This window comes from Citrobacter freundii complex sp. 2025EL-00176 (assembly GCF_053309355.1).
In genome coordinates this window covers 1-57,671 of the sequence record NZ_JBRYHT010000004.1, presented here as the reverse complement: position 1 = coordinate 57,671, position 57,671 = coordinate 1, and the positions used below count along the sequence as shown (strand labels likewise).

At 52.2% G+C, this 57,671-nt stretch carries 41 protein-coding genes, 1 other RNA gene and 1 pseudogene; 17 read left to right on the top strand and 26 right to left on the bottom strand.

All coding sequences use genetic code 11. The annotated features are described in order from the left end of the window. The first annotated feature begins 74 nt into the window (after positions 1 to 74). The gene (gene bglA / locus ACVXHP_RS10930; protein WP_447571446.1) at positions 75 to 1,508 is read left to right on the top strand and encodes a 6-phospho-beta-glucosidase BglA; all 1,434 of its coding nucleotides are present in this window, start codon (positions 75 to 77) and stop codon (positions 1,506 to 1,508) included. 93 nt (positions 1,509 to 1,601) lie between these two features. Here the strand turns inward: bglA and ACVXHP_RS10925 are convergent, their stop codons facing one another. From ACVXHP_RS10925 to ACVXHP_RS10890, 8 genes are all read right to left on the bottom strand, one after another. Next, a complete protein-coding gene (locus ACVXHP_RS10925) occupies positions 1,602 to 2,345 on the bottom strand; it encodes an SDR family oxidoreductase (RefSeq protein ID WP_447571445.1) in 744 nt (247 codons plus the stop codon). Positions 2,346 to 2,423: 78 nt separating this feature from the next. Continuing rightward, positions 2,424 to 5,297: an aminomethyl-transferring glycine dehydrogenase gene (gene gcvP / locus ACVXHP_RS10920; protein WP_200008977.1), complete on the bottom strand. Its 2,874-nt coding sequence runs from the start codon at positions 5,295 to 5,297 to the stop codon at positions 2,424 to 2,426. 177 nt (positions 5,298 to 5,474) lie between these two features. Continuing rightward, complete coding sequence (gene gcvH / locus ACVXHP_RS10915; protein WP_003026965.1) at positions 5,475 to 5,864, bottom strand: glycine cleavage system protein GcvH; 390 nt, start codon at positions 5,862 to 5,864, stop codon at positions 5,475 to 5,477. Positions 5,865 to 5,888: 24 nt separating this feature from the next. Continuing rightward, positions 5,889 to 6,983 carry a glycine cleavage system aminomethyltransferase GcvT gene (gene gcvT, locus ACVXHP_RS10910; RefSeq protein ID WP_447571444.1) on the bottom strand — a complete coding sequence of 365 codons (1,095 nt, stop codon included), beginning with the start codon at positions 6,981 to 6,983 and terminating at the stop codon, positions 5,889 to 5,891. Between the two features lie 452 nt (positions 6,984 to 7,435). Further along, complete coding sequence (gene ubiI, locus ACVXHP_RS10905; protein ID WP_447571443.1) at positions 7,436 to 8,638, bottom strand: FAD-dependent 2-octaprenylphenol hydroxylase; 1,203 nt, start codon at positions 8,636 to 8,638, stop codon at positions 7,436 to 7,438. Positions 8,639 to 8,719: 81 nt separating this feature from the next. Further along, positions 8,720 to 9,898 (bottom strand): 2-octaprenyl-6-methoxyphenyl hydroxylase, encoded by a 1,179-nt coding sequence (ubiH, locus tag ACVXHP_RS10900; RefSeq protein WP_447571442.1) that lies wholly within the window; start codon positions 9,896 to 9,898, stop codon positions 8,720 to 8,722. Beyond that, a complete protein-coding gene (pepP, locus tag ACVXHP_RS10895) occupies positions 9,895 to 11,220 on the bottom strand; it encodes a Xaa-Pro aminopeptidase (RefSeq protein WP_447571441.1) in 1,326 nt (441 codons plus the stop codon). Before pepP ends, ubiH begins: the two co-directional genes overlap by 4 nt. Positions 11,221 to 11,245: 25 nt before the next feature. After that, positions 11,246 to 11,824 carry a YecA/YgfB family protein gene (locus ACVXHP_RS10890; protein WP_447571440.1) on the bottom strand — a complete coding sequence of 193 codons (579 nt, stop codon included), beginning with the start codon at positions 11,822 to 11,824 and terminating at the stop codon, positions 11,246 to 11,248. Between the two features lie 167 nt (positions 11,825 to 11,991). Here ACVXHP_RS10890 and zapA point away from each other — a divergent pair, with 167 nt between their 5' ends. From zapA to ACVXHP_RS10875, 3 genes are all read left to right on the top strand, one after another. Next, positions 11,992 to 12,321: a cell division protein ZapA gene (gene zapA, locus ACVXHP_RS10885; protein ID WP_003026980.1), complete on the top strand. Its 330-nt coding sequence runs from the start codon at positions 11,992 to 11,994 to the stop codon at positions 12,319 to 12,321. A gap of 41 nt (positions 12,322 to 12,362) precedes the next feature. Further along, positions 12,363 to 12,546: non-coding RNA, 6S RNA (gene ssrS, locus ACVXHP_RS10880), on the top strand. A 19-nt stretch (positions 12,547 to 12,565) separates the two neighbouring features. After that, on the top strand, positions 12,566 to 13,162 hold the full coding sequence (locus tag ACVXHP_RS10875) for a 5-formyltetrahydrofolate cyclo-ligase (RefSeq protein ID WP_200008981.1): 597 nt from the start codon (positions 12,566 to 12,568) through the stop codon (positions 13,160 to 13,162). A 380-nt stretch (positions 13,163 to 13,542) separates the two neighbouring features. On the opposite strand, the gene serA is transcribed toward ACVXHP_RS10875, so the two are convergent. Then, positions 13,543 to 14,775, bottom strand: coding sequence for a phosphoglycerate dehydrogenase (gene serA / locus ACVXHP_RS10870; protein ID WP_200008982.1), 1,233 nt, complete (start codon positions 14,773 to 14,775; stop codon positions 13,543 to 13,545). Between the two features lie 270 nt (positions 14,776 to 15,045). Continuing rightward, the gene (rpiA, locus tag ACVXHP_RS10865) at positions 15,046 to 15,705 is read right to left on the bottom strand and encodes a ribose-5-phosphate isomerase RpiA (RefSeq protein WP_016154364.1); all 660 of its coding nucleotides are present in this window, start codon (positions 15,703 to 15,705) and stop codon (positions 15,046 to 15,048) included. 170 nt (positions 15,706 to 15,875) lie between these two features. On the opposite strand from rpiA, the gene argP reads away from it, so the two are divergent. The 5 genes from argP (at position 15,876) to ACVXHP_RS10840 (ending at position 22,422) form a co-directional block, all read left to right on the top strand. Then, complete coding sequence (gene argP, locus ACVXHP_RS10860; RefSeq protein WP_032940465.1) at positions 15,876 to 16,769, top strand: DNA-binding transcriptional regulator ArgP; 894 nt, start codon at positions 15,876 to 15,878, stop codon at positions 16,767 to 16,769. Between the two features lie 233 nt (positions 16,770 to 17,002). Next, complete coding sequence (scpA, locus tag ACVXHP_RS10855; protein WP_447571439.1) at positions 17,003 to 19,147, top strand: methylmalonyl-CoA mutase; 2,145 nt, start codon at positions 17,003 to 17,005, stop codon at positions 19,145 to 19,147. Then, entirely contained in the window at positions 19,140 to 20,135 is a 996-nt protein-coding gene (meaB, locus tag ACVXHP_RS10850; protein ID WP_447571438.1) for a methylmalonyl Co-A mutase-associated GTPase MeaB, read from the top strand. Before scpA ends, meaB begins: the two co-directional genes overlap by 8 nt. Before the next feature lie 10 nt (positions 20,136 to 20,145). Continuing rightward, entirely contained in the window at positions 20,146 to 20,931 is a 786-nt protein-coding gene (scpB, locus tag ACVXHP_RS10845; protein WP_038633533.1) for a methylmalonyl-CoA decarboxylase, read from the top strand. 24 nt (positions 20,932 to 20,955) lie between these two features. Further along, entirely contained in the window at positions 20,956 to 22,422 is a 1,467-nt protein-coding gene (locus tag ACVXHP_RS10840; RefSeq protein WP_042310903.1) for an acetyl-CoA hydrolase/transferase family protein, read from the top strand. Here the strand turns inward: ACVXHP_RS10840 and srsR are convergent. The 8 genes from srsR to ACVXHP_RS10800 form a co-directional block, all read right to left on the bottom strand. Continuing rightward, on the bottom strand, positions 22,419 to 23,315 hold the full coding sequence (gene srsR / locus ACVXHP_RS10835; protein WP_200008986.1) for a LysR family transcriptional regulator SrsR: 897 nt from the start codon (positions 23,313 to 23,315) through the stop codon (positions 22,419 to 22,421). The genes ACVXHP_RS10840 and srsR overlap by 4 nt on opposite strands. 123 nt (positions 23,316 to 23,438) lie before the next feature. Further along, entirely contained in the window at positions 23,439 to 24,185 is a 747-nt protein-coding gene (locus ACVXHP_RS10830; protein WP_447571437.1) for an oxidative stress defense protein, read from the bottom strand. Between the two features lie 93 nt (positions 24,186 to 24,278). After that, positions 24,279 to 24,914 (bottom strand): arginine exporter ArgO, encoded by a 636-nt coding sequence (gene argO / locus ACVXHP_RS10825; protein WP_079226012.1) that lies wholly within the window; start codon positions 24,912 to 24,914, stop codon positions 24,279 to 24,281. Positions 24,915 to 25,120: 206 nt separating this feature from the next. Further along, the gene (locus ACVXHP_RS10820) at positions 25,121 to 25,981 is read right to left on the bottom strand and encodes a small-conductance mechanosensitive channel MscS (protein ID WP_447571436.1); all 861 of its coding nucleotides are present in this window, start codon (positions 25,979 to 25,981) and stop codon (positions 25,121 to 25,123) included. 191 nt (positions 25,982 to 26,172) lie between these two features. Continuing rightward, entirely contained in the window at positions 26,173 to 27,252 is a 1,080-nt protein-coding gene (gene fbaA / locus ACVXHP_RS10815) for a class II fructose-bisphosphate aldolase (RefSeq protein ID WP_003027029.1), read from the bottom strand. Between the two features lie 88 nt (positions 27,253 to 27,340). Further along, positions 27,341 to 28,504, bottom strand: coding sequence for a phosphoglycerate kinase (gene pgk, locus ACVXHP_RS10810; protein ID WP_003027032.1), 1,164 nt, complete (start codon positions 28,502 to 28,504; stop codon positions 27,341 to 27,343). Positions 28,505 to 28,525: 21 nt separating this feature from the next. Continuing rightward, complete coding sequence (epd, locus tag ACVXHP_RS10805; RefSeq protein WP_447571435.1) at positions 28,526 to 29,572, bottom strand: erythrose-4-phosphate dehydrogenase; 1,047 nt, start codon at positions 29,570 to 29,572, stop codon at positions 28,526 to 28,528. Between the two features lie 319 nt (positions 29,573 to 29,891). Beyond that, positions 29,892 to 32,210, bottom strand: coding sequence for a glycoside hydrolase family 18 protein (locus tag ACVXHP_RS10800; RefSeq protein WP_447571434.1), 2,319 nt, complete (start codon positions 32,208 to 32,210; stop codon positions 29,892 to 29,894). A gap of 201 nt (positions 32,211 to 32,411) precedes the next feature. On the opposite strand from ACVXHP_RS10800, the pseudogene ACVXHP_RS10795 reads away from it, so the two are divergent. After that, positions 32,412 to 32,603, top strand: a pseudogene (locus ACVXHP_RS10795) (ABC transporter ATP-binding protein); the annotation flags it as partial. Here ACVXHP_RS10795 and ACVXHP_RS10790 read toward each other — a convergent pair. From ACVXHP_RS10790 to tkt, 7 genes are all read right to left on the bottom strand, one after another. Next, positions 32,560 to 33,270, bottom strand: a complete 711-nt coding sequence (locus tag ACVXHP_RS10790; protein WP_447571433.1) for a nucleoside/nucleotide kinase family protein — start codon at positions 33,268 to 33,270, stop codon at positions 32,560 to 32,562. The pseudogene ACVXHP_RS10795 and the gene ACVXHP_RS10790 overlap by 44 nt on opposite strands. After that, entirely contained in the window at positions 33,267 to 33,776 is a 510-nt protein-coding gene (locus ACVXHP_RS10785) for an MltR family transcriptional regulator (RefSeq protein ID WP_038633553.1), read from the bottom strand. Before ACVXHP_RS10785 ends, ACVXHP_RS10790 begins: the two co-directional genes overlap by 4 nt. 15 nt (positions 33,777 to 33,791) lie before the next feature. Next, positions 33,792 to 34,763: a class II fructose-bisphosphatase gene (gene glpX / locus ACVXHP_RS10780; protein ID WP_447571432.1), complete on the bottom strand. Its 972-nt coding sequence runs from the start codon at positions 34,761 to 34,763 to the stop codon at positions 33,792 to 33,794. Further along, positions 34,760 to 36,037 (bottom strand): zinc-binding dehydrogenase, encoded by a 1,278-nt coding sequence (locus ACVXHP_RS10775; RefSeq protein ID WP_447571431.1) that lies wholly within the window; start codon positions 36,035 to 36,037, stop codon positions 34,760 to 34,762. Before ACVXHP_RS10775 ends, glpX begins: the two co-directional genes overlap by 4 nt. Before the next feature lie 21 nt (positions 36,038 to 36,058). After that, positions 36,059 to 37,438: a PTS mannitol transporter subunit IICB gene (locus ACVXHP_RS10770; RefSeq protein WP_200008997.1), complete on the bottom strand. Its 1,380-nt coding sequence runs from the start codon at positions 37,436 to 37,438 to the stop codon at positions 36,059 to 36,061. Between the two features lie 27 nt (positions 37,439 to 37,465). Further along, positions 37,466 to 37,909, bottom strand: a complete 444-nt coding sequence (gene cmtB, locus ACVXHP_RS10765) for a PTS mannitol transporter subunit IIA (RefSeq protein ID WP_447571430.1) — start codon at positions 37,907 to 37,909, stop codon at positions 37,466 to 37,468. Positions 37,910 to 38,225: 316 nt separating this feature from the next. Beyond that, positions 38,226 to 40,217 carry a transketolase gene (tkt, locus tag ACVXHP_RS10760; protein WP_447571429.1) on the bottom strand — a complete coding sequence of 664 codons (1,992 nt, stop codon included), beginning with the start codon at positions 40,215 to 40,217 and terminating at the stop codon, positions 38,226 to 38,228. A 279-nt stretch (positions 40,218 to 40,496) separates the two neighbouring features. Here tkt and loiP point away from each other — a divergent pair, with 279 nt between their 5' ends. Beyond that, positions 40,497 to 41,255 (top strand): metalloprotease LoiP, encoded by a 759-nt coding sequence (gene loiP / locus ACVXHP_RS10755; RefSeq protein WP_200008999.1) that lies wholly within the window; start codon positions 40,497 to 40,499, stop codon positions 41,253 to 41,255. A gap of 186 nt (positions 41,256 to 41,441) precedes the next feature. Here loiP and speB read toward each other — a convergent pair whose 3' ends face one another. Continuing rightward, positions 41,442 to 42,362 (bottom strand): agmatinase, encoded by a 921-nt coding sequence (gene speB / locus ACVXHP_RS10750; protein ID WP_003027056.1) that lies wholly within the window; start codon positions 42,360 to 42,362, stop codon positions 41,442 to 41,444. 384 nt (positions 42,363 to 42,746) lie between these two features. Between speB and ACVXHP_RS10745 the strand changes: the two genes are divergently transcribed. The 6 genes from ACVXHP_RS10745 to ACVXHP_RS10720 all read left to right on the top strand — a co-directional run. Continuing rightward, positions 42,747 to 43,313: a fimbrial protein gene (locus tag ACVXHP_RS10745; RefSeq protein WP_316130186.1), complete on the top strand. Its 567-nt coding sequence runs from the start codon at positions 42,747 to 42,749 to the stop codon at positions 43,311 to 43,313. Positions 43,314 to 43,360: 47 nt separating this feature from the next. Beyond that, a complete protein-coding gene (locus ACVXHP_RS10740; RefSeq protein ID WP_447571428.1) occupies positions 43,361 to 44,098 on the top strand; it encodes a fimbrial biogenesis chaperone in 738 nt (245 codons plus the stop codon). A 32-nt stretch (positions 44,099 to 44,130) separates the two neighbouring features. Beyond that, on the top strand, positions 44,131 to 46,704 hold the full coding sequence (locus ACVXHP_RS10735; RefSeq protein ID WP_447571427.1) for a fimbria/pilus outer membrane usher protein: 2,574 nt from the start codon (positions 44,131 to 44,133) through the stop codon (positions 46,702 to 46,704). After that, a complete protein-coding gene (locus ACVXHP_RS10730; RefSeq protein ID WP_316130183.1) occupies positions 46,701 to 47,705 on the top strand; it encodes a fimbrial protein in 1,005 nt (334 codons plus the stop codon). The genes ACVXHP_RS10735 and ACVXHP_RS10730 overlap by 4 nt, the downstream gene beginning before the upstream one ends. Positions 47,706 to 47,722: 17 nt before the next feature. After that, a complete protein-coding gene (locus ACVXHP_RS10725) occupies positions 47,723 to 49,456 on the top strand; it encodes a ShlB/FhaC/HecB family hemolysin secretion/activation protein (RefSeq protein WP_447571426.1) in 1,734 nt (577 codons plus the stop codon). A 17-nt stretch (positions 49,457 to 49,473) separates the two neighbouring features. Further along, positions 49,474 to 57,671: two-partner secretion domain-containing protein (locus tag ACVXHP_RS10720; protein ID WP_447571425.1), on the top strand; the 8,198-nt coding region annotated here is incomplete at its 3' end.

Below are 57,671 nucleotides of genomic sequence, written 5' to 3'. Positions count from 1 at the left end.
TTGTTATATCGTGACATTTAGATTTGCTTTGTTAGACTCAAAATCAGATTGTATTAATTTGAGACTGAGCGCAGATGAAAAAACTTACCTTAGCAAAAGATTTTTTATGGGGCGGCGCGGTTGCGGCGCATCAGGTCGAAGGCGGTTGGAACAAAGGTGGCAAAGGCCCCAGCATTTGCGACGTACTGACTGGCGGGGCACACGGCGTTCCTCGAGAAATCACTCAGGAAGTCGTACCCGGTAAATACTACCCCAACCATGACGCCGTCGATTTTTACGGTCATTACAAAGAAGACATTAAGCTGTTTGCCGAAATGGGCTTCAAATGTTTCCGTACCTCCATCGCATGGACCCGTATCTTTCCCAATGGGGACGAAACCCAGCCGAACGAAGAAGGGCTAAAGTTCTACGACGACATGTTCGATGAATTACTGAAATACAACATCGAACCGGTGATCACCCTTTCCCACTTCGAAATGCCGCTACATTTGGTTCAACAGTATGGGAGTTGGACCAATCGCAAAGTTGTTGATTTCTTTGTTCGATTTGCCGAAGTCGTTTTTGAGCGTTACAAACACAAAGTCAAATACTGGATGACCTTCAACGAGATCAATAACCAACGAAACTGGCGCGCACCGCTGTTTGGCTATTGCTGCTCCGGCGTGGTGTATACCGAGCATGAAAACCCAGAAGAGACCATGTACCTGGTGCTGCATCACCAGTTCGTGGCCAGCGCGCTCGCAGTGAAAGCCGCACGCCGCATCAATCCTGAAATGAAAGTGGGCTGCATGCTGGCAATGGTGCCGCTCTATCCGTTCTCCTGTAAGCCCGAAGATGTCATGTTCGCCCAGGAGTCAATGCGTGAGCGCTATGTCTTCACTGACGTCCAGCTACGCGGCTACTACCCAAGCTATGTGCTGAATGAGTGGGAACGTCGCGAATTTAACATCAGGATGGAAGACGGCGACGAGCAAATCCTGCGTGAAGGGACCTGCGACTATCTCGGATTCAGCTACTACATGACCAACGCGGTGAAAGCGGAAGGTGGTAGCGGTGATGCCATTTCCGGTTTTGAGGGCAGCGTACCGAACCCGCACGTCAAAGCCTCCGACTGGGGATGGCAGATAGATCCGGTCGGTCTACGCTATGCCTTATGTGAGCTGTACGAGCGTTATCAGAAACCGCTGTTTATCGTTGAAAACGGTTTTGGCGCCTACGATAAAGTGGAAGAAGATGGCAGCATCAACGATGACTACCGCATCGATTATCTGCGCGCCCATATCGAAGAGATGATGAAGGCGGTAACCTATGATGGCGTAGACCTGATGGGATACACGCCGTGGGGCTGTATCGACTGCGTCTCGTTTACCACCGGGCAGTACAGCAAGCGCTACGGCTTCATCTACGTGAATAAGCACGATGACGGCACGGGCGATATGTCACGTTCACGTAAGAAGAGTTTTGAGTGGTATAAAGCGGTAATCGCCAGCAACGGCGAGAATCTGTGATTTTTAGCCGGATGGCAGCGTAAACGCCTTATCCAGCCTACAGGTATCTTCCCGTAGGCTGAATAAACGCAGCGCTGTCCGGCAATTAAATCCCTACTTCCCGCCCGCCAGTTCAAGAAAACTGCCCGTTACGTAAGATGCTTTCTCGCTCAGTAGCCAGCAAATCGCCTGCGCGACTTCTTCCGGCTGCCCGCCACGCTGCATAGGCAACATGGATTTCACGCGATCAACCCTTCCCGGCTCCCCTCCTGACGCATGCATCTCAGTGTAGATCAGGCCAGGACGTACGCAGTTTACGCGGATCCCCTGCGCCGCCACCTCCAGCGCCAGACCGGTGGTGAGCGTGTCCACCGCACCTTTTGAAGCGGCGTAATCGACATATTCGAATGGCGCACCGAGCCGTGATGCCGCCGAAGAGACATTCACAATCGCCCCACCCTGACCGCCGTGCTTAAACGACATGCGCTTTACCGCTTCCCGACAGCACAGAAAATAGCCGGTAACATTGGTCGCCAGTACGCGGTTAATTCGCTCAGCAGTTAAGCTTTCCACCGTGCTCTGTTCAAACAAAATCCCTGCATTATTCACCAGCGCAGTCAGCGGTTCCCCTTCACGGTCGATCGATTCAAACATCGCCAGCACCTGACTTTCATCACTGATATCCGCACGCAGAGCAAATGCTTTACCGCCTGAAGCAACGATATTGTTCACCACCTCGGTTGCCGCACGAATATTGTGATGAAAATTCACGGCGACCGTGTAACCCTCTCGGGCCAGTTGCAGCGCGGTTGCTCGCCCAATGCCGCGGCTGCCGCCAGTAACAAGTGCGATTCCCATGGATACCTCCAGATATGAAAAAGCCGGGAGGCGGCTTCGCCTTACCCGGCCTGGAAATGACTTAACTACGCGGCAAAGTTACTGATATTCGCTCATTGGCACGCAGGAGCAGAACAGGTTACGGTCACCGTAAACGTCATCAAGACGCTTCACGGTCGGCCAGTATTTGTTCGCCACGCCCGCCGGGAAAACAGCCACTTCGCGGCTATAACCGTGGTTCCACTCGCTCACCAGCTCATTCTGGGTGTGCGGCGAGTTTACCAACGGGTTATCTTCCAGCGACCATTCACCGGCTTGCACGCGATCGATCTCAGCGCGGATTGCCAGCATCGCGTTGATAAAGCGATCCAGTTCCACTTTGCTTTCAGACTCGGTCGGTTCCACCATCAGCGTACCCGCTACCGGGAACGACATGGTTGGCGCATGGAAACCATAGTCGATCAGACGTTTGGCAATATCCAGTTCGCTGATGCCGGTCTCTTCTTTCAGTGGGCGAATATCGAGAATACATTCATGCGCCACACGACCATCGCGACCGGTATACAGTACCGGATAGGCATCTTTCAGACGGCTGGCAATGTAGTTAGCGTTAAGAATCGCGACCTGGCTTGCCTGCTTCAGACCTTCCGCGCCCATCATACGGATGTACATCCAGCTGATTGGCAGAATGGATGCGCTACCAAACGGTGCGGCAGACACCGCGCCCTGGCGGGTCAGCATCCCTTCAATCTGAACTACGCTGTGGCCCGGCACAAACGGTGCCAGATGCGATTTAACGCCAATCGGTCCCATGCCTGGGCCGCCGCCGCCGTGTGGAATGCAGAAGGTTTTATGCAGGTTGAGGTGTGATACATCAGCACCGATAAAGCCCGGCGTGGTGATCCCAACCTGGGCGTTCATGTTCGCGCCGTCGAGGTATACCTGGCCGCCGAACTGATGCACAACTTCACATACTTCGCGGATCGTTTCTTCATATACGCCGTGGGTGGACGGATAGGTCACCATGATGCAAGAAAGGTTCGCAGCATGTTGTTCTGCTTTTGCCCGCAGATCGTCCAGGTCGATGTTGCCGTTCTTATCACAGGCGACTACCACCACCTGCATCCCCGCCATTTGTGCGGAAGCCGGGTTAGTACCGTGAGCAGAGGCCGGGATCAGGCAGATATCGCGATGGCCTTCGTTACGGCTTTCGTGGTAATGACGAATCGCCAGCAGGCCAGCATATTCGCCCTGTGCGCCGGAGTTCGGCTGCATGCAGACTGCGTCATAGCCGGTCAGTTTTACCAGCCACTCGGAAAGCTGACCGATCATCTGGTGATAACCTTCCGCCTGCTCTGGCGGGCAGAACGGATGCAGCTCAGCGAATTCCGGCCAGGTGATAGGGATCATCTCGGCGGCGGCGTTCAGCTTCATGGTGCAGGAACCCAGCGGGATCATCGCCTGATTCAGCGCCAGATCTTTACGCTCCAGAGAGTGCATGTAGCGCATCATCTCGGTTTCGCTGTGGTAGCGGTTAAACACCGGGTGGCTGAGGATCGCGTCGTCACGCAGCATGCTGCTCTGAATAGAACGGCTGTCGAGCGCCACGTCTTTATCCAGCGTGTCGATGTTCAGGCCGTGGCTGTCGCCCAGCAGAACATTGAACAACTGCACCACGTTTTCACGGGTGGTGGTTTCGTCGAGAGTAATACCTACCGCGTTATGAATATCGCTGCGCAGGTTGATCTCTGCCGCTTCCGCACGCGCCAGTACCGCAGCTTTATCAGCCACTTCAACACACAGCGTGTCGAAGTAGTGCGCATGACGCAGCTTTAAACCTTTCTGTTGCAGACCTGCCGCCAGAATATCGGTCAGGCGGTGGATACGATTAGCGATGCGCTTCAGGCCGACCGGACCATGATAAACGGCATACAGGCTGGCAATGTTAGCCAGCAATACCTGTGAGGTACAAATGTTGGAGTTCGCTTTCTCACGACGGATATGCTGCTCGCGAGTCTGCATCGCCATGCGCAGTGCGGTATTGCCCGCAGCATCTTTTGATACGCCGATAATACGGCCTGGCATGGAACGTTTGAATTCATCTTTGGCGGCAAAGAATGCCGCGTGCGGGCCACCGTAACCCATCGGTACACCGAAGCGTTGTGCAGAGCCGAAAACGATATCCGCGCCCTGTTTGCCTGGAGCCGTCAGCAGAACCAGCGCCATAAAGTCGGCAGCGACGCTGACCACAACTTTACGGGATTTCAGCTCAGCAATCAGTTGGCTGTAGTCGTGTACTTCACCAGTGGTACCAACCTGCTGCAACAGCACGCCGAACACATCCTGGTGATCCAGTGCTTTCGCCGCGTCATCCACAATGACGTCAAAACCAAAGGTTTCGGCGCGAGTACGCACGACGTCCAGCGTTTGCGGATGAACATCAGCCGCCACAAAGAAACGGTTGGCATTTTTCAGTTTGCTGACGCGTTTGGCCATCGCCATGGCTTCAGCCGCTGCGGTAGCTTCATCCAGCAGCGAAGCAGAGGCCATGTCCAGACCCGTCAGATCCAGCGTGACCTGTTGGAAGTTCAGCAGCGCTTCCAGACGGCCCTGAGAGACTTCCGGCTGATACGGCGTATACGCGGTGTACCAACCCGGATTTTCCAGCATGTTACGCAGGATAACCGGCGGCAACTGCACGGCGGTGTAGCCCATGCCAATGTAGGACGTGAAGCGCTTGTTACGCCCGGCGATGGCTTTTAATTCAGCCAGCGCAGCGTATTCTGTCGCCGCCTCGCCTACCTGCGGCGGGGTTGCGAGCTGAATGTCTTTCGGCACAATCTGGCCGATCAGCGCGTTTAACGACTCGGCGCCAACCGCATTCAGCATCTCTTGCTGCTGCGCGGCGTCCGGTCCGATGTGGCGTTCAATGAAAGCGCCGCTGTTTTCAAGCTGGCTTAACGTCTGTGTCATGGGCGATGGTTCCTGAAACGTGCAGTGAATCGTAGGTGTCTCTACTTACCTGAATACGCAAAATAATTCGCGTTGCAGGACGGCGGCGACGCGGCACATCCCCAGGAGCTTACATAAGTAAGTGACTGGGGTGAGCGAGGAAGCCAACACACCTGCAACGTGAAGAATGAAGCGTATTTATTCGTCTTCTAACAATGCTTCGTACGCAGTGGCATCCAGCAGCGATTCAATTTCGCTTTCATCGCTGGCTTTGATTTTAAAGATCCAGCCACCCGCATACGGCTCGCTGTTGACCAGTTCCGGGGAGTCGCTGAGCGCGTCGTTAACCGCGACGATCTCACCGCCAACGGGCGCATAGATATCGGATGCCGCTTTAACGGACTCCGCAACGGCGCAGTCATCGCCCGCGCTAACGGTGGCACCAACTTCTGGCAGGTCTACGAAAACCATGTCACCCAACAGCTCCTGAGCATGTTCAGTGATACCAACGGTGTAGGAGCCGTCAGCTTCTTTGCGCAGCCATTCGTGTTCTTTGCTGTATTTCAGTTCTGCAGGTACGTTGCTCATCAATCAATCTCCAAAAAGGATGAATCACGCGACGGCTTTGCCGTTACGCACAAAAACAGGTTTAGTGACTTTTACTGGCATTTCACGGTTACGGATCTGCACGATCGCGGTCTCACCGATGCCTGCCGGGACACGCGCCAGCGCGATGCTGTAACCCAGGGTTGGGGAGAATGTTCCGCTGGTGATAATGCCTTCATGTTGGTTACCGGAAGCGTCAGTGAAGCGCACTGGCAGTTCATTACGCAGCACGCCCTTCTCGGTCATCACCAGTCCGACCAACTGTTCATGTCCTTTGTCACGCTGCATTTCCAGCGCTTCACGACCAATAAAGTCACGGTCAGCAGGTTCCCACGCAATGGTCCAGCCCATGTTGGCTTCCAGCGGAGAAATCCCTTCGTCCATCTCCTGACCGTACAGATTCATACCTGCTTCCAGACGCAGCGTGTCACGCGCGCCCAGTCCGCAAGGTTTAACGCCTGCCTGTACCAACGCACGCCAGAAATCAGCCGCTTTTTCATTCGGCATGGCAATTTCATAGCCTGCTTCGCCGGTATAACCGGTGGTTGCGATAAACAAATCACCCGCCTGAACGCCGAAGAACGGCTTCATACCTTCTACCGCATGGCGCTGTTCGTCAGTAAACAACGTTGCTGCTTTTTCCTGCGCGTTTGGCCCCTGCACCGCAATCAGCGACAGGTCGTCACGAACGGTGATGTCGATGGCGTAAGGTTCAGAGTGTTGGGTAATCCAGGAGAGGTCTTTTTCGCGGGTGGCAGAGTTTACAACGAGGCGGAAGAAATCTTCAGTGAAGTAATAAACAATCAGGTCATCTATCACGCCGCCCGATGCGTTAAGCATACCGGAGTAGAGGGCTTTACCCGTCTTCGTTAGCTTCGCGACGTCATTTGCCAGCAGATAACGCAAGAACTCCCGGGTGCGGCTGCCGCGCAGGTCGACGATGGTCATATGCGACACATCAAACATACCGGCATCGGTGCGAACAGCATGGTGTTCATCGAGTTGAGAACCGTAATGCAGTGGCATCATCCAGCCATGGAAATCTACCATGCGCGCGCCACATAGCGTGTGTTGTTCGTACAAAGGAGTCTGTTGAGCCATCTTTTCCTCGTTGAATAAGCGGGGCTACCAACTCTTTCGCGGTGAAGTTTTCGCCACGAAACCCAGCACCGCAGCCGCTCCTGGGGCTACGACGCAAACGTTCTCTTTGTCCTGAACTTACCACCGAAACAGACGCTAAACCATAAGACAAAATTAGCCATCACATTAGCTTATGGCAAAAAATGGCCAGGTCGACGACAGAATAAAAACCCAAAAATACGCCCAAAAACCAGAACAATAAGCACGAATAAGGCGAAAAAATCAGCGTCAAACCACATTAAATGTGGAAAAAATGTCAAAAATGGCGTTATGAAAAAAAAGTGATATAAAAAAAACTAATGCGAAAAAAGGTGTGGAATTAGATTATTTCAAATGAGAGGAGCATCCCGGCACGAGGGCCGGGAGAGGAAAATGTGACGGGTCTCAAACTCTTAGGATTGTCCTTACGGACGCTAGCGTAGCCACTCGGGAAGATCGTTCAGGCCCATCGCCTGACGGATGAGCTGCGGTTTTACGCCCGGAAGGGTATCGGCCAGTTTTAGACCAATATCACGCAGCAGTTTTTTCGCCGGATTCTCGCCAGCAAACAGTTCACGGAAGCCCTGCATACCGGCCAGCATCATTGCTGCGCTGTGCTTACGGCTGCGCTCATAGCGACGCAAATAGAGATACTGGCCAATATCTTTGCCCTGACGGTGTAGGCGCTTAAGCTCATCGATAAGCTCTGCCGCATCCATAAAGCCGAGGTTAACCCCCTGACCCGCCAGCGGGTGGATGGTATGCGCCGCATCACCCACCAGCGCCAGACGATGGGCGGCGAACTGGCGGGCATAGCGTCCCGTCAGCGGAAACGTCTGCCGTTCGCTTTCAACGCTGCACAGCCCCAAACGGTTATCAAAGGCGATATTCAGCGCCTGATTAAACTCGTCAACGCTTGCCTGCTGCATGCGTTCGGCTTCCTGCGGAGAAAGCGACCAGACGATAGAGCACAGATGCGGGTCACTGAGCGGCAGAAACGCCAGGATACCCTCGCCGTGAAACGCCTGACGCGCAACCGCGCCGTGGGCTTCCTGCGTACGAATCGTCGCCACCAACGCATGATGACGATAATCCCAGAAGGTGAGCGGAATATCCGCTTTATTGCGCAGCCAGGAGTTAGCGCCATCGGCACCGACCACCAGACGAGCCGTCAGCATGGTTCCCTCTTTCAGGGTCAGAAATGCCTCGTTCTCACCCCAGGCCACCTGCTGAATTTCAGCGGGCGCCAGCAGCGTAATATCCGGCGAACGTTGCGCCTTTTGCCACAACGCGTAATGGATCTCAGCGTTTTCAACGATGTGGCCCAAATGGCTATAGCCCATACTCTGGTCGTCAAATTCAATGCGCCCAAAGCTGTCCTTGTCCCAGACTTCCATACCGTGGTAGCAGCACGCGCGACGGGCAACGATATCTGACCAGACGCCCAGACGAGTAAGCAGTTTTTCACTGGCGGCATTGATGGCCGACACGCGAAGCTGAGGAGCTGCATCCGCCGCCAACGGCTGCGGAACATGTTGTTCTAACACCGCAACGCGTAACCCGCTGCCCTGCAAGCCGCAGGCAACCGCCAGTCCCACCATGCCGCCACCGACAATTGCTACATCAACACTTTGCACTGTTTACTCCTGGAAACCGGAACAATCAAAACCGTAGGCCGGATAAGGCGTTAACGCCGCCATCCAACCTACAGGCCATATTTAACGCGCAACCCAACCCAGGGTCCGCTCCGCCAGCGCATCGCGCGCAGGGGTGAATAATTCCATCGCCATCAGACCGACATTGCGCCCAACAACCAGCGGAGCCCAGCGATTGGCAAACAAATACACTAAATTGTTGGTCACACCAATCGTCGTTTCGCGATCGCGCTCGCGACGTTGCTGATAGCGCGCCAGCACCGCGTAATCACCAATATCTTCCGCGCAGTTTTGCGCTTGCGTCAACGTCTCAGCCAGGCTCATTACGTCGCGCAGTCCAAGGTTGAAACCTTGTCCGGCAATGGGATGCAGCGTCTGGGCGGCGTTCCCCACCAGCGCGGTACGATGGGTAATCGCCTTCAGCGCAGTGGTTAATGACAGCGGATAAGCGCTGCGTTTACCGGCCTGGGTAATACGCCCCAGCCGCCAGCCAAACGCGGTTTGCAGTTCACGGCAAAACCGTTCGTCGGACCAGGTCATGATCTCATCGCGCTGCTCCAGCGGATGGCACCACACCAGCGAGCAGCGACCATCAGACATCGGCAGCATTGCCAGCGGGCCATACTGCGTGAAACGTTCAAACGCGCGTCCGTCATGCGGTACAGAGGTCGTGACGTTGGCAATTACCGCCAGTTGCTCATAAGGCTGCTGCAGCCAGTCCACGCCGCAGGCGGTAGCCAGCGCGGAACGCGTACCGTCAGCGGCAACCACCACGCGACCGGTAATGACCTCGTCATTTTCCAGCGTGACCTCAACATGTTCCTGCGTGCGTGACACGCTGGCTACGCGATCGGGACAATGCAGCGTGACGCCCGGCGCTTTGCGCAGCAGCGCAAAAAGACGCAGTCCAACATCGTGGAGTTCCACCACCTGACCCAGCGCCGGGAGACGATATTCCTGCGCATCCAGCGTTACAAATCCGGCATGGCCGCGATCGCTGACGTGGACCGTTTTGATTGCCGTTGCGCAATCGGCAATCGCCTGCCACACGCCAATTCGCGCCAGCTGTTGGCAGGTTCCTGCCGCCAGCGCAATCGCCCGGGCGTCAAACCCCGGATGACGGTCAGTTTCAGGTTCGCTCGCTTCTATCAGATGAACTGGCAGCGTCCCATGACTGAGCTGGGAAATGGCCAGCGCCAGCGTCGCGCCGACCATGCCACCACCGACGATAATTACGCTCATTGCAGTCGCGCCGCAGCCATTAAGGCTTCAATATCATCCGCTTTCTTCACCACGCTGGCGGTCAGGTTTTCATTACCGTCTTCGGTAATGAGAATGTCATCTTCGATACGAATGCCAATGCCACGATAAGCAGCCGGTACATCGGCATCCGGCGCGATATATAACCCCGGCTCGACGGTAAGCACCATTCCTGGCTCAAGGATACGCGAACGATCCTGACCATAAACGCCAACGTCGTGCACATCCAGCCCCAGCCAGTGGCTAAGACCATGCATAAAGAATGGGCGGTGCGCATTCTCGGTAATTAACTGGTCGACGTCGCCGTGCAGTATGCCAAGCTTCACCAGACCGGTAATCATAATGCGCACGACTTCACCGGTGACGTCCTGAATAGATGTTCCGGGGCGATACAGACGCAGACTGGTCTCTAAGGATTCCAGTACGATATCGTAGATGTCACGCTGCGCGGGGGTAAATTTGCCATTAACCGGGAAGGTACGCGTAATGTCGCCCGCATAGCCTTTGTATTCACAACCGGCGTCAATCAGCACCAGATCGCCATCGCGCATTTCACTTTCATTTTCGGTGTAATGCAGGATACAACCGTTTTCACCGCTACCGACAATGGTGTTATAGGACGGATAACGCGCGCCATGGCGGGTAAATTCGTGGTGAATCTCCCCTTCCAGTTGGTATTCAAACATCCCCGGGCGACATTTTTCCATCGCGCGGGTATGCGCGAGGGCGGTGATCTCCCCGGCACGGCGCATGAGCGCAATCTCTTCCGGCGATTTGAACAGGCGCATTTCATGCACCATTGGACGCCAGTCGATGATCGCGCCAGGCGCGTGCAGATTTTGTCTGGAGCCTTTGCGCAGTTTATCCAACGCCGTGCAGACAATTTCGTCGGCCCAGCCATATTCGCCCTGAGCGTGATACACCGCGTCCAGACCATTGAGCAGCAAGTGCAGCTGTTGGTTGATTTCACTGAAGGCCAGCGCCCGGTCAACGCCGAGCTTTGCCGGTGCGGCATCCTGGCCCAGACGGCGGCCAAACCAAATCTCCGCCGTCAAATCGCGAACCCGGTTGAACAAAACGCTGTGGTTATGAGTGTCATCACTTTTAATCAGCACCAGCACGGCTTCAGGCTCGTTAAAGCCGGTGAAATACCAGAAATCACTGTTCTGGCGGTACGGGTATTCACTGTCCGCGCTGCGCGTCGCTTCCGGCGCGGCAAAAATCAGCGCGGCGCTGCCGGGCTGCATTTGCGCCAGCAAAGCCTGACGACGACGCTGGAATTCTTGCTGAGATATCTCACCCATAACACTCTCCTTGGCGTTGTTGTATTTAGTGCAGAGTCGGTTTGCGGACTTCCGGCGCTGTCGGCTGCTGACGCGTAAACGTGTCATGGCACAGCAAGGCGGCTACGCGCACGTATTCGATGATCTCTTCGAGCGACATTTCCAGCTCTTCCTGATCTTCGTCTTCGTCATAGCCCAACTGAGCGATATTGCGCAGGTCGTCAATCGCTTCACCGGTTTCGCCGGTCACTTTGTCAAGCTTAGGCTGCGTAACGCCAAGGCCCAGCAGGAAGTGGTTTACCCAGCCAGCCAGCGCATCGGCGCGATCGAACACGCTGACGTCATCACCTTCAGGCAGAAAAAGCTGAAAAAGGAAGCCGTCGTCCTCAAGAGCATCGCTGGTAGCAGAGTGCATTTTCAGCAGCGCCTGAGCCAGCTCGTGACCAAAGGCCAGGCCTTCGTTCGTCAGGTCATGCAACAGCGGCTGCCATGAGCTGTCGTTGTTGCCGCCACAAATCATCCCGCTGATTAAGCCGTGCATTTCGGCCGGGGTTAATCCAGCCCCTTGTTGGTTCAAAAACTGGTTAACTTCGCTGTAGCCAGGCATTTCGTTCTGTATAGACATAAGCATTCGTCATCAAAGGGAGGAATATTCATGATATGCTACCACTTTGGACCCTGGTGGACCAGAAAAGGGCTTGTATCTTGATACCAGGGTAGCTATAGTGTCGCCCCTTCGCGGACCCAAGGTCTGGAGACGAAGGCAGCGCAGTCAATCAGCAGGAAGGTGGCATGTCTGCACAACCCGTCGATATCCAAATATTTGGCCGTTCACTGCGAGTGAATTGCCCGCCTGAACAAAGGGATGCGTTGAATCAGGCTGCGGACGATCTCAATCAGCGATTGCAAGATCTGAAAGTTCGCACTAGAGTCACAAATACTGAGCAGTTGGTTTTCATCGCCGCGTTGAACATCAGCTATGAATTAACTCAGGAAAAAGCGAAGACGCGTGAGTACGCGGCGAGCATGGAACAACGTATTCGGATGCTGCAACAGACCATCGAACAAGCGTTGCTTGATCAGGGTCGCATAACCGAAAAAACGGGCCAAAACTTTGAATAACACTTTTCGGTTTACTGTGGTAGAGTGACCGTGAAGACAAAATTTCTCTGAGATGTTTGCAAGCGGGCCAGTCCCCTGAGCCGATATTTCATACCACAAGAATGTGGCGCTCCACGGTTGGTGAGCATGCTCGGCCCGTCCGAGAAGCCTTAAAACTGTGACGACACATTCACCTTGAACCAAGGGTTCAAGGGTTACAGCCTGCGGCGGCATCTCGGAGATTCCCTTCTACCTGGCAACAGCCATGACACTACTTTCTGAACTCCCTTTATCCCGACAAGAAATACGCAAACTGATTCGTCAGCGTCGTCGTGCGCTTACCAGCGATCAGCAACAACAATTTGGTCAGCAAGCCGCGACCAGAATGCTCAGTTTTCCCCCAGTGGTTCTCGCCCATACCGTGGCGGTGTTTCTCTCGTTTGATGGCGAACTCGACACCCAACCGCTGATCGAACAGCTGTGGAGAGCGGGCAAGCGCGTCTACCTTCCGGTTCTTCATCCCTTCAGCCCTGGCAACCTACTGTTCCTGCACTATCATCCGCAGAGTACGCTGGTGACCAACCGCTTAAAGATCCAGGAGCCACGACTTGATGTCCGCGACGTATTGCCGTTGGCAAAGCTGGATGTACTGGTTACACCGTTAGTCGCGTTTGATGAAGATGGGCAGCGCCTGGGCATGGGCGGCGGATTTTATGATCGTACGTTGCAAAACTGGCAGCAGCATAAGATCCAGCCAGTGGGCTACGCGCATGACTGCCAGTTAGTGGAAAAGCTGCCTGTCGAAGAGTGGGATATCCCACTGCCTGCGGTGGTGACGCCATCCAAAATTTGGCAGTGGTAGCCGTTTTTTGTCGATTGACAGCGTCGCTTTTTTGACCTAAATTCCTCGGTGAAGGGTGAGGGAGGCGAACCTCCCTCCTGCGTACTCTCTGTTAATATGCTGGCGTAGCGATGATTAACAGGATCAGCAGCATGATGACGTATCTCATCATCGTCCCTTTCCTTTTTAGAGCCCCTGCTTCGGTAGGGGCTTTCCCGTTTCAGCGCGATGCTGAGCCTCTATCGTAAATTCCTTTTATTGCTGTACAACACGCAACGCTGCCTTTAATCACCAATTGCGGCAAGGCTCGAAAACAGCATGTATGCGTTACACGAAGAGATGTTGAGGCAGGGAAATCAGAGAAAGGATGGGCAGGTCATCGCCTGCCCATTTAGAGCAAATTAGTACAGCAGACGGGCGCGAATGGTTCCCGGAAGGGCTTTCATCGCCAGCAGCGCTTTTTCCGCCACATCTTCATCCGCTTCAATATCGATAACCACATAACCCACCTGCGCGGAAGTCTGCAGATACTGCGCGGCAATGTTGACACCCTGCTCGGCAAAAATCTGGTTCAGCGCAGTCAGGACGCCTGGACGGTTTTCGTGAATGTGCATCAGACGACGACCACCGTGAAGCGGCAGCGAAACCTCCGGGAAGTTAACCGCAGACAGCGTGGAGCCGTTGTCGGAATACTTGATCAGTTTCCCCGCCACTTCCAGACCGATATTTTCCTGTGCTTCCAGCGTTGAACCACCAATGTGCGGCGTCAGGATCACGTTGTCGAAATCACACAGCGGCGAAGTGAACGGATCGCTGTTCGTTGCCGGTTCGGTTGGGAAAACGTCAATTGCTGCCCCTGCCAGGTGCTTGGTCGCTAACGCGTCGCACAGGGCTGGAATATCAACCACCGTACCGCGTGCGGCGTTAATCAGCAGCGCGCCCGGTTTCATCAGCGAAATCTCACGCGCGCCCATCAGGTTTTTGGTGGAGGCATTTTCCGGCACGTGCAGACTCACCACGTCGCTCATATTGAGCAGATCGGAAAGATGCTGAACCTGCGTGGCGTTCCCCAGCGGAAGTTTATTTTCAATATCATAGAAATAGACATGCATCCCCAGCGATTCCGCCAGGATACCTAACTGAGTACCAATGTGACCGTAGCCGATGATCCCCAGTTTTTTGCCGCGCGCTTCAAAAGAGCCGGTAGCCAGTTTATTCCACACGCCACGGTGCGCTTTGGCGTTCGCTTCTGGTACGCCGCGTAGCAGTAGCAGCAGTTCGCCAATCACCAGTTCAGCAACGGAACGCGTATTCGAGAACGGCGCGTTGAACACGGGGATGCCGCGCTTTGCCGCAGCGCTCAGATCAACCTGGTTGGTGCCGATGCAGAAGCAGCCAATCGCGACTAGTTTCTCTGCGGCATCAATCACATCTTCAGTCAGATGGGTACGGGATCGCAGGCCAATGAAATGGGCATCACGGATGGACTCTTTCAGTTGTTCGGTGTCCAGAGCGCCTTTGTGAAACTCGATGTTGGTATAACCTGCTGCACGAAGGCTTTCGAGTGCTTTTTGGTGCACGCCTTCTACCAGCAGAAATTTAATCTTATCTTTCTCCAGTGATACCTTTGCCATTTCCCCGACCCTGTCTTTTTTGTTCAATCTGATGTGTTGTGTGTGGGATTTTCATCCGCCTCTTCAACATATCAAAAAATAATATTGCGGCAATATGAACGTTTGCGTCGTCATGCTGAGGAAATGTCATTCAGCGGGAAATGTCAGAGGAAAATACTGGCGATAACTTTTTCTTTGGAGAGATCGGCAGGGCAATATTGTAAACGTGACACAAGTCACCAAATTTGCCCTGCCAAAATTTTTTTAACGGGAGAAGACGCTCCCATCAGATCATTTTACGATAGTTTTCACGCCGTCAGGGGTACCGATCAGCGCGACATCCGCACCACGGTTAGCAAACAAACCGACGGTTACCACGCCAGGAATCGCATTGATGGCGTTTTCCAGCGCGATGGCGTCGAGGATTTCCAGACCATGCACATCAAGGATCACGTTGCCATTGTCAGTTACCACGCCCTGACGGTATTCAGGACGACCGCCCAGCTTCACCAACTGGCGAGCCACTGCGCTACGCGCCATTGGGATAACTTCCACCGGCAGCGGGAAGTTACCGAGAATATCGACTTCTTTAGACGCGTCAGCAATGCAGATAAACTTTTTCGCCACGGAAGCAATGATTTTTTCACGGGTCAACGCTGCGCCACCGCCTTTAATCATCTGCATATGGCCGTTGATTTCATCTGCGCCATCAACGTAGACGCCGAGGCTGTCCACTTCGTTAAGATCGAACACGTGGATGCCAAGGCTTTTGAGTTTTTCGGTCGAGGCGTCAGAACTGGACACCGCACCTTCAATCTGACCTTTCATTGTGCCCAGCGCATCAATAAAGTGTGCGGCTGTTGAACCTGTACCTACGCCCACGATGGTACCGGGCTGTACATACTGAAGTGCCGCCCATCCTACTGCTTTTTTCAGTTCATCCTGCGTCATGATCGTTTCGCCTGTGGTGTGAATATGGTGGGAAAATTCACGCGCATTATAGAACATTGTGCAGAAAAATGTCCCCACACCCGCTACCAGGAGGCTGATTTCGTCTTTACCCAACCAAAATTTGTGTCATAGTGCAGAACAAGCAAAAATTTCAGGAGTGCGTCAAAGCAATGAAACGTCCGGACTACAGAACACTACAAGCACTGGATGCGGTTATTCGTGAACGAGGATTTGAGCGCGCGGCGCAAAAGCTGTGCATCACGCAATCCGCCGTTTCACAGCGCATAAAACAGCTTGAGAATATGTTCGGACAGCCGCTGCTGGTACGTACCGTACCGCCTCGCCCAACTGAACAAGGGCAGAAACTACTGGCGCTTTTACGCCAGGTTGAACTGCTGGAAGATGAGTGGCTGGGTGATGAGCAAACTGGCTCCACGCCGCTGCTGCTTTCGCTGGCGGTGAACGCCGACAGTCTGGCGACCTGGTTGCTTCCGGCGTTGGCGCCGGTACTGGCTAATTCGCCGATTCGTCTGAACCTGCAGGTTGAGGATGAAACGCGCACCCAGGAACGTCTGCGCCGTGGTGAAGTGGTCGGTGCGGTGAGTATTCAACATCAGGCGCTGCCAAGCTGTCTGGTGGATAAACTTGGCGCACTGGATTACCTGTTTGTGGGTTCAAAAGCGTTCGCCGAGCGCTATTTCCCCAACGGCGTCACCCGCTCTGCCCTGCTGAAAGCCCCGGCGGTAGCGTTTGACCATCTTGATGATATGCATCAGGCCTTCTTGCAACAAAACTTCGATCTGCCGCCAGGCAGCGTGCCGTGCCATATCGTTAACTCATCAGAAGCCTTCGTCCAGTTGGCGCGTCAGGGCACGACCTGCTGCATGATCCCGCACTTACAGATAGAAAAAGAGCTGGAAAGCGGTGAGCTTATCGACTTAACGCCGGGCCTGTTCCAGCGTCGGATGTTGTACTGGCACCGTTTTGCGCCGGAAAGCCGCATGATGCGCAACGTTACTGACGCGCTGCTGGCTTACGGTCACAACGTACTGCGTCAGGATTAAACTGTTTATAGCCTCTGAGTGCCGGATGGCGGCGTAACGCCTTATCCGGCCTACATCCTTTTACCGCTTTTTCATGTTATTCCCGCCACGTCTTTGAAATACATCACAAAATAAAACACGCCACGCGGCAAAAAACGACGCCCAGTTGGCTATTTTTTGCTGGCGACAAGCCAAATGAAAAAGCTCACCGTATCTCGTAAAGATTCAACTTATTGCGTAATACGGAGCAAAAAATGGCTAACGTGCAAGAGTGGCAAATACTTGCCAATAAAGAACTCAGTCGACGGGAAAAAACCGTTGAGTCACTGGAAAGACAAACGGCGGAAGGGATTGCCATCAAGCCGCTGTACACCGAGGCTGACCTCGATAATCTGGAAGTCACGGGCACCCTCCCCGGCCTGCCGCCTTACGTGCGCGGTCCGCGCGCCACCATGTATACCGCGCAGCCGTGGACCATCCGCCAGTATGCCGGATTCTCTACCGCCAAAGAATCCAACGCCTTTTACCGCCGCAACCTCGCCGCCGGGCAAAAAGGGCTTTCCGTCGCCTTTGACCTTGCCACCCATCGCGGCTATGACTCTGACAACCCGCGCGTGGCGGGCGATGTCGGCAAAGCGGGCGTGGCGATCGATACCGTCGAAGATATGAAGGTGCTGTTTGATCAGATCCCGCTGGATAAGATGTCGGTGTCGATGACGATGAACGGCGCGGTGCTGCCGGTATTGGCGTTTTATATCGTCGCCGCAGAGGAACAAGGCGTAACACCGGAACAGCTCACCGGGACCATTCAGAACGATATTCTGAAAGAGTACCTGTGCCGCAACACCTACATTTATCCGCCAAAACCCTCAATGCGCATCATCGCCGACATCATCGCCTGGTGCTCCGCCAATATGCCGCGCTATAACACCATCAGCATCAGCGGTTATCACATGGGGGAAGCTGGGGCGAACTGCGTCCAGCAGGTGGCGTTTACGCTGGCTGACGGCATTGAGTACATCAAAGCCGCACTGTCTGCCGGGCTGGAAATTGATGACTTCGCCCCGCGACTGTCATTCTTCTTCGGTATCGGCATGGATCTGTTTATGAACGTCGCCATGCTGCGCGCGGCTCGCTATTTGTGGAGTGAGGCGGTCAGCAGTTTTGGCGCAACCAACCCGAAATCTCTCGCGCTGCGTACCCACTGCCAGACCTCCGGCTGGAGTCTGACCGAGCAGGATCCCTATAACAACGTGATCCGTACAACCATTGAAGCGCTCGGCGCCACGCTCGGCGGCACCCAGTCTCTGCACACCAACGCCTTCGATGAAGCGCTCGGGCTGCCCACCGATTTCTCGGCTCGCATCGCGCGTAATACACAGATCATCATTCAGGAAGAGTCAGAGATCTGCCGCACCGTTGATCCGCTGGCCGGCTCGTATTACGTGGAGTCATTAACCGATCAAATCGTTAAGCAGGCGCGCACGATCATTAAACAAATTGATGAAGCGGGCGGAATGGCAAAGGCGATTGAAGCTGGACTTCCCAAACGAATGATCGAAGAGGCTTCAGCGCGCGAGCAGTCGCTGATCGACCAGGGTAAACGCGTCATCGTTGGCGTGAACAAGTATAAGCTGGAAAAAGAAGACGAAACGTCGGTGCTGGAAATCGACAACGTGAAGGTACGCAACGAGCAAATCGCTTCGTTGCAGCATATCCGCGCAACTCGCGACAATAATGCCGTCAACGCCGCGCTAACGGCGCTGACCCACGCCGCGCAGCATAATGAAAATCTGCTGGCCGCCGCCGTTAATGCCGCCCGCGTTCGCGCCACGCTCGGTGAGATCTCCGACGCGCTGGAAGCCGCTTTTGACCGCTATCTGGTTCCCAGCCAGTGCGTCACCGGCGTGATTGCGCAAAGCTATCACCAGTCCGACAAATCCGCCGATGAGTTCGACGCCATTGTTGCGCAAACCGAACAGTTCCTCGCGGAAAATGGTCGCCGACCTCGGATCCTGATCGCCAAGATGGGCCAGGATGGTCACGATCGCGGCGCGAAAGTGATCGCCAGCGCCTACTCCGATCTCGGCTTCGATGTTGATCTCAGTCCGATGTTCTCCACACCAGAAGAGATCGCCCGTCTGGCGGTAGAAAACGATGTGCATGTCATCGGCGCATCATCACTGGCTGCCGGGCATAAAACATTGATCCCTGAACTGGTCACGGCGCTCAAAGGCTGGGGACGTGAAGATATCTGCGTGGTGGCAGGCGGTGTGATTCCACCCCAGGACTACACCTTCCTGTACGAGCATGGCGTGGCAGCCATTTATGGCCCCGGGACCCCGATGCTCGACAGCGTCCGCGACGTGTTGACCCGTATCAGTCAACATCATGATTAACGCCGCCACGCTTGACGATGCCGTCCGGCGCTTGCGACTCGGTGAACGGGCCACGCTTGCCCAGGCGATGACGCTGGTTGAAAGCAGCCACCCGCGCCACCAGCCCCTGAGTACGCAATTGCTGGACGCGATTATGCCGTTCACCGGTAACGCGCTGCGTCTGGGCATCACCGGCACGCCGGGCGCGGGCAAAAGCACCTTTCTGGAGGCGTTCGGTATGCTGTTGATCCGCGAGGGATTACGGGTGGCAGTGATCGCAGTCGATCCCAGTAGTCCCGTTAGCGGCGGCAGCATTCTTGGCGATAAAACCCGGATGACGGAACTGTCCCGCGCAGAATCAGCATTTATTCGCCCGGTTCCTTCCAGCGGGCATTTAGGCGGCGCTAGCCAGCGCGCCCGTGAATTAATGCTGCTGTGTGAGGCCGCGGGCTTTGACGTGGTGATTGTGGAAACCGTCGGCGTCGGGCAGTCAGAAACCGAAGTCGCCAGCATGGTGGATTGCTTTGTCTCACTGCAAATTGCCGGCGGTGGCGACGATCTGCAGGGCATCAAAAAAGGACTCATGGAAATGGCGGATCTGATCGTCATCAACAAGGACGACGGTGATAACCGTAACCAGGTAGCCATCGCCCGCCATATGTACGAATCCGCCCTGCATATTCTGCGCCGCAAGTATGACGAGTGGCAGCCGCGGGTTCTGGCCTGTAGTGCCCTGGAAAAACGTGGCATTGAGGAGATTTGGCAGGCGATAACCGACTTTAAAACGTGCCTTACCCTCAGCGGTCGACTGGAAAAAGTCCGCCAGCAGCAAGCAGTGGACTGGTTACATAAGCAGGCTGAAGAAGAAGCTTTGCATCTACTGTTTACCCGGACTGATTTCGACCGCTATTTCCAGCAGACGCTGCAGGCCGTCAAAAATAACGCCCTTTCGCCGCGTACTGGTCTGCGTCACATCAGTGAATTTATCCAGCATCATTACTTTGAATAAAGAGAACATTATGTCTTATCAATACGTCAACGTAGTCATCATCCAGAAAGTCGCGGTTATTGAGTTCAATTACGCCCGCAAGCTCAATGCGCTGAGCAAAGTGTTTATCGACGATCTGATGCAGGCGCTGAGCGATCTTAATCGTGCGGAAATTCGCTGCATCATTTTGCGCGCCCCGAGCGGGGCCAAAGTGTTCTCTGCCGGGCATGATATTCATGAACTCCCCTCAGGACGTCGCGATCCGCTCTCTTATGACGATCCGCTGCGCCAGATAACCCGCATGATCCAGAAATATCCAAAACCAGTGATCTCCATGGTTGAGGGGAGCGTCTGGGGCGGCGCGTTTGAGATGATCATGAGTTCCGATCTCATTATCGCCGCTGAAACCTCTACCTTCTCGATGACACCGGTCAACCTCGGCGTGCCGTATAACCTGGTCGGCATCCACAACCTGACCCGCGATGCCGGGTTCCACATCGTGAAAGAGCTGATCTTTACCGCCTCGCCGATTACCGCTCAGCGTGCGATGGCCGTCGGGATCCTCAACCATGTGGTTCCTGTCGACGAACTGGAGGATTTCACCCTGCAAATGGCGCACCACATCTCGGAGAAAGCGCCGCTGGCGATCGCCGTCATCAAAGAAGAACTGCGCGTGCTGGGCGAAGCGCACACCATGAACTCAGACGAATTTGAGCGTATTCAGGGCATGCGCCGCGCGGTGTACGACAGCGAGGATTATCAGGAAGGGATGAACGCGTTTATGGAAAAACGTAAACCCAATTTTGTCGGCCATTAATTACGCTCGAGGAAGGAGACGGCCATGAAACGGATGAGTGCCGAAGAAGCGGCAGAAATTATCCAGCACGACGATATGGTGGCATTCAGCGGCTTTACCCCTGCGGGTTCGCCAAAAGCATTACCTAACGCAATTGCTCAACTCGCCTGCGAACGGCATCAGGTCGGGCAGCCTTTTCAAATCCGCCTGCTGACAGGAGCCTCAATTGGCGCCGCCGCTGATGATGCGCTATCTGCGGCGGATGCCGTTTCCTGGCGGGCGCCTTATCAAACATCATCCGGCCTGCGCGAGAAAATTAATCAGGGCCAGGTGAGGTTTGTCGATCTCCATTTGAGCGAAGTGGCGCAAATGGTCAATTATGGCTTTTTTGGCGATATCGATGTTGCCGTCATTGAAGCCTCCGCCATTGCGCCGGATGGTCGGATTTGGCTTTCCAGCGGCATCGGTAACGCGCCGACCTGGCTGCTGCGGGCGAAAAAGGTGATTATCGAACTGAATCATTACCATAACCCGCGCGTGGCGGAGTTTGCCGACATAGTGATCCCCGGCGCGCCGCCGCGACGAAACAGCGTGCCCATTTTTCACACCATGGATCGCGTAGGCAGCCAGTGTGTACAGATTGACCCGAAAAAAATTATCGCGGTCGTGGACACCGAACTACCCGATGCCGGAAATGCCGCGGATAAGAGTAATCCGGTCAGCCAGCAAATTGCCGATAACGTGGTGACATTTCTGCTGGCGGAAATGGCGCACAAACGCATCCCAGCGGAATTCCTGCCCTTACAGAGCGGCGTAGGCAATATCAACAACGCGGTAATGGCGCGACTGGGCGAGAACCCGGATATTCCACCCTTTATGATGTATTCCGAGGTGTTGCAAGAATCTGTAGTGCATCTGCTGGAAACGGGCAAGATAACCGGCGCCAGCGCCTCCAGTTTGACCATTTCAGCCCCATCGCTGCAGAAGATTTATGACAACATGGACTTCTTCGCCAGCCGGATTGTGCTGCGCCCGCAGGAGATTTCCAATAACCCGGAAATCATTCGTCGGCTGGGCGTCATTGCGCTCAATGTCGGTCTGGAGTTTGACATCTACGGTCATGCCAATTCCACGCACGTAGCAGGTGTGAACCTGATGAATGGCATTGGCGGCAGCGGGGACTTCGAGCGCAACGCCTACCTGTCTATCTTTATGGCACCGTCAATTGCCAAAGGCGGGAAAATCTCCACCATCGTGCCGATGTGCAGCCATGTCGATCACAGCGAACATAGCGTCAAAGTGATCGTTACCGAACAGGGGATTGCCGACCTGCGTGGGTTATCTCCGATGCAGCGGGCGCACACGATTATCGATAACTGTGCGCATCCTCTGTATCGGGACTACCTGCACCGCTATCTGGAGAAAGCGCCCGGCGGGCATATCCATCACGATCTCAGCCATGCGTTCGATCTGCATCGTAACCTGATCGAAACCGGATCGATGCTCGGTTAACTTGCCGTACCCTCACGATCTTCAGCAATATGCTGAAGCATCGTGGCGGTATAACGATGGTTTTTCAGCGAATAGAGAAACTCCTGCATATACATAGGACTGCCGGGCGCATCGAAATATTTCAACGTCGAGGGGTTAACCAGCCGCCAGGCAAAATGAGGGATCACCGTCAAAAACTGCCCGCGCTCCACCGCGCTAATCTTGGCCATAAAGCTGTACGGACGGTAAATAATTGTTGGATGAATTCCGCAGGGCCGCATGTAAGCATCCAGCATCGCCTCAAAGTTAGCGCGATTCTGGAAGCGCATTTGCAGCCAGGGCAGCTCGCGCAGCAGCTCATGCGGCTGTTTTTCTTCGTAGCGTCGGGAAACGAGAAACCCCAGACGCAGCGGAGATAGCTCGCTAATCGCCAGATTTTCCAGTTCCTGCACGCGAGGGGAAACGTGCTGCGGTGAGATAATAAAATCCAGTTTCCGGTCGAACAGGTTATCGATCACCCCATTCTCGCTGAATTCAACGGCCTGGGCCGTTACGCCATCGTACTTGTCGCCAAGGCTAATCAACTGGTCAAAAATAATCGTTGGATAGGTATTGTCGATGCCGATGACGATTTCTCGAGAGCGGCGGGAGGCATTATGGATTTCGTTATCAATGGCAGAGAGACGCTGATAAACAGGGAACAGCTTCTGATACAACTCCTGCCCGGCTTTATTCAGGCTGATGTTGTTATCTTTGCGGGTAAACAGCGTATAGCCGATTTGATCTTCCAGTGCGGCAATGCTTTTACCGAAAGGCGATGCGGTCATATGGATTTTTTCTGCCGCTCTGGCGATGTTATTAGTTTGCGCCAGCAGAATGAAATTACGCATCTTTTTCGAGATAAAAATATCCATAGCGTCCCCTTAAAAATCGCTATGGCCTATCCTCATTACGGCGAAAAAAAAGACTGGATGTCAGATCTCATTTTTACAGTTACTCACAGAAAAAACCCGGCTGGAAAGCCGGGTTTGAAAAGATTACTGGGTTTTGGCAGGTGTTGCTGCCGGCTGCCCCGCCGTCGGCTCAATCTGGAAAACCACATCAACCTGATCGTCAAACTGAATAACCGGCTGCTCGTAGGTTTCCTGAGCGGATACCGCAGGCGCCGCATCTGCTTTCATCATCCGTACCATCGGGCTCGGCTGATAATTGGACACATGGTAGCGCACGCTATAAACGGGCCCCAGTTTGCTGTTAAAGCCCGCAGCCAGCTGTTCAGCCTGATGAATTGCATCATCAATTGCCGCTTTACGCGCCTTATCTTTGTAGGCATCCGGTTGGGCGACGCCAAGCGATACCGAGCGGATCTCATTCAGACCGGCCTTCAGCGCGCCATCGAGCAGAGCGTTGAGTTTGTCCAGCTGACGCAACGTAACTTCAACGGTACGCACCGCACGATAGCCTTTGAGGATGCTTTTACCGTTCTGGTAATCGTAGTCCGGCTGCGTGCGCAGGTTTGCAGCGCTAATGTCTTTCTTCGCTATCTGATTCTGCTCAAGGAAGGACAGATATTGCGCCACGCGCTCATCGGCTTGCTTCTTCGCTGAAGCCGCATCCTTCGCCGCGACATTGACTTCAATCGCCAGGGTCGCGATATCAGGCGTCGCATCCACGCTTGCCGTTCCGGAAGTCACGATGTGCGGTCCATTTGGCAACTCATTTGCCTGTACCGATAGTGCGCTGAATCCGACTAATGCCGCCAGGGCCATTATTTTGAACTTCACGGTCGTTCCTCCATGTTTCATTAATTACCCCGAAACTCAGGGCACATGCAGGCAAGCTTAGCCGATCTCGCTGCGTTGTCCATCAGACAACACTTAGTTGAACAGCGCATGAACATGCGTAACGCCTTCTTTTGCCAGCTGAAAAGCGATAAACCACATCACTAATCCGACTAACGTATTGATGATGCGTTGTGCTTTGGCAGTACGCAGACGCGGCGCCAGCCAGGCCGCCAACAATGCCAGACCAAAAAACCACAGGAACGAGGCGCTGACGGTACCCAGCGCAAACCAGCGCTTAGGCTCCACGTCCAGTTGCCCCCCCAGACTCCCCAACACCACAAAGGTATCCAGATAAACGTGTGGGTTGAGCCAGGTCACCGCCAGCATCGTGGCGATGATTTTCCAGCGCCCCTGCTTCATTACTTCCGCGCTGGCCAGTTCCAGATTACTGCTCATCGCCGTTTTTAACGCACCGAAACCGTACCAGAGTAAAAACGCCACTCCCCCCCAGGTGACCAGCGCCATCAGCCACGGTGACTGCATTAGCAAGGCGCTACCGCCAAATATCCCCGCGCAAATCAGCACCAGATCGCTGATGGCACAGAGTAATGCAATCATGATGTGATACTGGCGACGAATGCCCTGATTCATCACGAAGGCGTTTTGTGGACCAAGCGGAAGTATCATGGCCGCACCAAGCGCAAGCCCTTGAAAGTAATACGATAACACGTTAAGCATCCCGAACTATTTCTCTTAGGAGCAGACTATAGCGCGGGAAAATCATTAGCGGAAATGGATAATTTTAATCAGGGATAAGAGGAATTAATACCAGGAGGGTAATGCCGGATGGCGCTTCGCTTATCCGGCCTACAGTATGGAAATCCGAGTAGGCCGGATAAGCGAAGCGCCATCCGGCACCGTGGTGCAGAAAAATATTACTCTGCCGCGTTCTCTTTCACACGCTTGAAGTTCACATCCATCTGCGGATACGGGAAGCTGATGCCGTTGGCGTCAAACTCGCGCTTAATACGCTCCAGTACGTCCCAGTAGACGCTTTGCAGATCGCTGCTGTTGCTCCAGACGCGTACGACGAAATTAATCGAAGAAGCGCCCAGCTCATTCAGGCGCACCGTCATTTCACGATCTTTAAGGATGCGCTCGTCGGATTGGATGATATCGGTGAGGATTTTCTTCACATGATCGATATCGGAATCGTAGGCCACGCCGATAATGAATTCGTTACGGCGAACCGGCTCGCGAGAGAAGTTAATGATGTTCCCGGCAATGATTTTACCGTTTGGGATCACCACAATCTTACCGTCTACGGTACGCATGGTGGTGGAGAAAATCTGCACGTTGAGGACGGTCCCCGCTACGCCGCCGAGATCTACATACTCACCCGCGCGGAACGGACGGAACATCACCAACAGCACGCCTGCGGCGAGGTTGGACAGCGAACCTTGCAATGCCAGGCCAACGGCTAAACCTGCGGCACCAAGAACAGCGATCACGGAGGCAGTTTGCACCCCAACGCGGCCCAGAGCGGCAATCAGCGTGAAAGCGATAATACCGTAGCGCACCAGTGCGGAGAGGAAATCGGCAACGGTTGCATCAATTTTTCGCGCCACCATCAGGCGGTTAACGGTGTTTGACACGATACGCGCCACAATCATACCGATAATAACAATGGCGATGGCCGCAACGATGTTGACGGCATAGCTCAACAGCAGCTCCTGATTGCGGACCAGCCAGGTGCCCGCACCGTTTATGCTGTCGACAACATTCAAATCTTCCATTCACTATTCCTTTTTTGCTTACCCAAACGGGAGAAATAAAGCCGCCCCAATGGGACTGGCAATCTGACAAGGTTAAACAATAAACCTGGCTTTTGCCAAACAGATCACAGAATTCTCTACCAGCAGCCTGTTGAAATGGCAATAAAAAAGGCCCGCATTGGCGGGCCTCATGTCACAGAGAACGGCGTAAATTACAGAACGTCAACCGCGTTCAGTTCTTTGAAAGCCTGTTCCAGACGGGTGATCATGGTTGCCTGACCAGCACGCAGCCATACGCGCGGATCATAGTATTTCTTGTTCGGCTGATCTTCGCCTTTCGGGTTGCCCAACTGGCCCTGCAGATAAGCTTCGTTCGCTTTGTAGTAGTTCAGAACGCCTTCCCAGGTAGCCCATTGGGTATCGGTGTCGATGTTCATTTTCACTACGCCGTAGCTTACGGAGTCTTTGATTTCCTGAGCAGTAGAACCAGAACCGCCGTGGAAGACGAAGTTCAGGCTGTTGTGCGGCAGGTTATGTTTCTTAGAAACATAGTCCTGGGAGTCGCGCAGGATGGTCGGGGTCAGAACCACGTTACCCGGCTTGTAAACGCCGTGTACGTTGCCGAAGGAAGCGGCGATGGTGAAGCGCGGGCTGATTTTGCTCAGCTCGGTGTACGCGTAATCAACGTCTTCCGGCTGGGTGTACAGTGCAGAAGCGTCCATGTGGCTGTTGTCCACACCGTCTTCTTCGCCACCGGTGCAACCCAGTTCGATTTCCAGGGTCATGCCCATTTTGGACATGCGCGCCAGATATTTGGAGCAGATTTCGATGTTCTCTTCCAGAGACTCTTCAGACAGGTCGATCATGTGAGAAGAGAACAGCGGTTTGCCGGTTGCTGCGAAGTGTTTTTCACCCGCGTCCAGCAGACCGTCGATCCACGGCAGCAGTTTCTTCGCGCAGTGGTCAGTGTGCAGAATAACCGGAACACCGTAGTGTTCAGCCATCTGATGAACGTGATGCGCGCCAGAGATAGCACCCAGGATTGCAGCGCCCTGAGGCACGTCGGACTTCACGCCTTTACCCGCGATGAAAGAAGCACCACCGTTGGAGAACTGTACGATTACCGGCGCTTTAACTTTTGCAGCGGTTTCCAGTACGGCGTTGATGGAGTCGGTACCAACGCAGTTAACAGCTGGCAGAGCAAAGTTGTTTTCTTTAGCTACCTGGAAAACTTTCTGTACGTCATCACCAGTGATTACGCCTGGTTTTACGAAATCAAAAATTTTAGACATGTTGCGAGTCCTGTATCTTCGGCCTTGGAAAGGGCGCGCGCTCTAAAGCGCGCTAATAATTGGGCAGGTTTCCCTGCCCATTAAATGCTTACTTTTTAGCGCGCTCTTCGAGCATCGCTACTGCTGGCAGAACTTTGCCTTCCACGAATTCGAGGAATGCGCCGCCGCCAGTGGAGATGTAGGAGATTTTGTCAGCAATGCCGAACAGGTCGATTGCTGCCAGGGTGTCGCCGCCGCCCGCGATGGAGAACGCTTCGCTGTCTGCGATAGCGTTAGCAACGATTTCAGTACCTTTGCGGAAGTTCGGGAATTCAAACACGCCAACCGGGCCGTTCCACAGAATGGTTTTCGCATTCTTCAGGATGTCAGCCAGCTGCTGTGCAGAAGCGTCGCCGATATCCAGGATCTGCTCGTCTTCTTTTACATCGCTAACGGATTTCAGCGTCGCCGGCGCAGTTTCAGAGAACTCAGTCGCTACGCGAACGTCAGTCGGAACCGGGATGTCGCAAGTGGTCAGCAGACGTTTTGCTTCGTCAACCAGGTCAGCTTCATACAGGGATTTACCGACGTTGTGACCTTGAGCGGCAACGAAGGTGTTGGCGATACCACCGCCAACGATCAGCTGGTCAGCGATTTTAGACAGGGAATCCAGAACGGTCAGTTTGGTAGAAACTTTAGAGCCACCAACAATAGCCACCATCGGACGAGCCGGTTCTTTCAGCGCTTTGCCCAGCGCGTCCAGCTCAGCAGCCAGCAGAGGACCTGCGCAAGCCACGTCAGCAAATTTGCCGATACCGTGGGTGGAAGCCTGTGCACGGTGAGCCGTGCCGAAAGCGTCCATCACGAATACGTCGCACAGCGCCGCATATTTTTTGGACAGTGCTTCGTCGTCTTTCTTCTCGCCTTTGTTGAAGCGAACGTTTTCCAGAACCACCAGTTCACCGGCAGCGACTTCAACGCCGTCCAGGTAATCTTTAACCAGGCGAACCGGGGCAGACAGTTTGTCTTTCAGGTAGTTTACAACCGGCAGCAGAGAGAATTCTTCGTTGTACTCGCCTTCGGTAGGACGACCCAGGTGGGAAGTTACCATCACTTTAGCACCCTGCTTCAGGGCCAGTTCGATGGTCGGCAGGGAAGCACGGATACGCGCGTCGCTGGTTACTTTCCCTTCTTTAACTGGTACGTTCAGGTCGGCACGGATAAAAACGCGTTTACCAGCCAGATCCAGATCGGTCATCTTAATTACAGACATGGTGAATCCTCTCGTTGATACTTAAAGTTTTGTCGACGCTGAAGCGTCGAGCCTGAAACCAATAGCAGCCATCGCTAACGTTGTATCGAGCATACGGTTAGCAAAGCCCCATTCATTATCACACCAGACCAAGGTCTTGATCAGGTGAGCACCACTCACGCGCGTTTGCGTGCCATCAACGATGGCGCTGTGCGGGTCATGGTTAAAATCTACAGAGACCAACGGTAATTCCGTATAGTCAACTATACCATGAAATGCACCTTGTGCTGCTTTTTGCAGCAACTGGTTGACTTCACTAGCTTTTACCGGTTTTTTCACCGTCACGCTTAAGTCGATCGCCGTCACATTTATGGTCGGTACACGCACCGCGATCGCTTCAAAACGATCGTTAAATTGCGGGAAAATTCGCGTAATACCCGCTGCCAGTTTGGTATCAACCGGAATAATTGACTGGCTGGCCGCTCGCGTACGACGCAGGTCGGGATGATAGGCATCAATCACCTGCTGATCGTGCATCGCAGAGTGGATCGTCGTGACGGTACCAGACTCAATGCCGTAAGCATCATCCAGCAATTTAATGACGGGAATTATACAATTCGTGGTGCAGGAGGCGTTGGATACAATTCGGTGCTCGGCACGCAGCTGATCCTGATTAACGCCAAATACAACCGTTGCGTCGATGTCGGGACTGCCAGGATGTGAAAAGAGCACTTTTTTTGCACCAGCGGCAATATGCGCCTCGCCGTGTTCGCGGTTACCGAAGACGCCCGTACAGTCCAGCACCACGTCCACACCCAGTTCACGCCATGGCAGCGCGTCGAGCGTTCGCTCATGCAGAATGCGGATCGCGTCATCACCAACGATGAGCTGGTCACGTTCCTGACGAACATCCCAGGCAAAACGCCCATGGCTGGTGTCATATTTCAACAAATGCGCCATGCCTGCAGCATCCGCCAGTTCGTTGATTGCCACCACGGTGATTTCCGCCCGACGCCCGGATTCATACAAAGCACGAACCACGTTGCGTCCGATGCGACCGAAACCATTAATCGCTACGCGTACGGTCATAGGTCTCCTGCAAGGATTTCTCAGAAACGATGTGGCTGACAGAGTAATGCAGCAAATCGCTCAGGGAAACCTTACCTGTCGCAAACTGCGACTAATTGGTTAATTGTCGAACATTTAATCGACTGAAACGCTTCAGCTAGAATAAGCGAAACGCGGAATAAAAGGAATGTTTGTCCAGAGAGAGAAGCGTGCTATATGACATACATCACATTTTTTGATGGAATAACGTCGTGCAACGCAGAATATTGTAGACGTGGCAGACGAAAAGAAACAGTCCGGGAAGTATACCCCTTCCCGGACAGATCAGACGTTTAGTTCACTAATAGTAGTAATAACCGTGCGGCACGGTCAGGGTCGCTGCCAGCACTTTTTGCCCGTCAACAATCTGATACACTTTAAGATCATCGTCTTCATTCACAGTGACGCTGGAATCCGCGGTGTACATGATTTTTTGAGCACCATAGTAACCACAAGTCATACGGTCTGCTTCACACTTACCCGTCTTCAGGATATGAGCGCCGGCGACATACTGGTCGTTAAGATACACCTGGTACTGGGTGTCGATATAACCATCGATCAGGAACTCAATGGCGTGAAGCCCCCCGCTGGTACCGCCATTCACAATATAGACAGCTTTTAACTGACCATTATCAGTAACAACCGCGTTACCAAGCATTTGCTGAGTAACCGTTTTCGAGATATCAATATACTCTTCATCGCTATCCTGACGGACGATAGAGATAACATCCCCCTCGTTGAACGTTGCATCATTGGTGGTAATTTCAACCGTCTGGCCTACGATAGAAAACTTACCATTAGTGACCTTACCTTTATTAATTTTAGCCACCGAGACATTATTCGCGCGAATGTCAAAGACGCCATCCTGGAAATCCGTTAACGGCATTTCGCAATATACGCCGGGATACAAAATAAACTGGGCCGTATCACCGTTGTAATCCAATCCCTTTTTGGCGCCGCGCGTCAGCGTCAGGTAAGAGACAACGTGGGTTTCAGCGCCATCATCATCGTCATCATCATCGCTATCGGTAGATTTCAGGGTGGCGACAATTTTCCCCAGCGAGTGATCGCTGGAGTCTCCGCTGATATCCCAGATAATGGCCCCGCCAAATCCTTGTTCTTTGATGTAATTCACTTTGTCAGTAATAGACGCTTCATCATCATAGGTCAGGAATTCTTTCGTTTTTGCGTTATAGAGATAAGGAACGTGCGACTCGGTATCCCAGTAACGGGTGTAGTCGCCGCTGGCGAGTTTCTCCTGCAACACATAGAACGGGTTAGTCCCAGTGTACTGGTCTTCATCATCCCATGCGCCGTGGACGGTAGCGGTGCCTGAAACAAATAATCCTGGTAAGCCTTTCACGATTTCAGTGGGTTCAACGTTACCCCAGCCACGACCGTAGAATGGAACCCCCACGGTCAGTTTATTTTTAGCCACACCCCAGGTAGTGACGTATTCGTTCATCGCAGAGGAGACGTTGAGTTTCTGATCTTCATCCTGACGGTTCGCATACAGTGGGGCATTATGACCGGTGATCGGATCAAACGCGCCATGGATGTCGTATGCCATCACGTTGACAGAGTCGAGCAATGAGGCCGTAACCGTCGGGTTGATATACGCCATATTTTTATGGTTTACCGTCACGGCAGCAGAGAGCTGGTAATAAATATCGTTCTGTTTACCCAGAACATCCAGTTTGTTGCGTAAGCTGGTAATCAAATTGGTGAATTGCGTTTTTTCAATATCGGTATCGGGATATTCCCAGTCGATATCAACCCCATCGAATTGCCATTTTACGACATAGTCGACAATACTTTGTGCAAGTTTCTCAACACCTTCAGGCGTAGACGTTGCGGATTCAAACACGCCTTCTTCTGAGTTGGTCCAACCGCCTACCGAAAGAATATTCTTCACACCGGCCTGTTTGCTGGCGGTAGCAATTTCTTTCATCAGCGTCGGGCCTTTCTCTGTGTCATGAGTAATCACCACACCATCTTTTACCACGCCAAAAGCATAGCTAATATGTGTCAACTGATCCCAGGCGATTTTATCTGGTGTAAAATAATTATGCGCAGCATAGACACCCCATTCAGGGAAGTAACCATAAATTCTTGACTGTTTAGACACGTTTTCTTTTTGCTGCTTCTGATAATCATCCGCTTGCTGACCCTGCCACGGGGTAAAGTTGTAGGAGGCGATGACATTGGCTTCCAGATTGGTCGCTGCACCTTTTAACCATACTGCATTACTGCCGGGTATTTCCCCTGGGTTCGCCCACCATTGGTTGGTCCAGTAATAGCCGTTATAACGCACTTTAGTATTCGGTGTGCCATAACTCTGCGTTGCATCATACAGCGGCGTGGCTATAACATCGGCAAGTTTATTGGCGACAACCACCGTTTCGGTGCCCGGGAAGTCGTTATTTGTTCCTGCGCTAGTGCCATCACTCGCTACGAGTTCCAGCCAACTTTCGCCATTATCGGTTGATCGCATTAGAGCATTATTATACGTGCCCTCAATCTTATTGGTATCGTCATTTGCAGTTAACGCCGCCAGCGCATTTGTAGAGAGAAAACATGCCGACACCGCCATCGCAATTATTGATGGTGATAATTTCATACAATATCCTTATTGGTTTATTGATGATGTTAATGAAAATATATTACTAGTGAACAACTTAATCGAGAGTAACAAAACACATCATTAAAAACCAATGTAGATATTTTAGTAAATTACCAAAAGGCATTCACAATATTAATAAAAACAAAAAAAATAAAACATATTAATTGAGTGCGAATAATATACGGACATTATATATAATTGCTGCTGGATGAGCCCAGCTGGGATTTTGATGCGCACTGGCTGGCGGTATGCCGTGCGCGTGGCGCAAGCGTTGTGGCGATCGGTCATGACGCTGCGTTTACGCAGCGCCATTTCTCGCGTGTGGTAAAGTTACACAACAAAAATCTCACGCAATCCGATATTCACCATCGACCGTCATCTCCAGCATAAAGTCGGCTGGTCGGCTCCCCTCCAGTACCCGACGAACATTCGGTCCGTCGGTACGCTCATAAAACGCCTCAGCGTCAGCTTGCGAGAGTCCGCCAGCCAGTTTACGGCCTACCAGTCGTGTACGAAGCGCATTGGCTGGAGCACGAATAAACAGCGAGTAATCGCAAAATTCAGCTAACGCCCGCCATCTTTGATCATCACGCAATAACCAGTTTCCTTCCACAATGACAATCGGCGCAGTCACTTGTATGGCGTCTTCGACCGGATCGTGCTTTTGCCGGTCATACTGCGGCCAGGAACCTTCCCCGTCTCTTATTTGCTGCAAATTCCGTGCAATTTTCTCCACATCAAAGGTTTCCGGCGCCCCTTTGTATGCCCGCAGGTTATGGGCATCCAGCCAGGCATTGTAGTGATGGAAGCCATCCATTGGCAGCGTCTGGATCTCCGGCAGACCAGGCTCCTGACGGGAGAGATATTCCCAGAAGGTGGTCAGCGTCGATTTTCCCGTTCCCGGCGGCGCGCTGAGAAAAACAATCGTTCGTCGCTGCGGATTAGTGGAATGTAGTTTGGCCAGTTGCTGTAATATCGGTTTGTGAACGTTCTTTATCTCATCATCAAGGTAATGTGCTTCAACCTGTAGCCCATTCACCGTTAGTTCGATTTTCACGGCGTCAATTCCTTTAAAATCGCCGTCACTGCCAGCGTCATTGCCGTCTTGACCATTGCGCTAAAACGCACTTCAGACCACGCAGCAAAGTCGGCAAATTTCATCGACTCCAGCGCACCATAGAGTGTCGCGTTGCGGGTGATACTGTTCACGTTGCTGACAAAATCCCAGGTAATGTCATCGGCAAAACTGGGAATGTTATCCTGCTCGTTCAGATACTGATAAAACTGAGAAAAATGGGTAATGTCGGCATAAAGCCACTTATCCATTTTACCCAGCGCATAAATCAAACGTAACGCAACGTCGATATCGTCAAGCGGCCCACTCTGGGCGAGTAACGGCTTCACTGCATATTCCACGATCTCTTCATCGTTATTGACGAACAGCGACGGTAGAAAGCGCTTAATGCCCTGGAGCAAAATGTTATGTGCCGTCGTCATAAACGAGAGTAAATTATTTTGAGCATCCAGTTGCTCAAGCACATCGTCTTCTGTCAGCGTCGTCATTCGTTTCTCGATAAATCACCATGAATGCAGAGAGTCTATTATATTACACGTTCGATCCGCGCCGCCGATCAGTAAAGTTTGCGTGCGCACACCATTCGCAACCTGTTGGATCCCTTTAACAAGATCGCCACCCGTGACACCCGTCGCGCTGAAAAGGATCTTATTTCCCCCTACCAGTTCGTCGAGCGCATAGATACGGTTGACCTCAACGCCCATCTCCGCGCAGCGCTGACGTTCCTGTGCCGCAATCAGACGATTATCGGCGCCATCCCCTTTCGCTTCGCAAAAATCGATTAACTCAGCCTGCATATCGCCCCCCAGCGCTTTAACCGCACAGGCAGAAATAACGCCTTCAGGTGCCCCGCCGATGGTGTACATCAGGTCATAGGGATTCTCTTGCATACAGGCCAGCACGCTGGCAGCCACATCACCATCGGGCAGCGCAAAGACCTTGACGCCAAGTCGTGTCGCCTCGGCAATCGCCGGTTGAAGGCGTGGTTTATCCAGCGTCACCATACGCAGTCGTTCCAGCGGTTTGCCCAACGCCGCTGCCACATTATGCAGATTGTCTGCCAACGGCAGCGCCAGATTAATCGCCCCTTTTGCAAACCGATTAACAACCAGTTTTTTCATATACATATCAGGAGCGTGTAACAAACTACCGCGGGGAGCAAACGCCATGACCGCCAGCGCATTGCTTTGCCCCATCGCCACCATTCGGGTGCCTTCAATGGGATCGACGGCGATATCCACCTCTGGTCCGGCGCCATTTCCCACTTCCTCACCAATCCACAACATCGGGGCGCGATCAATTTCGCCTTCGCCAATAACGATTCGCCCACGAATGGCAACGCTGTTCAATGCTTCCCGCATTGCCGTCACGGCCAGGCCATCAATCTTGTTTTTATCACCGCACCCGGTTTGCGGCCAGGCCGCCAGCGCGGCCTGCTCAGTAATGCGAAATAGCTGCCATGCCAACGACATCATATCGCCGCCTCCCCAACATCCACGCCAAATTGCGCCAACAGGTATTTTTCCGCATCTTCATTCCAGATACCGTGCGTTTTTTCCACCAGCCTTGCCAGCTCTTTGAACAGCGGATCGGTTTTCCCTTTCTCTGCAAAATCCGTTATGGCAGTGAGCGGCATCGTCACACCGTTATAAATCAGCTTTTTACCTCCAGGGATCGTAGGTAAATTCAATACTGTGTCGGGCACTGCATCCAGCCCGCCAATATGCGTCACCATAAACGAGGGCTGTAGTTGACCGGTTGCACTGAGCGCAATAGCCTCTTTCATATCATCCGTTGAACCGCCGGACGTTCCGACAACGTGGGTACTGTTATAGTGAACGTTGTAAAAATTAAACGGCACTTTGAAGTTGCTGTCAGTCGGGCCGGCAAAGAAGTTCAGACAACCATCTTCCGCGAGGAGATCATCTGCCATTTCAACCACAGCTGGCACAGCCGCATACACAAAGACATCATCAAAACCCGCATCGTCGGTTAGCGCGCGTAACATCGCTGTGGGGGAATCCATGCCGGTAGTGTTCACATAGATAAGCTCAATTCCCTTTTCTGCCGCTAACTCAACCGGCAACAATTTTTTAGCCTGTGTCAGTCGCGCTTCGTCGATATCCACGACCACCACGCGTGACGGCTGAATATTGCCGTTAATGGCATAATCTATAGCGCCAATCCCCATCGGCCCGGCGCAGGCCAGAAGCGCAATGCTGCCTCCCGGCTTAATCCCCATACGATGCTCATACACGTAAGGCGTGGTGTGATAGTTCGCGTTGTAAGCGCCAATGATGCAACACATCGGCTCCGCCAGGGACGCTGCGGCAAAATAAGAACCGTGGTACGGTAAAACACAGCCCAGATTAATCGCCACCTCAGGAATAATCATGTAGGTAGCATTACCACCAAAATATTCATAGCTGTACCCCGCTGAATATCCGCTTGGCAAGCCCATCGCGGGTTGCAAAACAAAACGCTGACCTTTTTTATATTTATCCGTCAGGTTTTTCCCAACTTCAACGATGATACCTGCGCACTCATGGCCGGTAATAACCGGATGATTTTCCAGGTCATCTGGCACACGTTTATGATCGCTACCCAATGCAGCCGCTTTCCAGGTTGATAAACAAACGCTATCGGATATTACGCTTACTAACAATTCATTATCTGTAATTGCAGGCAGTTCAAATTCACGGATACGAATATCCTGCTTGCCGTATATGGCAGCGACTTTCGTTTTCATATTCACTCCAAAAAAAGAAGGTTAGTTCGCAGTAATGCGTTTAAATAAATCGTCTAACAGCGGGTCACCAAGATAGTTCTTTATCAGCACTAATGGTTTTTCACTTACGCGTTTAACACGACCTTCAAGACTGGCATGGGTGACAATAATATCGGCATCTTGTGGAACGTTTTCGATGGCATAATGCGCCACATTAATATTCAATCCCGCTTTTTCCAGACGTTTACGGAATGTGGTTGCTCCCATAGCGCTGGATCCCATTCCAGCATCACAAACAAAAGCGACACGCTTTATATTTTTATAAGAGAATTTACCTTCCTGCTTCATTGCCTTGACGGTTCTGGCAGATTCAGCGAAGTCATCTTCACTTTCTGTTGCGACGTTCTTTTCCATTTTCAGGATTAAAGAAGTGATAACAAAGGTGACAATCGTGCCCGCCGTGACGCCTGCAATAGTCGCGAGGAAAGAACCTTTTGGCGTTAATGCCAGGTAAGCGAATATTGATCCTGGGCTCGGTCCTGCAACCAACCCACCGTCCAGCAGATGGAATATCCACGTCCCCGTCATTCCCCCAGCGATCATGGCAATCAAGGTCAGAGGTTTCATCAGGACATATGGGAAATACAGTTCATGAATCCCCCCCAGGAAGTGGATAATCATGGCCCCTGGCGCAGATTTTTTACTCATCCCTTTACCAAAGATGGCAAAGCCAAGTAGCAAACCCAATCCCGGCCCTGGGTTGGAGGCCACCATGAAAAATATCGATTTTCCCGTTTCTGAAGCTTGTTGCATTCCGAGCGGATAATACACGCCCTGATCGATGGCATTGTTCAGAAAGAGGATTTTCGCAGGCTCGTTAATCACGGATAACAACGGCAGATAACCCGCATGAACCAACGCTTCAATACACTCCTTCACAAAATTATTAGCCACGAGAACCGCCGGGCCAATGACTTCAAACCCCAGCAAGCATAAGAGCATTCCCGCAATACCAAGGGAGAAGTTATTGATAACCATCTCGAAACCTGCAGGAATGCGTTTTTCCAGCAGACGATCGATATGCTTAATCACCCAGCCGCCAAGCGGCCCCATCACCATAGCGCCAAGGAACATCGGGATATCAGCGCCCACTATCACGCCGATAGAACCAATCCCGCCCATAACTGCGCCACGTTTCCCGCCCACCAAATGTCCCCCAGTGGAGCCAATCATGACGGGTAGCAAATAGGTAATCATCGGACCGACAATTTTGGCGAAATGCTCGTTCGGCATCCAACCGGTAGGAATAAACAATGCAGTTATAAAACCCCAGGCAATAAAAGCACCGATGTTGGGAATGACCATCGCAGTCAAAAACCCACCAAAAGCCTGGACTTTGGCACGAGCAGACTTGTTTTCCATAATAATGTCCTGAAAGGAGGCTGTGAATTATGCGTGGGCGATAATATCCGCCAGTTGCTTTTCTGATTTAGCCGTTAATAAAGCGGTTAATGCATCCTCTTCACATAATAATTCGCTTAAGGCCTGGATAGCGCCAATATGTGAGTCAGCATTTGCTGCCGATAATCCGATTAATAATCTAATACCTTCATCATCTTCGGAAAATTTTACTTCCTGTTTGAGAAGTGTTAATGACATCCCGGTTTTTAACGCACCGCATTCTGGTCGAGCGTGCGGCATCGCAACGCCAGGTGCCAAAATATAATAAGGGCCATTGCTGATTGTTGACTCCTTAATGGCCTGAATATAATCCGAATTAACATAATGGTTAGCCAGCAAAGATGACATAGAAAAATCTATTGCCTCTTGCCAGTTCCTTGCTGAATTTTTTATTGAGATAGATGACTCTGGAAAGTAATCAATTAGCCGCATACATTTTCCTTATTTTATTTTTAGGGTACGAGTTAGCGTTAAAAATAAAATACTCGTGCGGCAAAACGAAATCAATCGAGGGAGAAAAGACATGCAGTGCCAACTGCGTTTTTATGAACCCTTTAAAAACAAAACGTTATTGAGAGATAAATAAAAAGCAACAGTAATAATGAGACTTGCTCCACATAGTTATAACATCACTAAATATCACATTTGTGACAGCGATCTACAATTAAGCGTTGCGCAGACAAAAATAAATATGGTCTTGCTAAAAAAACGGGCCGCCTAAGCGACCCATTTTCATCTGTAACCGTAATTACAGCAGTTCTTTTGCTTTCGCGACAACGTTGTCGACGGTGAAGCCGAACTCTTCAAACAGCAGCTCTGCCGGAGCAGATTCACCGAAGGTAGTCATACCAACGATAGCGCCGTTCAGGCCCACGTATTTGAACCAGTAGTCAGCGATACCCGCTTCCACTGCAACGCGAGCGGAGACCGCTTTCGGCAGTACGGATTCACGGTAAGCGGCATCCTGTTTGTCGAATGCGTCGGTAGACGGCATGGAAACCACGCGCGCCTTCACGCCTTCAGCAGTCAGTTTGTCCCATGCAGCCACAGCCAGTTCAACTTCAGAACCGGTCGCGATGAAGATCAGTTCTGGCTGGCCAGCGCAATCTTTCAGCACGTAGCCGCCGCGAGCGATGTTCGCCAGCTGCTCTTCGGTACGTTCCTGCTGTGCCAGGTTCTGTCGGGAGAGGATCAGCGCGGTCGGGCCGTCCTGACGCTCAACGCCATATTTCCACGCCACAGCGGATTCAACCTGGTCACACGGACGCCATGTGCTCATGTTCGGCGTCACGCGCAGGGAAGCAACCTGCTCTACCGGCTGGTGAGTCGGGCCGTCTTCGCCCAGACCGATGGAGTCGTGGGTGTAGACCATCACCTGACGCTGTTTCATCAGCGCAGCCATACGCACCGCGTTACGGGCATATTCTACGAACATCAGGAAGGTAGAGGTGTACGGCAGGAAACCACCGTGCAGGGAGATACCGTTAGCGATGGCGGTCATACCGAATTCACGTACACCGTAATGGATGTAGTTACCGGCGGTATCTTCGTTGATCGCTTTAGAACCAGACCACAGAGTCAGGTTAGAAGGCGCGAGATCTGCGGAGCCGCCAAGGAATTCCGGCAGCAGAGGACCGAACGCTTCAATCGCGTTCTGAGACGCTTTACGGCTGGCGATCTTGGATGGGTTCGCCTGCAGCTTAGCAATGAACTCGTTCGCTTTCGCGTCGAAATCAGCCGGCATGTCACCTTTCATACGACGGGTGAATTCAGCCGCTTCCTGCGGGAAGGCTTTCGCATATGCAGCGAACTTCTCGTTCCACGCCGCTTCTTTTGCCTGGCCTGCTTCTTTCGCATCCCACTGAGCATAGATTTCAGACGGGATTTCGAACGGCGCGTATTTCCAGCCCAGCTGTTCGCGGGTCAGTGCGATTTCAGCATCGCCCAGCGGCGCACCGTGAGAGTCGTGGGTACCCGCTTTGTTCGGGGAACCGAAACCGATAATGGTTTTGCACATCAGCAGAGACGGTTTGTCGGTTACTGCGCGCGCTTCTTCAACTGCGCGTTTAATAGCGTCAGCATCGTGACCATTAACGCCACGAACCACGTGCCAGCCGTAGGCTTCGAAACGCTTAGCGGTGTCATCGGTGAACCAGCCTTCAACGTGACCATCGATAGAGATACCGTTGTCATCGTAGAACGCAACCAGTTTGCCCAGCTTCAGCGTACCGGCCAGAGAACATACCTCGTGAGAGATACCTTCCATCATGCAGCCGTCGCCCATGAAAGCGTAGGTGAAGTGGTCAACAATGTCGTGACCTGGGCGGTTAAACTGCGCCGCCAGCGTTTTTTCAGCGATAGCCATACCGACTGCGTTCGCAATACCCTGACCCAGAGGACCGGTCGTGGTTTCAACACCCGCGGTGTAACCCACTTCCGGGTGACCCGGGGTTTTGGAATGCAACTGACGGAAGTTCTGCAGCTCGGACATCGGCAGGTCATAACCGGTGAGGTGCAGCAGGCTATAAATCAGCATGGAGCCGTGGCCGTTAGACAGCACGAAGCGGTCACGGTCAGCCCAGGACGGGTTAGTCGGGTTGTGGTTCAGGAAATCACGCCACAGGACTTCGGCAATGTCAGCCATACCCATCGGGGCACCCGGGTGACCGGATTTGGCTTTCTGTACTGCGTCCATGCTCAGCGCACGAATAGCATTGGCAAGCTCTTTACGTGAGGACATTTTGACTCCAGATCGGATAATGAAGGCCACGCCCTAAACGACTTGACGACAGCGCGTTTTGGGCTACGCCGGAAAAAAGTGCCAACAATGTAACCCAAGCCGCGTGTCATGTACATGGAGCATCCTTTTACCGCTTCAGAAATCTCTGGATCATGCACGCATGTTGCGCAATCTTCTCGCCCGCTTATTGTTCTTTTCTTTATACTTATGCTGAGCGTCGGTTTACCTGCAAACGACGCATTTTTTAGAATAATCCTGACTTTGTGCGGAAGAGAAAAAATGAAAATTCGCGCTTTACTGCTTGCTACGAGCATGGCGACGGCATTGACCGGCTGCCAGAACATGGACTCAAACGGACTGCTTTCCTCTGGCGCAGAGGCTTTTCAGGCCTACAGCCTGAGCGATGCTCAGGTGAAAGCGCTGAGCGATCAGGCCTGTAATGATATGGACAGCAAAGCTACCATCGCCCCGGCTGGCAGCGAGTATGCAACGCGTCTTGGCAAAATCGCCTCCGCCCTTGGCGATAACATTAACGGCCAGCCGGTGAACTACAAAGTCTATATGGCGAAAGACGTGAATGCTTTTGCCATGGCGAACGGCTGTATCCGCGTATACAGCGGCCTGATGGATATGATGACGGATAACGAAGTCGAAGCAGTGATCGGCCACGAAATGGGCCACGTCGCGTTGGGTCACGTGAAAAAAGGCATGCAGGTTGCGCTGGGCACGAACGCGGTGCGTGCAGCGGCGGCCTCCGCTGGCGGCATTGTCGGCAGCCTGTCGCAGTCGCAATTGGGCGATCTTGGCGAGAAACTGGTGAACTCACAGTTCTCCCAGCGTCAGGAATCTGAAGCGGATGATTACTCGTATGATTTGTTGCGCAAACGTGGGATCAATCCGGCAGGCTTAGCCACCAGCTTTGAGAAACTGGCAAAACTGGAAGCCGGACGTCAAAGCTCCATGTTTGACGATCACCCGGCATCCGCCGAACGTGCGCAACATATTCGCGATCGCATGAGCGCGGACGGAATTAAGTAATCTTCAAACAGTGCCGGATGGCGGCGTGAATGCCTTATCCGGCCTACAGATTTCATCCCATTATCGGACGTAATTGGCGAAGTCAGTTTGGGCCCGGCCAGCGCACAGCCACCGGAGCGTACACGTAGTACGTGAGGATGGCGAGCACTGCCCGGACCCAAAATGACGAGTAAAATAGTCCGACTACTATTCGCCTTTCTTCGCCGCCTGAATATACAGCATTTCCAATGCTAACGTCGCCGCCGCCAGCGCGGTGATCTCAGACTGATCGTAAGCCGGCGCCACTTCCACCACGTCCATACCCACGATATTCAGATCCTTCAGACCACGTACCAGCTTGATCGCACGATCGGAAGTCAGGCCGCCGATCACCGGCGTGCCGGTCCCCGGAGCGAACGCCGGATCCAGGCAATCGATATCAAAGGTCAGGTACACCGGCATATCACCGACGATCTGCTTAACCTGAGCGATGATGTCGTCCACGCTGCGATCGTTCACCTGGCAGGCATCCAGTACGGTAAAGCCATTGTCTTTGTCGAACTCGGTACGGATACCGATCTGCACAGAGTGGTTCGGGTCGATCAGCCCTTCGTTCGGCGCAGTATAGAACATGGTGCCGTGGTCGAATTCGCAGCCGTTAGCGTAGGTATCGGTGTGGGCATCAAAATGCACCAACGCCATTTTACCAAAGTGCTTAGCGTGCGCGCGCAGCAGCGGCAGCGTGACGAAGTGGTCGCCACCAAAGGAGAGCATGCGCTTACCCGCAGAAAGGAGTTTCTCTGCGTGTGCCTGCAGTTTTTCACTCATTTCACGCGCGTCACCGAACGCATAAACCAGATCGCCGCAGTCCACGACGTTCAGACGCTCGCGCATATCGAAGTTCCACGGGAAACGGTTGTGCTCCCACGCCAGGTTGGTGGATACCTGACGGATCGCCGCCGGACCATGACGGCCGCCAGCACGACCGGACGTTGCCATATCAAACGGTACGCCGGTAATCACCCAATCGGCGTCGCTGTCGTAGGGCATGAAATTCATCGGCAGACGCAAAAAACCAAAGGCGTTAGAAACCAGAGAGTTGTCGTATTGATGACCTAAGGTGCTCATGTGCTGACCTCTTGTAAAATCGAAGTGGTAAAAACAGATGAAAAAAAATCCCTCCCGCGTCGTTAAGCCCGACGAGGAAGGGATTGATGTTCCTGCTAGATTGGCTCTAATGCTAGCGTCTGTCAGATGAAGATTCAAGCCAGAGGGAGAAAAGAGAAATCAACTCAGCTTCCTGATTTTATCGCCCAATAAATTCATATAAAGAATATTATTTAATAAAATTATAATATTCCTTCCAATCTTCCCCTCCTGCTTTTATTACAGCAGCCATACATAAATTAAATATATGTTTAATTTTAAGATTATATTTATGACCAGTGCATAGCCTTTGAAATATAGGATATATATAATTCAATTTCCAAGATTTTACATGGGTATTTTTATATGAACAAGTTGAACAAGGCTTTATTAATGACCGTGCTTTCCTGCGTCGGTGCCGCAGCGGCTGCTGATGATGGGAAAATTACCTTTGAAGGAACAATTAGCGATGCTACCTGTACGATTACAGGTGGTGACGCACAAGGTGAATCCACTTCTCCTGATTTCACCGTACATTTACCTTCTATCAGTACTACCGCGCTGGCGGCGGACGGGCAACGTGCAGGTGATACTCCATTCCATATTACGTTAAGTGGCGCGAACTGCACCGACGGTAAGATTGCCAGCGTTTTCTTTGAACTGGCACAAAGTACCAATATTGATACCACTACCGGTAATTTAAAAAACACCGTCGCTAAAGACAGTGGTGGTGCAGATAAAGTTCAGGTTGGCTTACTCGACTCTAATAAAGCGATTCTGAACCTGAATACCGCCAACGATAATGCGAAAACTGTAACCGTTACCGGAAATACGGCTCGCTTTGATTACTGGGCACAATATGTCGCCGTTGGCGGTGCATCAACTGCAGGCCAGGTTTCCACCGACGTCATTTACTCCATTAAATACCAGTAATTATTGACGATTGTCCCGCTTAGTAATTTTCTAAAGGATTAGGCCAGATGTTAAAGATATCTCTTAAAACTTGTGCTCTGTTTTTTACACTGGCCTTTTCTTTTGCAGCCAGTGCGACAGTTCAAATTTTGTCTACCCGCGTGGCGTTTAATGCCAACGAGCAGGAACAAACTGTGCGTATTAACAACATCGGTAAAACGCCGGAGTTAGTACAGATGTGGCTCTCCAGCACCGATAAAACCGATGGTGTAGAAAAAGAGCAGTTGCCGTTCTTTATCAACCCACCTGCTGCGCGCATCAATGCGCAGAAAGGTAAAGTTTTCCGCATATTCCAGACGGCTGAAGCGCCAGCAAAATACCCTAAAGATCGTGAAACGGTACTGTGGCTCAACGTACTGGATATTCCGCCAGAAACACCAGAGGACATGAACAAAAACCAGCTAAAAATGGCGTTCAGAACACTCATTAAATTTTTCTACCGCCCGGCAGGTTTAAAAGGTAATCCAATGCAAGCGGCAGATGAATTAACGTGGCAACTGCAAAAAGCAGCGAAAGGATATGATGTTATTGGCACCAATAAATCCCCTTTCTACGTAAGCATGTCTAACGTATGGCTAACGGATGCTAAAGGTAATGATGTCATGATCGACGGACAGATGATAGCACCGTATAGCATGTTGGTTTATCACTTCCCGCAGGTTAACGCCATACAGGGAAAAGGCATATTCAAATATAATTATATCACCGACCTTGGTGCTTATATTAAGCGAACGCATAACTTCTAAGAACCATCAGGAATATTGACCAGGACGGTATAATGCTTATGTTTAATAAACACACCTGCAGACGGCTGGCTGTCAGTAGCGTTTTTACGTTAGTGCTAACTGCCTCCTCAATCGCTCACGCTCAGAACGAAAATAAAACCATCAGTTTTTCGCATGGCTTTATGAGTTATTACGATAGCGGGATCGATCTGTCACAATTTGACGGTGCTGCAAAAATACAGCCAGGCGAGTATAAACTTGAGGTTTATAGCAACCGGCAACTCGTCGATACCTGGTCGGTTACGTTTATTACCGCCAAAAATAAGCAAGGTTTCAACGCCTGCATGACGCCAGAAATGATCATCCGCTTTGATGTAAATACATCAAAGCTTCCCCCAGACTGGAAATCGTCAAAGTGCATCATTCTTCCTGAGATAATTAAAGGGGCAACGGTAAATTACGATCAGGATGAAGAGCAGCTTAACGTCACGATTCCACAGGCGATGCTGCTTAATACTCCCGTAGGCTATGTCAGTCCGGAATTATGGGATGAGGGCGTTCCGGCGCTGATGTCTTCCTATACACTGAGCGCAAGTAGCTCACGCTACCGTTCAGCCCAGGACAACTCGAACTATATTTTCAGCAACCTGCATAACACCCTTGCGTTGGGGGCATGGCGTTTTACTACCTACGATAGTCTGGCTACGGGCAGCGACACGGATAACTCCGGCATACAGCACATTCAAGCCTATGCCGAGCGAGCGATTGCCCCACTGCAGTCCCAGATAGTAGTAGGCGATCTCAATACCAGCGGTGATTTTTTTGAAACCACCGCAGTGCGCGGTGTGCGCCTTGCCACTGACGATCGGATGCTTCCTGACTCGGTGCGTAACTATGCTCCCATCGTCCGTGGTGTTGCCAACAGTAACGCAACCGTGACCATCAAGCAGGCGGGTAATACCCTTTATGAAAAAGTGGTTCCACCAGGCGAGTTCGCCATCAGCGATCTCTATGCCACCGGCTACAACGGCGATTTGGAAGTCACGGTAAAAGAAACCGACGGCAAAGAGTCGCATTTTGTGGTGCCCTATTCCAGCGTGCCGCAGTTGTTGCGTGAAGGCTATTACCGCTACTCCCTGGCGGCGGGCGAAATCCGCGACACCTGGCTTCAGGAAGATCCTCAGGTGATTGAAGGAACGCTGCAGTACGGCCTGTTCAACAATTTTACCGGTTATATGGGCGGTCAGAGCGCCTTTGAGGGCGACTACGCCGCACTGATGGCCGGTTTCGCTATTAATACTAGCCTGGGAGCGTTGGGTATTGACGTTACCCGTTCGTTTACCCACTTCGATGGTCAGCCTGAGAGTCAAGACTGCGGCACATTCTGCGATATGAGCCTGCGTATCAGTTTGGCAAAAACGTTACCGACGACGGGCACAAACTTCAGCCTGATTGGGTATCGCTATTCCAGCGCCAATTTCTACTCTCTGAACGATGCGGTGAGCCTTAAGCGTTCGATTGAATCAGACGACAACGACTATTTTCCAGAACGCTATCGCGAGCGCCTGGAAGCCAATATTAACCAGACGCTTCCCGATGGCTGGGGCAGTTTTTACCTTAGCGGGTTTGTGGGCAACGTCTGGAACGAAGAGCGAGGGCATAACGAAAAGTCGAACTACGTTGTGGGCTATAACAACCAGTTTGGAGTTTCCACTTGGGGGATTTCGCTCGGTCGCACCAACAATGACGACGGCAGCCATGAAAACACGCTCTATTTAAACATGAGTATGCCGATAGGCCATCACTATGAAAAACAGGCTCGGCTGGGCGCTAACTTTAGCTATAACAGTGACGAAGCCAGCTTCCGCACCTCATTAAATGGTTCTGCAGGCGAGCGCTCTCAGTTTGGCTTTGGTGGCTACTTTAGCCAGACCAACACCCCGGATACTAACTTCGGCATGAACCTTTCTTACACCGGCGAAAGTGCCTCCGGCGGCGTGACCTACAGCCAGTCTCGGGACAGCTTCATGGGTGGCCTCAACATGAACGGCGGAATGGTATTGCACGAGGGTGGCGTGAACTTTGTCCCTACCCTGGCGGACACCATTGGCATTGTTGAAGCGAAAGGAGCTGAAGGATCGCGAATTTATCCAGACGCAAATGCGGTAATCAAAGATAACGGCTACGCCATCGTCAGCTATTTAGTGCCTTATAAATACAACGAGATCTATGCCGACCCTAAAGGCACGGCAATGAACGTTGAGGTAGACGATACCCGTAGAACCATCGTTCCAACCTCCGGTGCCGCGGTATTGATCAAGATGGATACCCTGGCGCAGAGCCAAAGTTTCGTCCGCTTCATACTGCCTTCCGGGACTCTTATTCCTTTCGGTGCATCGGTGCTTGACGAGTCCAATACTGCCGTTGGCATGGTAGGACAAAATGGTCTGGCAATGGTGTCGCTCAAAGAGGGTCAAAACGCCCTCACTGTGCAGTGGAAAAAGGATAAAAAGCCGGTGCAATGCCGTGCTCACTATAAGAAGCCAAAAGCTGTAGATAAAGAGACAGCCGAGGACGCCTTAAAAGCTGCAGAAATAATCTGTACTATCAATGAGATAAAATCATGAAACGGACCTTTACGGCAGCACTGTTTGTCTTGTTCGCTGCATTTATTTCCCTGACAGGAAATAACGCCTGGGCGGCCCACTGTACGCTAACCTCTCCGTTAGCCACGCTAAATATTGCTGATAACATTACCCTAAATCCGGCTGAAAAAGGGGTTACCGGCACCGTATTGTGGAGTAAAACCTACCAGGTTCCGAATGTTAGCTATAATTGCGACGCATCCACGCAGTCCAGTTGGCATTCCAGCTATACGCGAAGCTATATCACATCACAGATCGATCACGTCTACGGCACGGAAATTCCTGGCATCGGTATTCGCATGCGCTGGCCTTCACAGGGAACGTCATCATGGCTGCCCGGTAATTCCGGCTCTCCGGTGACTTGTTCAACAGGCTGTTCAGTCAAAAACAGTACCGTGCTGGTGGAGTTTGTGCAGACTGGGGCGCTTAACCCAGGGGAAAGCTATATTCCGGCGGGTGCCATAGCGGAAGCCTCCGTTATTCCTACTGTAGATACCAGCGAAAAACTGCCTATTCTGGCCATTAACTTTAATACCGCCATTAAGGTTATCACGCGATCTTGCTCTATTTATTCCTCTGCAGTTAACGTCGATCTGGGAACCTACAGCATTGCTGATTTTCAGAACAATGAATCGAAACAGGGGGATAAAAAAGAGTTCTCTATCACCGTTGGCTGTCCGTCTGATTCGTCGATTACTCTGACCTTTACCTCGATGAATAAAACTCCCCTTGGCGCGTTAACAGGGGTTATCGGTGTGGAAAGCGGTGAGGGTTATGCAAAAAACTTTTTAATTCGTCTTTACGAGAAGGGATCTTATTCCAACCCGCTGAAGATTGACACCCCGCTGACATATTCAGCCAACCCCACCTTAATTAAAACCTATCAGGCGCAAATATATGTTACCGGGGATGTCAATCGTCGGACCGATCTCACCCCCGGGCAGGTTGTCGGCGCTATTCAATACACAATGGTAATCAATTAACACTCAGGGAGAGAGAAATGCGTTGTGTTTCATATTATAAAAAAATCATTTACTTATTACCGTTGTTGCAAGTGGCGCATGCCGCCACGCTGCCATCGATGCAGAGCAAACAGGAACTGGACCGTTTAGAACGTCAAAGCAATCAGTATTTGATTGAAGAAGCCAAAAGAACGGAGGCGCTACTGCAGCAACAGCGTGCGATGCGCGGCGAGGATACATCATCCGGGCTGCCGGCCGATTCTACGTGGAAGTTTACTATCAGTCACATTGAGGTGCTTGATGACACCCTTTTTGACAACTCTCCGCAGCGGGAAGAGATTATTCAGCGCTATCTGAACCGTGAGCTGGGTAAAGTCGAAATATTTAGCCTGGTGAAAGAGTTAACGGATTTTTATATTTCCCGTGGATATGCTACCACCTTAATAAGTATTGACCCCGGAAATATTAAAAGCGGTACGCTCAAGCTACGCGTGCTGTGGGGGAAAATAAACGATTTTAAGGTTAATGGCCAGGAACCTGGCTTCCGCGATCGGACGAGACTATTTTCCGCCTACCCCTTTGCTAAAGGTAAAGTGCTCAATATGCAGGATATCGACCAGACGGTCGAGAACCTGTTACGCGTCTCATCTGCAGATAATATTAGCGTAGAGCCGTCTGTAATTAACGGCTATTCAGACCTGAATCTCCTGAAACAATCCACCTTTCCGCTTGAAGCTGCAGCGGGTCTGAATAACTCCGGTACCGAAGCCGAAGGATGGCAACAGTATTACGGCAGCATTACCGCCAAAAATATAGCTGGGGTGAATGACGTATTTAACGCCTACTACTCCTGGAACGACCTGAAAAACAATAATGATAAGCAGGACTCGTGGTCCTTTAGCTATAGCGTGCCGCTGGGCTACTGGGCTTTTGATGCCAGCTATTACAAATCAGAATATGAAAAAGAGTTAGATGGCGGATTCGGCATTTACGATTCCGACGGCACCTCCGATCGCGCGTCACTGCGCGTCAGCCGGATGCTGGTACGTGGCGCTACGGGTAAAACCAGCGCCTGGGTGAAGGTCGAACGCCGCGACAACTATAACGGCATTGAAAACGCTCAGATTGATGTTAGTTCCAAAACCTACACTTCGCTGGCGTCAGGCCTGACTTACGTCGGTGCCCTGGGCGGAGGCTGGTTTTATGGCGACCTGAGCGTGACCGCTGCCGTTCCCTGGTTTGGTTCAGCCCATAACGACGATAAAGATTTAGAGGGCTTCGACGTCGACTATCTGAAGTACAACGGGATTGCCTCCTGGACACGTCCGTTGTTTAAGTTCGGCAGGCTGGGCATGACCTATGAACTGAACAGCGGCTTCCAGTACACGCCGGATGTATTAGTGAGCGATGCGAAAGTCACCATTGGCGATGAATATACGGTACGCGGCTTCAAAGACGACAACGTCATGAGCGACAGCGGCGCGTGGATCGCCAATAGTCTGCAATTTCCCTTCGATATTGGGCTAGCGGGTATTTCCCAGCTCACTCCTTTTATTGGCTATGACATCGGCCTGACCAAAGATAACTGTCCTGAAGGCGTAAACACCTGTGACCGCCAGTTCATGATGGGCGCATCCGTGGGTGTGAAAGCCACGGGCAGCCATTTCTCGTCCTCCATTACGGCAGGGTGGCCAGTTAGGAAACCAGACTCCATGGAAGAGGATACTGTCGACAACGCAGTGGTTTATTACAAAACGGAAATTAACTTCTAATAAATAAAGGGAAAAAAATGAAAACCAAAAAAATACTCGGCGAAAAAATTTCCGCCAGAAATTTGCACAAACGTCTTTGCCCACTTTATCTGTCGCTAGCCAGCATTTTATCGCCAACAGCTGAAGCGGCCACCACACCGGATCCCAGTCAGTCGAAGGGTCCTACGATGGGTCAGACCGCCAACGGTACGCCAGTAGTCAATATTGCCGATCCTAACGCGAAAGGCATTTCCCTGAATAAATTCAGTGATTTTAATGTTGATAAGCAGGGAATGGTATTTAACAACAGCATGCAGGACGGCGTCACCAAAATCGGTGGATATGCGATCAAAAACGCCCAACTGCAGCACGAAGCCAGCGCTATCATCAGCGAAGTAACTGGCGCGAAAGCCTCCTATATTAACGGTACGATGGAGGTCTTTGGGAAAAAAGCCGACATCATTATCGCCAACGAAAATGGCATCAGCGTTAACGGTGCAACCACCATTAACGCCAACAGTCTGACGCTGAGTACGGGTAAGGTAAAAGAAAATGATGACGGCACCTATCGGCTGGCGGTCGAAAAAGGTGCGGTAACGCTGACCGGCCAGGGCATTAATACCGATGGACTGAGCTATTTTGATATCGTAAGCCGCAGCGCGCAGCTTGAAGGCGAGATCGCTGGTAAAGCCGACATCAAAGTGTTGGCCGGCCAGAACGATTACGATCTCGCCAGCCGTAGCCACACCGTGCGCAGCAAAGGTGACGGTAATGGCCCTTCTGTAGCCATCGACGGTAGCGCACTGGGTTCAATGTACGGCGGCAAAATTCAGCTCATTAGTACTGAATCCGGTGCGGGCGTGCGTCATGCGGGCGGGATTATCGCTAGCAGCGATTTGGAGGTGAGCGCCGACGGCGATATCTCGCTGGCCAACCTGTCTAGTGACAGAAACATTTCGCTGTCGGGTAAGAACATCACCCTGAATAAATCCAGTTCCGGTGTCCAGGCGAAGAACGATGTCATCGTTAACGCACTGGCTGGCGCTACTATTAATAACGACGTGATCTCTACAGCGGGCAAAATTCGCATTGACGCTAGCTCGCTGGTGCAAAACGCCGCTTCACTGGTCACCAACAGTACTGCATCTACCACCGTCCCTGCCATTGAGATTAACGTGGCGGGTCAGTATACCCTGAGCGGGAAACTGCAGGCGCTGGACGCCAACGGTACGCCTATCGCAGATGGCGTCGTCACGCTGAAAAACGGCGATTTCGTGGTGTTGGTCAACGGCAAAGAAGTCCCCTTCGCCTCACTGGTCTCTGACGCTCAGGTCGTTAGCCATAGCGGCGACGTGCAGATTAATGCAGGCAGTATGACCAATAACGGCGGCTCCATGCTGGCCAAGAAAGGCACCCTACAGTTCACGTTGAAGGATACGTTCGTCAACAGCGGTTCGGTCAGCGCCACGGGCGATCTGATTATCGCCTCGGGTTCAATGAAGAATGACGGCATTCTTTACGCGTCGAACAACCAAACCCTTAACGTAGGCAATCTGGATAACAACGGTCGGATCTTCGCCGACAAACGTTTGGTGATGAATGCCAGTGCCCTGAACAACCGTGGCATCGTCGGGGTAAACGCAGGCGCTCTGCAAATTACCAGCACGAGCCTGACCAATAGCGGTACCCTCAGCGGCGATGATGCGGCGATTACGCTTGAGGTGAATGGCGACGTAGATAACAGCGGCGATATCATCAGCAATAAACAAGACGTCACCGTCAACGCACACGGCAAATCACTTAAAAACAAAGGAAAAATTGAAGGCCGCAACGTTTATGTGACGGCGTCTGACGCAGATGCGGCGCTGGAAAACAGCGGCACACTGAACGCGAAACAAAAAGTCCAGGTCAAAACGGCAAAACTGAGCAACAACGGAGGAACGGTCAGTGCGGCTGGCGATGTGGCGCTCACTGTTAGCAAAGAACTGGCAAACACTAACGGCGGTCAGATCCTGGCGGGAGAATCACTATCGCTTGACGGAGCGCATACAACCACCTTAACCAACGATTCTGCGGGCTGGATACAGGGTAAAAACGTCAACCTGACCAATATGGCCTCCATTGCTAACACCGGCGGTGCCGTACTACTGGCTACCGATGTCATGGACCTTTCCGGTGCAGCAACCCTGACCAACAATGCCTCTAATATTCAGGCTACGAGCCTGCTGCTCAATAATATTGATACGCTCAATAATACTAACGGCGCGTCAATCTACAGCACCGACAGCCTGAGCCTTTCCCATCTCAACACACTGAAAAACGACGCTTCCCAGATCGTAGCTGACGGCGCGCTGTCGATGATGGATATCACCACCCTTTCTAACGTAAACAACGCGGCCCTTGTCAGCGGCGCGGAGATGGCCATTAAAAACGTCGCCACTCTCACCAACACTGATGGCGCAGTACTCCAGGCGGAAAAAGATCTTAACGTTAGCAACGTAAACGTGCTGACCAACGGAACTGACGCCGCTATCCTCGCGTCCGGAAACATGACGCTGGACGGTGTGAATACACTCAATAACGATTCAGTGATCCTGAGTGACGGCAGTATCACTGTGCAGAATGGTGATACGCTCAATAATAGCGGTACCGTTCAGGCAGGGACCGATCTCATCGTACGCAACATCAAAAACCTCATTAACGAAGGTAGCGATAGCGTGCTGATGGCTTTGCGCAACCTGACGATTGAGAACATCAATGCGCTGACAAACTCCAACCAGGCGGTTATCACTGCCGGAATGAATACGGTGCTAAACGCCATTGGCGTGGTGAGCAACTTCTCAGGCAGCGTAATTCAGGCCGTGGACGGAGCCCTTACCGTTACTGCCGATACGCTAACTAACGGCGGTACGGTTAACGGCGAATCCTCCACGCTAGTGGCGGGTGGCGACGTGACCGTTACGGCGAATAACGTTACCAACCAGGACGGTGCGGCGATAGTTTCTACCGATAACAACCTGACCCTGAACGTAACGAAAAACCTCGCCAACAGCGGCGGTGCCGTGCTGGCGGGGGGCAAAACGACCGCCCTGAACGTGCAGAATGGCAATATCACCAATACCAATAACGCAGTCATTGCAGGCTACGACGTCAAGATGGAGACTAAAAACCTGCAGAACGACGTTAACGCCTCTATCAACGCCGATCGCGATATGACCCTCACGCTGGCCAGCCTGAATAATCAAGCGGGGGTGATTGAAGCTGGGCGCGATATGGCACTCACGGTCGACAGCAGCCTGACGTTTGACGGTGACAGCAAGGATATTAACGCCGGACGTACGCTGGCGATTACGACTCACGGCGATTTCACCAACAACGCCCAGGTCGAAGCGATTGGCGATATGTCCATTAATGCCGACGGTAACTTCGTTAATAACATGTCTATCGTTTCCGCAGGTGATCTGGGCATCAACGCCAGCAACATTACTAACAGCACCAATAGCCTGCTCTGGACGATGGGCGACATGAATCTCGAGGCACGCAACGGCACCTTTACCAACGGCGTCGGCGGCAACGTGTTGAGTATGGGTGATATGTCGATCATTGCTCAAGAGATATTCAACCAGGCCGGTATCATTCGCTCCGAGCAGAATGTCAATCTTGACGCCGAGGTCATCAGAAACGAAAGCAGCTATTCCGGTGATGAAATCTCGATTACTGGTTACCAAAATGCTTCAGCCTGGTATGAAACGGTCGAGCACGTCACTACCAAGTCCAAGACTAATGTGTCCCTGACTATGCCCATAGTCACATCGGGGCTGCAGTTGGAAAACCTGGCGGAGATCAGCGCCGGTGGCGATATCAATATCAACCAGCGCGGTATCTACAACACCCATGATGTCATTAACAAGGGCGGACTGATTCAGGCCGCGAAAGATATAACCATCACCGGTAATATCTACAACTCACCGGAATACGGTGAGATGTCTATGTATGACTACCTCACACTGCCGTTAGATCATCAGGCGAGTATTTACTACACGTGGCATTTCTGGGACTGGAACCCGACAACCTGGTACTTCGATACAATTTATCAATTCCTGGATTTCGAATTCGGCAATGGTTCTGCGGCGAAAAAAAGCGGCGACAACGATGCGGAAAAAGCGATTTGGTATAACGCCGTGGTGATGACGGGGAATGATTCCACTCTCTTTAATAAGATGATGTCGAGCATCTTCGGTGAAACCTGGCAGACCAACAGCTATGACAAGATGCGTCAGATCTGGGCCAGCGAAACGTCGAATGACAACATCGCGTTAAAAGATAATAAAACGTATTTTGTGCCGGAAGAAAAAGGCGAAATTACTGCGGGCGGTAAATTTACCCAGAACGGCGGCACGATCGATAACGGCATCGCCGATGCAGGCGTAATTAAGAGTAACGGTGACGTCAGCAATATTGACGTGGGTGATTACACCGTGGATACAGTTATTGCCGGTTATGATGTGCAGGTCAACACGAAGAAGATTGATGAGCTGGCTATGGGGATCAGCCCACTGCCAACCATCAAGGATATGGTTTCCATTCCAGGCATGTTTGAAGTCTCCCCGGACTTTAAGAAAACTACGGAAGCAGCTAAGAACGGCACACCGTATCCGGGTCCAGACAATAACATCGTCCCAATTTTTGAAACGCGTCCGTCGATGATAGATCAGAGTGGCTATACCGGATCCGACTATTTCTTCAACCAGGTGGGTTATGATCCGCAACAGCCTGTTAACGTAATCGGGGATAACTACTTCACCTCCGAACTGATCCGCCGTGAGATCTCCAGCTCTGTCGGTAGCTTCTTCGCCATCCGTGACGGTCTGGAAGGCGACGCGCTGGTACAGTATCTGATGGATAACGCCGGCGTAGCGGCCAAAGACAGCGAACTGGGTCTTGTTGTAGGCGAGCCGCTCACTGATGAGCAGCGCAACAACCTGGATTCCGACATCGTCTGGTACGTCAACCAGAACGTGAACGGCGTGGACGTTCTGGTACCAGTCGTTTACCTGTGTCCGGAAACGCTGCACGAGATGGAAACCGGAGAGGTGAACGGCGGCACAGCCACCGTTCACGCAGGCGGCGACATGAATGTGGACGCCGATACCATCAACAATGCCAATGGTTCCATCTCTTCCGGCGGTAATATGACGCTGGTCTCCGATGGCGATATCAATAACATCAGCAACGGTATGAATTCCGGTATATCCGCGGGCGGCGACATTAACATGAGCAGCACCAGCGGAAATATCAACAATAACGGCGCGGCGATCAAAGCCGATGGCGACGTTAATATGTCTGCAGCCCAGGGCGATATCAACATGACCGCCAGCGTCGGCCATGACGAGAGCGGCAAACAGGTCATTCACGCCTTTGACGATGGCGTAACCGCAGGCGGCAGTATCAATATGGAGGCAAAATCCATCACCTCGAACGCCTCCGATATTACCGCAGGTAAAGATGTGAATATGAAGGCCACCGACGGTGATGTGACCTTTAACGATCTGCATGAAATCGACGCCACGCGCGTCATCGATAACGACGTCAGAAACGGCATGAACTTCACCATGTCGGATACGTCGACGACAACGGGCAAAGCTATTGGAGCCAACGTTACCGCCGGCGGTAACATGAGCATTGACGCGAAGAACGATGTCATTATGGAAGGCGGTACCTACAACGCTGAAACCGGCAGTATCAGCGCCGATAATAATGTCACGATCAAAACATCAGAGGATGTTTCGCACTCTGAGGAACACACCAAGAGTCGCGAATTTGTTATGTATGCTGGTGCTAATGGTGGCGGTCAGTCCGTTGAAACCAGTAAAGGGAGCATGAGTGGCGCGTCCACGACGACCTCATCCGGCGACTATGAAAGCGCAGGTAATGAGTCCAAAACATCGGCCATCGGTGAAAAACCAGGTCGTGCGCCAATGAGTGACACTGCGGGATTCGGCTTCCAGTTTAAATCGACAACCGACGATACGGTTATCGACAGCAAGCAGAATACGAATGCTTCGATTAACTTTGGTCAGTCCGGTTCTGTCAATGCTGGTAAAACGGCAGATATTGGCGGTGCCGACCTTAGTGCAGGTGATTCTCTGGCAATTAACGCAGAAGATGTTGCCAGCACGAAGTATCTGGATGAAGAAAAAATCTCTTCGAATCATACCGATACCTCTTTTGGCATCACCGGCGAAGCGCACAGTGCGATTGCCGACACCATTGATAAAACAGGCAATCTGATTGAAAAAGGGAGCGATGGGGAAAATATCAATGCTGGCACGACTACCGCAGAAATTCTGGGTGATGCCTCAAACCTGGCGCTGAACGATCTGGCGGGAGGCTCAATAAGCATAAGCGGCAGTCACTCAAAATCAACGTCAACGTCCTCTTCGGCAACAGAAAACATCAGCCATGTTGATGCTAAAAACATCACAATTAACACCAATAAGGACACCGTCCTTAACGGTGTTGATATGAATGCCAGCAGCGTTGAAATCAACGCAGGCGGCGATGTAGAGATAAACGCGGCCAAATCCACTGCCACCTACGTCGATGATACCCAACAGCACAGCGGCGGAGTTACGGCGGGCGTAGGCGTTGATATCACAGGTATCAGCGGCGGAGCTTCCGTTGACTACAGTGGCAGCAAAGAGCACGGAACCGGAAACTCGACTCACTATACAAACAGTGAAATCACCGCCGACAACGTGAAAATTAAAACCGGTGGCGACATGTCAATGGCGGGTGCGAACATTGAAGCCAATACGGCGGATGTGGATGTCGCAGGCGATATGAATGTCATCTCGCAGCAAGATATTGAACATACCGACAACGCTCGTAAGAACTGGGGGGGTTCAATAGGCGTCGCCGTCACCACCAAAGGAGGCGTTCTTCCAACAGCCGCAGTTAACGCTGGCGGAGGATCTGAAGCTTATGATTCCGCTACGACGGCAAAACAATCGGGCATCCATACCACTGGCGAACTGAATGTTAAGACCGGTGGAGACCTGAATATGGCGGGCTCTCATATCGTCTCCGAAGACGGTACCGGATCAGTGAATGTTGCAGGTAATATCAACGCGCAAGACCTGCAGGATACCATTGAGCAAGACGGTCTGTATGGTGGCGGCGGTATTGGGGGTGCGGGAGTGCCGGGTAAAGGCAAGTTCGTTGCGCCATCGGCTAACATTTATGTGGATACCGTGGATGAAATTCACCATAACGAAACGCAGAAAACAACGATTTCTGTGGGCGATACCACAAGTAAAGCCGTTAACGGTGATATTAACACCAATAAGGATGAGATGTCCGTTGTGACGCGCGATGAAAAAGAAGCGGGTAACAACATCTCCTTCACCCTTGCGGATCCTGGTATTCGTAAGAAGAAAAAAGGCAGCTATGACGTTGACCAGCCTGATGCGCCAAGCGCACGTCAGCATGCTGATAGCACCGACTCCCAGGGGCATGCAGATAGCACTAAACATACTGACTTCACGCCGGCTAAGCCTCCACGCAGTGAGGATGTTCCTGCCGTTGAGCCATCGAAAGCTGATGATCTGAAGCCTGCGCCAAAACCAGCAGACGACACCAGGAAAACGGACTCGACGCCGGTGAAAACTGACGACGTGAAACCGGAGCCGAAACCAGCAGACAGCACGACGGAAACAGACTCGACGCCAGCGAAGACTGACGACGTGAAACCGGAACCGAAACCAGCAGACAGCACGACGGAAACAGACTCGACGCCAGCGAAGACTGACGACGTGAAACCGGAACCGAAACCAGCAGACAGCACGACGATAACGGACACGACGCCATCTGATACCGCGCACAGTGAAGCCGTCCCGGCAGAGACGCCGGCTAAAGCTGACGAACTGAAGCCTGCGCCAATACCAGATAAACCATCTGTGCCAGCGGATAGCTCTACGCCGAAGAAAAAATGGGATGTTCCGAACACCAAGTACCCAACTCTCTCTCCAGGCTCTGCAACAGGCAAGACCGGCATGGATATGCCGAAAACGCCAGCGCACCGAAAGTGGAATGGCGATATGACCAACGGTGTTGCGCCGTCGAGTAATCCGAATGGAACCGACGTCAAGCTCTCACCAGGCTCTTCCACCGGCCAGAGCGGTATGGATATGCCGAAAACGCCGGAACATAAGCAGTGGAATGGCGATATGACCAA

What these genes read in the sequence shown, in the direction of transcription:
- pepP (WP_447571441.1), bottom strand. Translation starts at nt 11,220, where the DNA reads ATGGGTGAGATATCTCAGCAAGAATTCCAGCGTCGTCGTCAGGCTTTG.
- loiP (WP_200008999.1), top strand. Translation starts at nt 40,497, where the DNA reads ATGAAAATTCGCGCTTTACTGCTTGCTACGAGCATGGCGACGGCATTG.
- ACVXHP_RS10820 (WP_447571436.1), bottom strand. Translation starts at nt 25,981, where the DNA reads ATGGAAGATTTGAATGTTGTCGACAGCATAAACGGTGCGGGCACCTGG.
- glpX (WP_447571432.1), bottom strand. Translation starts at nt 34,763, where the DNA reads ATGATGTCGTTGGCATGGCAGCTATTTCGCATTACTGAGCAGGCCGCG.
- ACVXHP_RS10890 (WP_447571440.1), bottom strand. Translation starts at nt 11,824, where the DNA reads ATGTCTATACAGAACGAAATGCCTGGCTACAGCGAAGTTAACCAGTTT.
- ACVXHP_RS10925 (WP_447571445.1), bottom strand. Translation starts at nt 2,345, where the DNA reads ATGGGAATCGCACTTGTTACTGGCGGCAGCCGCGGCATTGGGCGAGCA.
- gcvH (WP_003026965.1), bottom strand. Translation starts at nt 5,864, where the DNA reads ATGAGCAACGTACCTGCAGAACTGAAATACAGCAAAGAACACGAATGG.
- ACVXHP_RS10840 (WP_042310903.1), top strand. Translation starts at nt 20,956, where the DNA reads ATGAAACGGATGAGTGCCGAAGAAGCGGCAGAAATTATCCAGCACGAC.
- gcvT (WP_447571444.1), bottom strand. Translation starts at nt 6,983, where the DNA reads ATGGCTCAACAGACTCCTTTGTACGAACAACACACGCTATGTGGCGCG.
- rpiA (WP_016154364.1), bottom strand. Translation starts at nt 15,705, where the DNA reads ATGACGCAGGATGAACTGAAAAAAGCAGTAGGATGGGCGGCACTTCAG.
- ACVXHP_RS10800 (WP_447571434.1), bottom strand. Translation starts at nt 32,210, where the DNA reads ATGAAATTATCACCATCAATAATTGCGATGGCGGTGTCGGCATGTTTT.
- gcvP (WP_200008977.1), bottom strand. Translation starts at nt 5,297, where the DNA reads ATGACACAGACGTTAAGCCAGCTTGAAAACAGCGGCGCTTTCATTGAA.
- ACVXHP_RS10740 (WP_447571428.1), top strand. Translation starts at nt 43,361, where the DNA reads ATGTTAAAGATATCTCTTAAAACTTGTGCTCTGTTTTTTACACTGGCC.
- ACVXHP_RS10730 (WP_316130183.1), top strand. Translation starts at nt 46,701, where the DNA reads ATGAAACGGACCTTTACGGCAGCACTGTTTGTCTTGTTCGCTGCATTT.
- ACVXHP_RS10785 (WP_038633553.1), bottom strand. Translation starts at nt 33,776, where the DNA reads ATGACGACGCTGACAGAAGACGATGTGCTTGAGCAACTGGATGCTCAA.
- ACVXHP_RS10770 (WP_200008997.1), bottom strand. Translation starts at nt 37,438, where the DNA reads ATGGAAAACAAGTCTGCTCGTGCCAAAGTCCAGGCTTTTGGTGGGTTT.
- serA (WP_200008982.1), bottom strand. Translation starts at nt 14,775, where the DNA reads ATGGCAAAGGTATCACTGGAGAAAGATAAGATTAAATTTCTGCTGGTA.
- ACVXHP_RS10875 (WP_200008981.1), top strand. Translation starts at nt 12,566, where the DNA reads ATGACACTACTTTCTGAACTCCCTTTATCCCGACAAGAAATACGCAAA.
- cmtB (WP_447571430.1), bottom strand. Translation starts at nt 37,909, where the DNA reads ATGCGGCTAATTGATTACTTTCCAGAGTCATCTATCTCAATAAAAAAT.
- ACVXHP_RS10725 (WP_447571426.1), top strand. Translation starts at nt 47,723, where the DNA reads ATGCGTTGTGTTTCATATTATAAAAAAATCATTTACTTATTACCGTTG.
- fbaA (WP_003027029.1), bottom strand. Translation starts at nt 27,252, where the DNA reads ATGTCTAAAATTTTTGATTTCGTAAAACCAGGCGTAATCACTGGTGAT.
- srsR (WP_200008986.1), bottom strand. Translation starts at nt 23,315, where the DNA reads ATGGATATTTTTATCTCGAAAAAGATGCGTAATTTCATTCTGCTGGCG.
- tkt (WP_447571429.1), bottom strand. Translation starts at nt 40,217, where the DNA reads ATGTCCTCACGTAAAGAGCTTGCCAATGCTATTCGTGCGCTGAGCATG.
- ACVXHP_RS10775 (WP_447571431.1), bottom strand. Translation starts at nt 36,037, where the DNA reads ATGAAAACGAAAGTCGCTGCCATATACGGCAAGCAGGATATTCGTATC.
- zapA (WP_003026980.1), top strand. Translation starts at nt 11,992, where the DNA reads ATGTCTGCACAACCCGTCGATATCCAAATATTTGGCCGTTCACTGCGA.
- meaB (WP_447571438.1), top strand. Translation starts at nt 19,140, where the DNA reads ATGATTAACGCCGCCACGCTTGACGATGCCGTCCGGCGCTTGCGACTC.
- epd (WP_447571435.1), bottom strand. Translation starts at nt 29,572, where the DNA reads ATGACCGTACGCGTAGCGATTAATGGTTTCGGTCGCATCGGACGCAAC.
- speB (WP_003027056.1), bottom strand. Translation starts at nt 42,362, where the DNA reads ATGAGCACCTTAGGTCATCAATACGACAACTCTCTGGTTTCTAACGCC.
- scpB (WP_038633533.1), top strand. Translation starts at nt 20,146, where the DNA reads ATGTCTTATCAATACGTCAACGTAGTCATCATCCAGAAAGTCGCGGTT.
- ACVXHP_RS10745 (WP_316130186.1), top strand. Translation starts at nt 42,747, where the DNA reads ATGAACAAGTTGAACAAGGCTTTATTAATGACCGTGCTTTCCTGCGTC.
- pgk (WP_003027032.1), bottom strand. Translation starts at nt 28,504, where the DNA reads ATGTCTGTAATTAAGATGACCGATCTGGATCTGGCTGGTAAACGCGTT.
- argP (WP_032940465.1), top strand. Translation starts at nt 15,876, where the DNA reads ATGAAACGTCCGGACTACAGAACACTACAAGCACTGGATGCGGTTATT.
- bglA (WP_447571446.1), top strand. Translation starts at nt 75, where the DNA reads ATGAAAAAACTTACCTTAGCAAAAGATTTTTTATGGGGCGGCGCGGTT.
- ACVXHP_RS10735 (WP_447571427.1), top strand. Translation starts at nt 44,131, where the DNA reads ATGCTTATGTTTAATAAACACACCTGCAGACGGCTGGCTGTCAGTAGC.
- ubiH (WP_447571442.1), bottom strand. Translation starts at nt 9,898, where the DNA reads ATGAGCGTAATTATCGTCGGTGGTGGCATGGTCGGCGCGACGCTGGCG.
- scpA (WP_447571439.1), top strand. Translation starts at nt 17,003, where the DNA reads ATGGCTAACGTGCAAGAGTGGCAAATACTTGCCAATAAAGAACTCAGT.